This is a genomic window from Sulfurospirillum sp. HTRB-L1, assembly GCF_059415125.1.
Map to the genome: position 1 here is coordinate 173,015 of NZ_JCAHZR010000004.1, position 57,671 is coordinate 230,685.

General features: G+C 48.5%; 55 protein-coding genes (1 of these 55 cut by a window edge). 37 read left to right on the forward strand and 18 right to left on the reverse strand.

Annotation, left to right across the window (positions count from 1 at the left end; genetic code table 11):
- The 4 genes from AC5SLM_RS08605 to AC5SLM_RS08620 form a co-directional block, all read right to left on the reverse strand.
- Positions 1-233, reverse strand: partial view of a hypothetical protein gene (locus AC5SLM_RS08605; protein ID WP_495250542.1) — the beginning only. The gene continues 907 nt to the left of window position 1, outside the view; the window shows 233 of its 1,140 coding nt (coding positions 1-233); its start codon is at positions 231-233; the stop codon falls past the left edge of the window.
- The gene (locus tag AC5SLM_RS08610; RefSeq protein WP_495250543.1) at positions 230-769 is read right to left on the reverse strand and encodes an HAD hydrolase family protein; all 540 of its coding nucleotides are present in this window, start codon (positions 767-769) and stop codon (positions 230-232) included. Before AC5SLM_RS08610 ends, AC5SLM_RS08605 begins: the two co-directional genes overlap by 4 nt.
- On the reverse strand, positions 753-3,524 hold the full coding sequence (locus AC5SLM_RS08615) for a motility associated factor glycosyltransferase family protein (protein ID WP_495250544.1): 2,772 nt from the start codon (positions 3,522-3,524) through the stop codon (positions 753-755). Before AC5SLM_RS08615 ends, AC5SLM_RS08610 begins: the two co-directional genes overlap by 17 nt.
- 106 nt (positions 3,525-3,630) lie before the next feature.
- A complete protein-coding gene (locus AC5SLM_RS08620) occupies positions 3,631-5,130 on the reverse strand; it encodes a flagellin B (protein WP_495250545.1) in 1,500 nt (499 codons plus the stop codon).
- A gap of 141 nt (positions 5,131-5,271) precedes the next feature.
- Here AC5SLM_RS08620 and topA point away from each other — a divergent pair, with 141 nt between their 5' ends.
- The 4 genes from topA (at position 5,272) to AC5SLM_RS08640 (ending at position 10,414) form a co-directional block, all read left to right on the forward strand.
- On the forward strand, positions 5,272-7,338 hold the full coding sequence (gene topA / locus AC5SLM_RS08625) for a type I DNA topoisomerase (protein ID WP_495250546.1): 2,067 nt from the start codon (positions 5,272-5,274) through the stop codon (positions 7,336-7,338).
- Positions 7,335-7,847 carry a YfcE family phosphodiesterase gene (locus AC5SLM_RS08630; protein WP_495250547.1) on the forward strand — a complete coding sequence of 171 codons (513 nt, stop codon included), beginning with the start codon at positions 7,335-7,337 and terminating at the stop codon, positions 7,845-7,847. The genes topA and AC5SLM_RS08630 overlap by 4 nt, the downstream gene beginning before the upstream one ends.
- Complete coding sequence (locus AC5SLM_RS08635; protein ID WP_495250548.1) at positions 7,847-9,013, forward strand: cation:proton antiporter; 1,167 nt, start codon at positions 7,847-7,849, stop codon at positions 9,011-9,013. The genes AC5SLM_RS08630 and AC5SLM_RS08635 overlap by 1 nt, the downstream gene beginning before the upstream one ends.
- A gap of 120 nt (positions 9,014-9,133) precedes the next feature.
- Entirely contained in the window at positions 9,134-10,414 is a 1,281-nt protein-coding gene (locus AC5SLM_RS08640) for a citrate synthase (protein ID WP_495250549.1), read from the forward strand.
- A 27-nt stretch (positions 10,415-10,441) separates the two neighbouring features.
- On the opposite strand, the gene AC5SLM_RS08645 is transcribed toward AC5SLM_RS08640, so the two are convergent.
- The 4 genes from AC5SLM_RS08645 to recA are packed head-to-tail and all read right to left on the reverse strand — an operon-like array spanning position 10,442 to position 13,722.
- Positions 10,442-11,128, reverse strand: a complete 687-nt coding sequence (locus AC5SLM_RS08645; protein WP_495250550.1) for an AMIN domain-containing protein — start codon at positions 11,126-11,128, stop codon at positions 10,442-10,444.
- Between the two features lie 13 nt (positions 11,129-11,141).
- Positions 11,142-11,417, reverse strand: a complete 276-nt coding sequence (locus AC5SLM_RS08650; RefSeq protein ID WP_495250551.1) for a septum formation initiator — start codon at positions 11,415-11,417, stop codon at positions 11,142-11,144.
- 2 nt (positions 11,418-11,419) lie between these two features.
- On the reverse strand, positions 11,420-12,685 hold the full coding sequence (gene eno / locus AC5SLM_RS08655) for a phosphopyruvate hydratase (protein WP_495250552.1): 1,266 nt from the start codon (positions 12,683-12,685) through the stop codon (positions 11,420-11,422).
- Positions 12,682-13,722 carry a recombinase RecA gene (gene recA, locus AC5SLM_RS08660; protein WP_495250632.1) on the reverse strand — a complete coding sequence of 347 codons (1,041 nt, stop codon included), beginning with the start codon at positions 13,720-13,722 and terminating at the stop codon, positions 12,682-12,684. Before recA ends, eno begins: the two co-directional genes overlap by 4 nt.
- Positions 13,723-13,883: 161 nt before the next feature.
- Between recA and AC5SLM_RS08665 the strand changes: the two genes are divergently transcribed.
- Genes AC5SLM_RS08665 through AC5SLM_RS08675 form a run of 3 tightly spaced genes read left to right on the forward strand, consistent with a single transcriptional unit; the run spans position 13,884 to position 15,804 of the window.
- Positions 13,884-14,747, forward strand: coding sequence for a menaquinone biosynthesis family protein (locus tag AC5SLM_RS08665; RefSeq protein WP_495250633.1), 864 nt, complete (start codon positions 13,884-13,886; stop codon positions 14,745-14,747).
- The gene (fliQ, locus tag AC5SLM_RS08670; protein ID WP_495250553.1) at positions 14,747-15,013 is read left to right on the forward strand and encodes a flagellar biosynthesis protein FliQ; all 267 of its coding nucleotides are present in this window, start codon (positions 14,747-14,749) and stop codon (positions 15,011-15,013) included. Before AC5SLM_RS08665 ends, fliQ begins: the two co-directional genes overlap by 1 nt.
- Positions 15,013-15,804 carry a UDP-N-acetylmuramate dehydrogenase gene (locus AC5SLM_RS08675; RefSeq protein ID WP_495250554.1) on the forward strand — a complete coding sequence of 264 codons (792 nt, stop codon included), beginning with the start codon at positions 15,013-15,015 and terminating at the stop codon, positions 15,802-15,804. Before fliQ ends, AC5SLM_RS08675 begins: the two co-directional genes overlap by 1 nt.
- Here the strand turns inward: AC5SLM_RS08675 and tsaD are convergent.
- Complete coding sequence (tsaD, locus tag AC5SLM_RS08680) at positions 15,801-16,793, reverse strand: tRNA (adenosine(37)-N6)-threonylcarbamoyltransferase complex transferase subunit TsaD (protein WP_495250634.1); 993 nt, start codon at positions 16,791-16,793, stop codon at positions 15,801-15,803. The genes AC5SLM_RS08675 and tsaD overlap by 4 nt on opposite strands.
- On the reverse strand, positions 16,790-17,548 hold the full coding sequence (locus AC5SLM_RS08685; RefSeq protein ID WP_495250555.1) for a D-alanyl-D-alanine carboxypeptidase family protein: 759 nt from the start codon (positions 17,546-17,548) through the stop codon (positions 16,790-16,792). Before AC5SLM_RS08685 ends, tsaD begins: the two co-directional genes overlap by 4 nt.
- 103 nt (positions 17,549-17,651) lie before the next feature.
- On the opposite strand from AC5SLM_RS08685, the gene AC5SLM_RS08690 reads away from it, so the two are divergent.
- Both AC5SLM_RS08690 and AC5SLM_RS08695 read left to right on the forward strand, forming a co-directional pair.
- Complete coding sequence (locus AC5SLM_RS08690) at positions 17,652-18,671, forward strand: aldo/keto reductase (RefSeq protein WP_495250556.1); 1,020 nt, start codon at positions 17,652-17,654, stop codon at positions 18,669-18,671.
- 3 nt (positions 18,672-18,674) lie between these two features.
- The gene (locus AC5SLM_RS08695) at positions 18,675-19,235 is read left to right on the forward strand and encodes a class I SAM-dependent methyltransferase (RefSeq protein ID WP_495250557.1); all 561 of its coding nucleotides are present in this window, start codon (positions 18,675-18,677) and stop codon (positions 19,233-19,235) included.
- A 33-nt stretch (positions 19,236-19,268) separates the two neighbouring features.
- Here AC5SLM_RS08695 and AC5SLM_RS08700 read toward each other — a convergent pair whose 3' ends face one another.
- From AC5SLM_RS08700 to AC5SLM_RS08720, 5 genes are all read right to left on the reverse strand, one after another.
- On the reverse strand, positions 19,269-20,516 hold the full coding sequence (locus AC5SLM_RS08700; RefSeq protein ID WP_495250558.1) for a uracil-xanthine permease family protein: 1,248 nt from the start codon (positions 20,514-20,516) through the stop codon (positions 19,269-19,271).
- Between the two features lie 9 nt (positions 20,517-20,525).
- A complete protein-coding gene (gene dxr / locus AC5SLM_RS08705) occupies positions 20,526-21,599 on the reverse strand; it encodes a 1-deoxy-D-xylulose-5-phosphate reductoisomerase (RefSeq protein WP_495250559.1) in 1,074 nt (357 codons plus the stop codon).
- 3 nt (positions 21,600-21,602) lie between these two features.
- Complete coding sequence (locus AC5SLM_RS08710; RefSeq protein WP_495250560.1) at positions 21,603-22,352, reverse strand: phosphatidate cytidylyltransferase; 750 nt, start codon at positions 22,350-22,352, stop codon at positions 21,603-21,605.
- Between the two features lie 105 nt (positions 22,353-22,457).
- Positions 22,458-22,778 (reverse strand): hypothetical protein, encoded by a 321-nt coding sequence (locus tag AC5SLM_RS08715; RefSeq protein ID WP_495250561.1) that lies wholly within the window; start codon positions 22,776-22,778, stop codon positions 22,458-22,460.
- A gap of 3 nt (positions 22,779-22,781) precedes the next feature.
- The gene (locus AC5SLM_RS08720) at positions 22,782-24,107 is read right to left on the reverse strand and encodes an NFACT RNA binding domain-containing protein (RefSeq protein ID WP_495250562.1); all 1,326 of its coding nucleotides are present in this window, start codon (positions 24,105-24,107) and stop codon (positions 22,782-22,784) included.
- A 324-nt stretch (positions 24,108-24,431) separates the two neighbouring features.
- On the opposite strand from AC5SLM_RS08720, the gene AC5SLM_RS08725 reads away from it, so the two are divergent.
- The 27 genes from AC5SLM_RS08725 to lhgO all read left to right on the forward strand — a co-directional run bounded on the left by AC5SLM_RS08725 (position 24,432) and on the right by lhgO (position 54,452).
- Entirely contained in the window at positions 24,432-25,697 is a 1,266-nt protein-coding gene (locus AC5SLM_RS08725; protein WP_495250563.1) for a 3-isopropylmalate dehydratase large subunit, read from the forward strand.
- A 2-nt stretch (positions 25,698-25,699) separates the two neighbouring features.
- Entirely contained in the window at positions 25,700-26,260 is a 561-nt protein-coding gene (locus AC5SLM_RS08730) for an NTP transferase domain-containing protein (protein WP_495250564.1), read from the forward strand.
- 55 nt (positions 26,261-26,315) lie between these two features.
- Positions 26,316-26,603, forward strand: coding sequence for a Dabb family protein (locus tag AC5SLM_RS08735; protein ID WP_495250565.1), 288 nt, complete (start codon positions 26,316-26,318; stop codon positions 26,601-26,603).
- 22 nt (positions 26,604-26,625) lie between these two features.
- Positions 26,626-26,997 carry a copper resistance protein NlpE gene (locus AC5SLM_RS08740; protein ID WP_495250566.1) on the forward strand — a complete coding sequence of 124 codons (372 nt, stop codon included), beginning with the start codon at positions 26,626-26,628 and terminating at the stop codon, positions 26,995-26,997.
- A 58-nt stretch (positions 26,998-27,055) separates the two neighbouring features.
- Positions 27,056-28,114 (forward strand): phospholipase A, encoded by a 1,059-nt coding sequence (locus AC5SLM_RS08745; protein WP_495250567.1) that lies wholly within the window; start codon positions 27,056-27,058, stop codon positions 28,112-28,114.
- Positions 28,115-28,258: 144 nt separating this feature from the next.
- On the forward strand, positions 28,259-29,665 hold the full coding sequence (locus AC5SLM_RS08750; protein WP_495250568.1) for an ethanolamine ammonia-lyase subunit EutB: 1,407 nt from the start codon (positions 28,259-28,261) through the stop codon (positions 29,663-29,665).
- The gene (gene eutC, locus AC5SLM_RS08755) at positions 29,662-30,510 is read left to right on the forward strand and encodes an ethanolamine ammonia-lyase subunit EutC (protein ID WP_495250569.1); all 849 of its coding nucleotides are present in this window, start codon (positions 29,662-29,664) and stop codon (positions 30,508-30,510) included. The genes AC5SLM_RS08750 and eutC overlap by 4 nt, the downstream gene beginning before the upstream one ends.
- Positions 30,511-30,524: 14 nt before the next feature.
- The gene (gene eat, locus AC5SLM_RS08760; RefSeq protein ID WP_495250570.1) at positions 30,525-31,946 is read left to right on the forward strand and encodes an ethanolamine permease; all 1,422 of its coding nucleotides are present in this window, start codon (positions 30,525-30,527) and stop codon (positions 31,944-31,946) included.
- A gap of 165 nt (positions 31,947-32,111) precedes the next feature.
- Positions 32,112-34,106, forward strand: a complete 1,995-nt coding sequence (locus AC5SLM_RS08765) for a methyl-accepting chemotaxis protein (protein ID WP_495250571.1) — start codon at positions 32,112-32,114, stop codon at positions 34,104-34,106.
- A 180-nt stretch (positions 34,107-34,286) separates the two neighbouring features.
- Complete coding sequence (locus AC5SLM_RS08770) at positions 34,287-35,474, forward strand: PAS domain-containing sensor histidine kinase (RefSeq protein ID WP_495250572.1); 1,188 nt, start codon at positions 34,287-34,289, stop codon at positions 35,472-35,474.
- Complete coding sequence (locus AC5SLM_RS08775; protein WP_495250573.1) at positions 35,471-36,742, forward strand: response regulator; 1,272 nt, start codon at positions 35,471-35,473, stop codon at positions 36,740-36,742. The genes AC5SLM_RS08770 and AC5SLM_RS08775 overlap by 4 nt, the downstream gene beginning before the upstream one ends.
- A gap of 128 nt (positions 36,743-36,870) precedes the next feature.
- Positions 36,871-37,257, forward strand: a complete 387-nt coding sequence (locus AC5SLM_RS08780; RefSeq protein ID WP_495250574.1) for a response regulator — start codon at positions 36,871-36,873, stop codon at positions 37,255-37,257.
- A 1-nt stretch (position 37,258) separates the two neighbouring features.
- Entirely contained in the window at positions 37,259-37,756 is a 498-nt protein-coding gene (locus AC5SLM_RS08785) for a chemotaxis protein CheW (RefSeq protein ID WP_495250575.1), read from the forward strand.
- 1 nt (position 37,757) lies between these two features.
- Positions 37,758-39,698: a methyl-accepting chemotaxis protein gene (locus AC5SLM_RS08790; RefSeq protein ID WP_495250576.1), complete on the forward strand. Its 1,941-nt coding sequence runs from the start codon at positions 37,758-37,760 to the stop codon at positions 39,696-39,698.
- A gap of 62 nt (positions 39,699-39,760) precedes the next feature.
- Positions 39,761-40,021, forward strand: a complete 261-nt coding sequence (locus AC5SLM_RS08795) for a hypothetical protein (RefSeq protein ID WP_495250577.1) — start codon at positions 39,761-39,763, stop codon at positions 40,019-40,021.
- Positions 40,021-42,120: a chemotaxis protein CheA gene (locus AC5SLM_RS08800; RefSeq protein ID WP_495250578.1), complete on the forward strand. Its 2,100-nt coding sequence runs from the start codon at positions 40,021-40,023 to the stop codon at positions 42,118-42,120. Before AC5SLM_RS08795 ends, AC5SLM_RS08800 begins: the two co-directional genes overlap by 1 nt.
- Complete coding sequence (locus AC5SLM_RS08805) at positions 42,117-42,926, forward strand: CheR family methyltransferase (protein WP_495250579.1); 810 nt, start codon at positions 42,117-42,119, stop codon at positions 42,924-42,926. The genes AC5SLM_RS08800 and AC5SLM_RS08805 overlap by 4 nt, the downstream gene beginning before the upstream one ends.
- Positions 42,926-43,813 carry a sensor histidine kinase gene (locus AC5SLM_RS08810; RefSeq protein ID WP_495250580.1) on the forward strand — a complete coding sequence of 296 codons (888 nt, stop codon included), beginning with the start codon at positions 42,926-42,928 and terminating at the stop codon, positions 43,811-43,813. Before AC5SLM_RS08805 ends, AC5SLM_RS08810 begins: the two co-directional genes overlap by 1 nt.
- Positions 43,813-44,271, forward strand: a complete 459-nt coding sequence (locus AC5SLM_RS08815; RefSeq protein ID WP_495250581.1) for a chemotaxis protein CheD — start codon at positions 43,813-43,815, stop codon at positions 44,269-44,271. Before AC5SLM_RS08810 ends, AC5SLM_RS08815 begins: the two co-directional genes overlap by 1 nt.
- Entirely contained in the window at positions 44,271-45,311 is a 1,041-nt protein-coding gene (locus AC5SLM_RS08820) for a protein-glutamate methylesterase/protein-glutamine glutaminase (RefSeq protein ID WP_495250582.1), read from the forward strand. The genes AC5SLM_RS08815 and AC5SLM_RS08820 overlap by 1 nt, the downstream gene beginning before the upstream one ends.
- A gap of 53 nt (positions 45,312-45,364) precedes the next feature.
- On the forward strand, positions 45,365-46,150 hold the full coding sequence (locus AC5SLM_RS08825) for a J domain-containing protein (RefSeq protein ID WP_495250583.1): 786 nt from the start codon (positions 45,365-45,367) through the stop codon (positions 46,148-46,150).
- 57 nt (positions 46,151-46,207) lie between these two features.
- Positions 46,208-48,796: a PAS domain-containing sensor histidine kinase gene (locus AC5SLM_RS08830; protein ID WP_495250584.1), complete on the forward strand. Its 2,589-nt coding sequence runs from the start codon at positions 46,208-46,210 to the stop codon at positions 48,794-48,796.
- Positions 48,797-48,848: 52 nt separating this feature from the next.
- Positions 48,849-49,541: a response regulator transcription factor gene (locus AC5SLM_RS08835; protein ID WP_495250585.1), complete on the forward strand. Its 693-nt coding sequence runs from the start codon at positions 48,849-48,851 to the stop codon at positions 49,539-49,541.
- 116 nt (positions 49,542-49,657) lie between these two features.
- Positions 49,658-50,668, forward strand: coding sequence for a TAXI family TRAP transporter solute-binding subunit (locus AC5SLM_RS08840; RefSeq protein WP_495250586.1), 1,011 nt, complete (start codon positions 49,658-49,660; stop codon positions 50,666-50,668).
- 48 nt (positions 50,669-50,716) lie between these two features.
- Positions 50,717-52,678 (forward strand): TRAP transporter permease, encoded by a 1,962-nt coding sequence (locus AC5SLM_RS08845; protein WP_495250587.1) that lies wholly within the window; start codon positions 50,717-50,719, stop codon positions 52,676-52,678.
- Positions 52,656-53,258: a lactate utilization protein gene (locus AC5SLM_RS08850; RefSeq protein ID WP_495250588.1), complete on the forward strand. Its 603-nt coding sequence runs from the start codon at positions 52,656-52,658 to the stop codon at positions 53,256-53,258. The genes AC5SLM_RS08845 and AC5SLM_RS08850 overlap by 23 nt, the downstream gene beginning before the upstream one ends.
- A 3-nt stretch (positions 53,259-53,261) precedes the next feature.
- A complete protein-coding gene (gene lhgO, locus AC5SLM_RS08855; RefSeq protein ID WP_495250589.1) occupies positions 53,262-54,452 on the forward strand; it encodes an L-2-hydroxyglutarate oxidase in 1,191 nt (396 codons plus the stop codon).
- Positions 54,453-54,503: 51 nt separating this feature from the next.
- Here the strand turns inward: lhgO and AC5SLM_RS08860 are convergent, their stop codons facing one another.
- On the reverse strand, positions 54,504-55,811 hold the full coding sequence (locus AC5SLM_RS08860; RefSeq protein WP_495250590.1) for an ArsS family sensor histidine kinase: 1,308 nt from the start codon (positions 55,809-55,811) through the stop codon (positions 54,504-54,506).
- On the reverse strand, positions 55,780-56,391 hold the full coding sequence (locus AC5SLM_RS08865) for a response regulator transcription factor (protein WP_495250635.1): 612 nt from the start codon (positions 56,389-56,391) through the stop codon (positions 55,780-55,782). Before AC5SLM_RS08865 ends, AC5SLM_RS08860 begins: the two co-directional genes overlap by 32 nt.
- A 209-nt stretch (positions 56,392-56,600) precedes the next feature.
- Between AC5SLM_RS08865 and AC5SLM_RS08870 the strand changes: the two genes are divergently transcribed.
- Positions 56,601-56,951: a transposase gene (locus AC5SLM_RS08870; RefSeq protein WP_495250591.1), complete on the forward strand. Its 351-nt coding sequence runs from the start codon at positions 56,601-56,603 to the stop codon at positions 56,949-56,951.
- Between the two features lie 12 nt (positions 56,952-56,963).
- On the opposite strand, the gene AC5SLM_RS08875 is transcribed toward AC5SLM_RS08870, so the two are convergent.
- Positions 56,964-57,629, reverse strand: a complete 666-nt coding sequence (locus AC5SLM_RS08875) for an IS3 family transposase (RefSeq protein WP_495250592.1) — start codon at positions 57,627-57,629, stop codon at positions 56,964-56,966.
- Between the last annotated feature and the right edge of the window lie 42 nt (positions 57,630-57,671).

Sequence of the window (57,671 nt, forward strand, 5' to 3'; positions counted from 1 at the left end):
AAAATATTTTTTTGATTTTTGATTTTCACATACTGCGCAAATTGACTGGTTGTAAAATTCTCAACATATCCGCCACCAAATTCTCCTGAATCGACCTGTCTCCTGCTGGCAATTAAAATTTGTGGTACATTAAATTTTGCAGATAATTCAATGCTTGAATCAATGCAATTTTTACTCATTGGTCCAGCGCATAACAGTGTAGCTTTATTGTGCAAAATAAAATCTTTTATCATACAATCCACTTGCCACTCAGTTTAATCTGCCTGTTGGGCATCTCTTTTGGATCATATTTTTGAAAAAATTTCTCCATAATGTGTAGGCCAGCTTCTGCGACTGCCCTATCTCCACCACTTCTGCTAGTTACATAGTTTGCTACAGACTTCGTATATTTATCTCCGTTTGCAGGAGCTATTCCGTAGCCAACCTCTCTAAAAACATAATGATCGAAAATGCCATCACCCATATATATCACTTCTTTTGTATTCCATTTTTCCTTAATCCAATCTATTCGTTTGACCGTACTGACTAGCTCTAGCGGCATACCCATATCCTCCACTATTCTTGCTCTTGATATATTAAACCCGCGAGAATCACCAGTAACAAATGATATCTCCAAGAAAGTCTTTAACATTGAAAGCACGTCATGATCATCCGGACCAAATATTTTCATAGCTTTACCATCAGACGTATAATAAAAACGTCCATCAGTCATAACACCATCAACATCTAGTATAAATATCTTTGGGGCTAAGTTATTTAGTCGTTGCATTATAAAACCTAATTATGTAATCTTTGAATCTTTGATTTTCAAAAAAATATTTTACTATTGTAAAGTTATAAAATTCAAATGCATTGCTATTTATATTAATAGGTTCTAAATCTAAATCACTAAATATATCGCTATAGACCAATAAGGTGTGGCTAGCTCCATATTTAACTATTTGCTCAGCACTAAAGCCCAGTTTTTTAGGATTTGTATATGTGATATAGTTTAAGTTATTTAATTTCGCATCATAATCTGAGAGCGTCATGTTTTTTGCCTTTAAGGGATCGTTTAAATGACAAAATAATCCGAAAACTTTTAAATTTCTTCTAACAAAACAAGAGTGTACCCTTAAATCAAGCGTGCTAAACAAGGTCCAAATAAAGATCTCTACTTCTTGTGCAATGTGATATATGCTATCAGAAACAAAAAGGCTCATATTGCTGTTTTCAAAATTCTCTTTCGCCATTTTTAGCTGATGCTCTCTCAGCCCAAACCCCTTAAACTCCACATCCGGAAACCGCTCCATCAACTCTTTAATGTACCCCACAAACTCCTCGTCCGCCAGATTCTCTTCTGTGGCTAAAAACCCGATGGCGTTGGGGCAGTAGAGGTCTTTTATCTTCTCTTCGTCTATGGGCTCTTCGAGGCTTTTCATAAAGCTGAGTTCATTGTATTTCTCATCCTCCCGCGCGATGACGCTCACAAAGGCATCTGGCAGCACCTTGCCCGTTTTGGCGTCTTTAAAGACCGCGGCTTTGCCCACATGCATGTCTGGCATGTCGTACAAAATCCCGCGCATATCCACGTCAAACACCCGCCCAAGTGTGGGCTTGAGTTCTTTACATGTAAAGCTATCTATCACTTCGCCTTCCACCTCAACATCAATGCGCTCCACCTCATCGATGAGCCTTCGTGTTTTGGCGAAGGTGACAGTCTTTAAAAGCGCATCCATAATCCCTGCAAACGCAAACAACCACGGCTTGTGCGCCTCCACAAGCGCGCGGGTTTTCTCTTCTTGTTGTGCCGCTGTTTCGACCTTTTGCACCACAAGAGGCGCAAGGGCGATTTCTTGAGAAAGCATCATCGACTGGGCTATGTGCCACACCACTTTTTCAAAAATGGGCTCCTCGAAGCGCCCTTTGACTTTCCCTATGCGCGCCATCAGCTCTTCAAAAACGGTCGCACTTGTTGCCCCATCTTCACTCGCAGCCGCCACATCCAAAAAAAGCGCCTTGGTTTCCTCTAACAGCGCTTGGGTATACGCAGTCATCTCTTCCACTTTACGCTCCACCTCAGCACCAATGCGCAGCACATCTTGCTGACGCGCATACCCTAGCACAAGGGGCGTTTTTACCTTTTCTTGCTTTACATGTAACGCCGCAGCCTCAACAAAAGGGATTTCAATCGCCCCATAAATGCTCGCCCCACCCTCGGTTGCATTGACTGTTAGCAACGTTTCTTTGGTCTCTGCGATGTCTTTTTGAAAAGATTTTCTAAACATATCCCACGTGTGGTTGGTACGCACGCGCCCTGTGCCGCCCCAGCCCTCTACCCACGCATCACCCTCTTTTTCTTTGACATTGCTTTGCCCAAACACATGCCCATCTGCATGCGAAACGCCATCTTTCCCGTAGGCCAAATCTTGCCCTATCAAAATGCATGTTTTAAATTTTCCGTGGTAAATGAGCTCATACGCCATATTTGCCGCGCTCATCCCAATCCCCAGATACCCCCACTCATCTGGTCCAGTGAACATCATGTAACCAAGGGGGCGCAAGCTCACCTGCAGTGTCCCGCCCTTGATGCTCCCTAGGACCGCTTTGTGTTGTAAAGAGGTTAGCGCAAACACGACACCCTCAAAAGCCTCCGCAGGCAGTTCTGTAAAAAACTTCGCACTCTCCACGACTCGCTCAACAGACACCACCACATCAGGCTTAATGCCCGCACGGTAGAGCACAGGAAAGCTTGCATCCACCGCAACGATGCGCACATAAGGAGCGATGCGTTTTAAAAGAGGGAGTTGCTTAGTAAGCGAAGGGCCCGTAGAAACAAGCACGGCTGCTTCTGTCGTGCCAAGTTTTTTGAGGAGTTCTCCAAGAGGCGGGGTTTTGAGCACTTTTGGCAAATTGACCACATGGTGCTTCAGACCAATAAGCGCATCTTTTGGGTCATTGCCCGCCACGTTCACCCCTTGATAAAGGGCCTCGATAAGGGTTTGATTGGTAAAATGCAAATGGTCTAAGTGGCATTTTTCGTAGTAAGAAGTCGCGACATGCAAGTCATATACCTTGGCGTAATGCAAAGTTTTTTGACCCAAAAACAGCCCAAGCATCCGCGGGAAGTCCACCTCTTCTTGCCCAAAAAGCACCAACCTTCCGCTTTGAAGTTCAGCAGCAAACTCCACCATATGCAACACCACAAACAAAAGCTCATCCTCAGGCTCCACCACTACGATGCGCTCATGTTTTGGGTTTGCTAGTAATCTTTTAATGAGCACCCCATTGCCCAATCCATACATGTAAAGAAAGGGGTGTTCATCAAAAGCTATATAACGCGCAGTATCTTCCTCCACACTTTGCGCAGGAGAGCCTTCATAAAGAGGAGTAAAATGGGTTGTATGCACCGCATTGAGCGAGGCAACATTGCCCTCATCCATGAAAATCTCAAAATGCTTTAATTCCCCTATGGCACGCAGGCGACGCGCAAGAGAAGGGTTGTGTGCATCAAGCACAGAAAGATTAGTCTCAAAAAATTCCATCATCTGCCTTTAGTTTGAGGTCTTACATGTAAAGCAAAAACCATGCCCCTTAAACCAAAAAAGCCGATGAGAGTCTCCTCCCATCGGCTTAAAAAGTTCCTAAAGACTACTGAAGCAGTCTTAGGACGTTTTGTTGTACTGAGTTAGCTTGACTCATCGCATAACTTCCTGATTGTGCAAGGATGTTATATTTAGAGAAGTTCGCAGACTCAGAAGCAAAGTCAACATCACGAATCTGAGATTCAGCCGCTTTTACGTTTACTTGCGTTACGGAGATGTTATTTACCGTTGCAGTAAGTTGGTTTTGAGCAGAACCGATGTCCGCACGGATGGTATCAAGGCGCTCTTGGGCAGATTGCGCGATTTTAATCATCGCTTGTGCACCCGCATAGGTAGTAACACCCGCGCCCAAGTCTTCATCAGCACCAATGGCATTGGCACTGGTAAACGCACCCATAGCATCAGCTGTTGCATTGTCAATCTCGCCCATCATGTCGCGAAGAGAAACACTGGCTGTAAGTCTAGCTGATGTACTAAACATATCATCACCACTATCGTCTGTCACCTCGATACCTGCAGCACCTGCACGAATAAGCGTCAAGCGACCAAAATAGCCACCATCATCAATATCGGCATCGGCGTCTGTGCCGCCAGTAAGTCCAGTAACCGCCACACCTCGACCATCAGTCGAAGTTAATTGGAGTTTACCCTCAGCATCCACGCTTGCCACAACTCCCGTTGTTTCTTTGTGGGTATTGATAGCATCCACTAAAACACCGCTTCGATCATTGGCTTCCACTTCTAGCGATGTAGCGATCGTAACACCATTAATAATAATGGTACCAAACGTTCCTGATGTAATCGCACTGCCTCCTGTCGCGGTTAAGCTCCAGCTTGCACTGACACCACCCAAAAGGTCACTGTTCTTATTAATCACTTCAGCCAAAGCGCCAACACCTGTTCCAGCACCTGTACTAATAACCACTTCTTCTAACGTGATTTCCCCGCCTGTTGCCAAAGTAAAGGTCAACTGGGTTGTGCCGCCTGTTGAGGAAGTAGCAGCAGCGCCATCGCCAGCTGTTTCGAAACGGGTATGGCCGATTTTGTCTGAGCTTGTCGCACCAATAGACATACTAACAGTTTGGTTAGAGTACGCACCCACTTGAAACTGGGCATTGGTAAACGAACCTGAAAGCAAACTCTTACCGTTGAAGGTTGTTTGGCTTGAGATGTTGTCAAGTTGCTCAGTCAAACGTTTGATGTCCGCTTGAAGAGCTTTACGTGAGTTGGCATTTTGGCCATCTTGTGCTGCTTGGGTTGCTTTGACTTTGATGGTGTCGAGGATTTTTAATTGCTCGTCCATCGCCTTGTCAGCGGTTTGCGCCATTGACATCGCATCGTTTGCGTTGTTAATCGCTTGACCAAGAGCACTAGCTTGTGAACGAAGAGAGTCGGCAATAGCCATACCTGATGCATCATCAGCGGCAGTGTTGATTCTCAAACCTGAGGAAAGTTTCGCCAAAGAACCCGAAAGGTTACGGTTGTTGGCAACGCTAGACGTGTGCGAGTTCATCGCCGATACGTTAGTGTTAATACGGAAACTCATCTTAAATCCTTTTAAGTGTATTCAGCATCCTTGCTGTTAGAAACCATATCGCTTGGTTGGCAAAAAACTTTATACCCCTGCCTTACAAATTTTCCTTTTTCTGCTAGAATTGCACCATTACATGTAAAGCAGGACAGTATTTTGAAACACTTAATCATCGTCGAATCCCCAACCAAAGCCAAAACTATTAAGAACTTTTTGGGTAAAGAGTATGAAGTCATCGCCTCCAAAGGCCACGTGCGCGACCTTCCTAAAAGCAGTTTTGGTATCAAAATCGAAGAGGGCGCTTTTAAGCCCGAGTACCGCGTTGCCAGAGAGCACGCTAAAATCGTCAGCGAAATCAAAGCCAAAGCCAAGGCAAGCGACACCATCTTTATCGCGACGGACGAGGACCGCGAAGGAGAAGCCATCGGCTACCACATCGCTATGGCGATTGGCAAAGAGCCTGAAGAATTACCCCGCATCGTCTTTCACGAAATCACTAAAACCGCCATCATTCACGCCCTTGAAAACCCGCGTAAATTGGACATCCAAAGCATCAACGCCCAACAAACCAGACGTTTGCTTGACCGCATCGTCGGCTACAAACTTTCTCCCCTTTTAGCTTCCAAGGTCCAAAAAGGCTTGAGTGCTGGACGTGTGCAATCTTCCGCCCTTAAAATCGTCGTAGACCGCGAACGTGAAATCCGCGCCTTTAAACCCGAAGAATACTGGAGCCTAGACGCGCTCTTTAATGCCACCGTAGAAGCGCAACTGGTGGAGTTTGAAGGCCAAAAAATCGACAAAATGACCATCTCCTTGGGTGAGCGTGCCCATTACATCCAAGCAAGCCTAAAAGAAGAGACCTACACTATCGGCGACATCGAAACCAAAGCCCGTAAAACCTCTTCGCCACCACCGTTCATGACCTCTACCCTCCAACAAACCGCTTCGTCTATGTTGGGTTTTTCGCCTAAAAAAACCATGATGCTCGCCCAAAGCCTGTACGAAGGGGTCAAAACCCACCAAGGCACCCAAGGGGTCATCACCTACATGCGTACAGACTCCCTCAACCTTGCTAAGGAAGCGGTAGAAAAAGCCAGAGAACACATCAAAAGTAACTACGGCACCGCGTACTTGCCCGCCAAGCCCGCCTTTTACGCCACCAAATCCAAAGGCGCCCAAGAAGCCCACGAAGCCATTCGCCCCACGCTCATTGATTTTACCCCTGAAGTGGCCGCCAATTTTCTTGGCAAAGACGAACTTAGGCTCTACACCCTCATCTACACCCGCTTTCTTGCGTGCCAGATGACCGATGCGCAGTTTGAATCCCAAACGGTTTTCTTTACATGTAGCAAAGGAATCTTCAAAGCCAGCGGCCGCAAACTGGTCTTTGACGGTTTTTACAAAGTGTATGGCAACAGCGACAAAGACAAGCTTTTGCCCACCCTCACCACGGGAGACCGCGCCTTTTTAGACTCCCTTGCCGCCAACCAACACTTCACCGAACCGCCTGCGCGCTACTCCGAAGCGAGCCTCATTAAAAAACTCGAAAGCCTTGGCATCGGGCGACCTTCGACCTACGCGCCCACGGTTTCCATCCTCACGGCCAGAGACTACATCGCCATCGAAAAAAAACAGTTAGTTCCTAGCGACACCGCTTTTACGGTAACTGAACTGTTGGAGAAAAACTTTCCCAACATTGTCGACAGTAGCTTTACCTCTTCCATGGAAGAAACTTTGGATGAGATTGCCGAAAATGGCCGCGATTGGCAACAGGTTTTGAGCGAATTTTACACCCCTTTTATCGCCCAAGTCGAAGAAGGCAAAAAAAACATCGTCAGCCAAAAAGTGGCTATTCCCACGGGTGAAGACTGCCCAGAATGCGGTGCGCCGCTTTTGCAACGCAAAGGACGCTTTGGCGAATTTATCGCATGCAGTGCCTTTCCTAAATGCAAATACTCCAAAAACCTTGCCGCGTCACCCAAAGCTGCGCCCGCCAAGTTAGACGTCCCTTGCCCAGAATGCGGCGGCGACATCTTACAGCGAAGTTCACGCCGTGGGAAATTTTACGGGTGCGCCAATTACCCCAAATGTACCTTTATCTCTACCTTTGAGCCCACTGCCACACCGTGTCCTGAGTGTGGGTACCTCATGGCGGCTAAAACCCTTCGCGGCAAAGCCTTGCTTGAATGCATTAAGTGTAAACATAAGGTAACCCCAGAGTGACGCTAGGGGTTTTATCTGATTCGCATCGAAGAAGTGATTTAGCGAAGTTTTGCATCGACACGCTCATTGAAGGCGGGGCAGAGTTTTTGTTGCACGCAGGCGACATTGTGGAGGAAAAAACCTTGAAGCTTTTGGAAAAATGTGGCGTTCCTTACAAGGCAGTACTGGGCAACAATGACCTGCATTTGCATAGCCTTTTGGACACCTACGCCCTCGTGCAAGAACCCCACCATTTCACCCACAAGGGCTTACATGTAAAGCTCATGCACCACCCTTTTTACCTTACGCCCGAAGGGGCAGATTTGGTCGTGTATGGCCACACGCATTTTTTTGAAGCGTCCCTAAATGGCAACACCTTTTTTCTCAACCCCGGCGAAGTATGTGCCAGAAAAAAAGAGGCGTGCGAGTGCGTGCTCTTACATGTAAACGCCCCACGATGGGATTTGGTTCGGTTTACATGTAAGCCTGAAAAACGTGTTTGGAAAAAAGAGTACTGGACCTTTAGCTGATGGATACGAGTATTGTTGATAGCAGCACTATCATTATCTTTATCTCGCTGCTTATTATCATTACGCCATTTTTGTCCAAGATTACCTTTTTGCCCATCGTGGTGGTGGAGATTGTTTTGGGCGCGCTGGGCGGGTATTTTGGCTTTTTTGAAGAGAGTGAGATTCTCAATCTTATCGCCCATGTAGGGTTTTTGTACCTCATGTTTTTAGCGGGCATGGAAGTGGATTTGCACAGTTTTAAGATGGGCCAATCCTCTCTTTTGCGCCGCACTATTCTCTATTTTGTTATGCTTTATCTGCTTTCTTTCATCACGTATTTGTATTTTGACCTCAGCGCGGTCTACCTCGTCGCCTTTCCTATCTTTTCCCTTGGGATTTTGATGGCCCTAGTGAAAGAGTATGGCAAAGACGAGGCATGGCTCTCTTTGGCCTTAAATATTGGCATTATTGGCGAACTGGTGAGCATCCTTGCCATCACGATTCTTAGTGGCGGGTTGGAGTACGGCTACAACATGCAATTTGTCCTCACCATGGTTTGGCTGGTACTTTTTCTGGGCGTTTTTGTCCTTATCTTCAAAGGGGCGCGGGTACTTTTTTGGTGGTTTCCTGGCCTCAAACTCATCATCATGCCCTACCGAGACACCAAAGACACCGACATTCGCCTCTCCATGTCGCTCATGTTTATCATGGTCGCCATGATGCTCATCATCCGTATTGATGCGGTTTTGGGCGCTTTTTTGGCAGGGTTATTTATCACGACATTTTTCAAGCACAAAACCGAGCTCCCCAAAAAACTCTCTTCCTTTGGGTTTGGTTTTTTAGTGCCTATCTTTTTTATCCACGTCGGCTCCACTTTGCCCATCAACGCGTTCGTAGACAAAGAAGTGGTTTCTCACGCTTTATTTATCGCCTCCGCCATCGTTATAATCCGACTGATTAGCTCCCTTATCGCCTACCGAGGCTACCTTGGCTTAAAAAATACCATTTTATTTTCCCTTAGCGACTCCATGCCCCTCACCTTTCTCGTAGCCATTGCCACCTTGGGCCTTCACGCCAAAGCCATCTCACCCACTGAGTATTACGCTTTTGTTGTTGCAAGCATGCTAAGTGCGGTGGTTTTAATGGTCTGTATCAAAATCCTTCACCGCATCTTTAAGTTAGCCTAAAGCCACAGGGCTGATTGCTTTTATCAGGATTTTGACAGCGCCTAGGTGGAATAATTAACCCTAATGATTTTTTACCAATCCGCACAACACGTGGTATAATCTCCCCAAAAAAGGATGTCTATGAGTAAAGACACTGTTACGTTTACCAACAACCGCACAGGTGAGAGCTTTGAATTTCCCATTCTTGATGGCACGATGGGGCCCTCGGTGGTTGACATTTCTACCTTTTACCAAGACACTGGCATGTTTACCTTTGACCGCGGGTACACGTCTACAGCCTCCTGTCGCTCACGCATCACCTTCATCGATGGCGACAAAGGGCAACTCATGTACCGTGGGTACGACATTTCTTATTTGGCCCAAGAGCGCACCTTTTTAGATACCGCCTATTTGTTGCTCAACAAAGAACTTCCCACCATTGAACAACGTTTGGATTTTTGTTTGGAGATGAAAAAACGCTCTTTTATTCACGAAGGGATGAAAAAACTCTTTGATGCTTTCCCTGACAACGCCCATCCTATGGCTATTCTCTCCGCGGGTGTTTCGGCCCTTTCGACCTTTTATTTTGAACACCTTGACATTGACAATCCTGATGAATACATGGAAATGGCCAAACGCATTGTGGCAAAAATCCCCACCATCGCTGCTTTTTCTTATCGCAGTAGCCAAGGCTTGCCCATCATCTACCCCGATCTTGACCGAGGGTTTACGGAAAACTTTTTATACATGTTGCGTGGCTACCCCCACAAGCACATCGACTTAAAACCTATCGAAATCAAAGCCCTTGACACCATCTTTACCCTCCACGCCGACCACGAACAAAACGCGTCCACGACAACCGTGCGCAATGTGGCCTCCACCCATGCCCATCCTTATGCGGCCATCAGTGCTGGCATTGGCGCGCTCTGGGGAAGAGCCCATGGCGGAGCCAATGAATCGGTGATTCGTCAACTTGAAATGATTGGTTCGGTAGACCGCGTGGATGAGTTTATTAAGCGCGCCAAGGACAAGGACGACCCGTTTAGGCTCATGGGATTTGGCCACCGCGTGTACAAAAACTTTGACCCGCGCGCGACTATTTTGAAAAAAATCCGCACCCAGCTTATGGAAGAGATTGAGATTGACAGTAAACTTGTGGAAGTGGCCAATAGAATCGAAGAAATTGCCCTCACGGATGAGTATTTCATCAGCCGTAAACTGTACCCCAATATCGACTTTTACTCGGGGCTTATTTTACAGGCATTGAAAATTCCAAAAGAGATGTTTGCGGTAATTTTTGTCATCGGACGCACACCAGGCTGGATTTCCCAGTGGATAGAGCTCAAAGAGCAACCCACCATCAAAATCGCCCGTCCTCGCCAACTCTACCTTGGCCCACTCGACATCACCCCTAAACACTAACCTCGCTGGCTCCCATATGGGGGCCAGTTACCTCAAAAGAATCTCGTAACCGCCCTCAATCTCTTTTAGGGTGTACAAATAATGCCCGTCCAATAAAATGGCTGCGCGGTAATGGCCGTTGTGGTTTCCCATCGTAATCGTTTTAAAAGCACCCTCTTTAACATCCAACGTGTGGGTATAAAACGCCGTATCCCGCTCAAAATCTAAAACAACCTTGTAAGGATTTGCCACTAAAAAATGCCGAATAAGGCGGTCTTTGGTAAAAACACGCAACCGCATCTCTCCCGCCTCAAAGGCAATAAATTCTTTAAAAGAAAAGGGTTTAAACGAGGGGGTTTTGGGTGTCACTTCTGGGGCAGCTTCTTTGGCTAAAGGAGGCATCGGTTCAGAAGGCATCGTGGGAACAGCAAGAGAGGGCCGAAGCAAAAGGCTTTCTGTGCTCACCACCAAGGGGTCATGCCAATCAATGTCTTTGCCCACCTCCATGCGCAACTCTTCCGTACCACCATCCAAACTTTGGTACCCAAAGATGACGTATTGCAATACCCGCGCACGGCTAGGCAAGGTGGTAGCTTGCTGCTCAAAGTTTCCCCGTTCTTCTTGTATGTTGGTAGGTGTGGTCATGGTTTCGTATTGGGAGGCGGGTAAAAAGGGGTTTTCTCTTGCGAGGCAGGCACTTACAAGCCCTAGTGCGATTACGATGATAGCTCTCATGTCACTCCTTGTCTTAGCGCATGTCTGGATCAAGTTGACGCAACTCAAAATACTCTTTTTGAAGGGTTGCGTTTTCATGCTTGAGTTCACTCGTTCGTTTTTGCAACTGCTCTTTTCCAGATTGTAGCCCCAAGAGCACATCTAGGGAGCTTTTTCCAAAAAACAAATCGCCCATGTAAATCCCAAACCCAATCACGACCAAAGAGGCAAAGAGGAGTTTTAACGCGAAACGGCTACGGTAAAACTGTTGTATCTCGCTTGTTTTATACTCCTCTAAAATCTCGCTCATCGCTAAAACAATTCGCCGCCCAAGTAATCTCCACCGCCTAGCTCTTTTTCAATCTCAAGCAAGCGGTTGTATTTGGCATTGCGCTCCCCTCTAGCGGTCGCCCCTGTCTTGATTTGGCCCGTGTTTAATGCCACGGCAAAATCGGCGATAAACGCATCTTCACTCTCACCACTTCGGTGGCTCATGACGCAGGTGTAGTTGTTGCGTTGGGCAAGCCTGACTGTCTCCATCGTCTCACTCACAGAACCGATTTGGTTGGGTTTGATTAAAATCGAATTGGCAATGTTCTTCGCAATGCCTTCGCGTAAAATCGCTACGTTGGTGACAAACAGATCATCTCCCACGAGTTGGATCTTACCGCCAAGGCGCTCCGTTAGGTAGCCCCATCCTTCCCAATCGTCTTCGCTTAAGCCGTCTTCAATGGAAACAATAGGGTATTTTTCACACATGGAAGCGTAGTATTCCACCAACTCTTTACTACTTAGCGTGCGGTTTTCAGATGCTAGACGGTACCCGCCTTCGCACACAAGCTCACTGCTGGCCACATCAAGTGCAATGGCAATCTCTTTGCCTGGGGTATACCCTGCGGCGCTGATAGCTTCTAAAATCACTTGAATAGGCTCTTCGTTGTTGGCTAAGTTGGGTGCAAAACCGCCCTCATCGCCCAACGCAGTGCTGTGACCCTTTACATGTAAGGCTTTTTTGAGGTGTTGGTACACTTCTGCTGCGGCGCGCAAGGCTTCTTCAAAGGTTTCAAATCCCAAGGGCATAATCATATATTCTTGAAAATCTACGCTGTTGTCCGCGTGGCTTCCTCCGTTGATGATGTTAAACATCGGCGTGGGCAACACTCGTGCATTCGCGCCGCCAAGGTAGCGATACAGTGGCATTCCCAAGCTCGTAGCCGCCGCGCGTGCTACAGCCATAGAAACACCCAACACCGCGTTGGCTCCTAGGCTAGAGTAGTTCTCCGTGCCATCCAACGCCTTCATCGCGCCATCAATTTCCCCTTGATTGTACGGGTTCATGCCAGTGACTTCATCGGCAATGTGCACATTGACATTTTCCACCGCCTTGCGTACGCCTTTGCCCAAATAGCGCGCATCTTGGTCTCTTAGTTCGAGGGCTTCACGCTTTCCCGTACTTGCGCCACTGGGCACAATAGCACTGGCTACCGTGCCATCGCTTAGCACTACGGTTGCGCGTACCGTGGGATTGCCACGGCTATCTAAGACCTCATCTGCCCGTACTTCATCAATAAAAATCATGCCTCATCCTCCACGAGTTCATCGTCCCCAACCACCATTAAACTGGGGTTAAGTCCCATTGCTTGTTTTACTGCTTCTTCGATTTCTGCCGCTAATTCTTTGTTTTCTTTCAAAAGCGCCTTCGCGTTTTCACGCCCTTGGCCTAGTTTTTTATCTTTATAGCTAAACCATGCGCCACTTTTATCAATCACGTCAAGCTTTACACCATAATCCACCAATTCGCCCTCGCGGGAGATGCCCTCACCAAACATGATGTCAAACTCTGCGATGCGAAAAGGAGGGGCTACTTTGTTTTTAATAACCTTAGCTTTTACACGGTTACCAATCTGGTCTTCCCCTTGCTTAAGGGTCGCAATTTTGCGCACATCGATGCGAACGGAGGCGTAAAATTTCAAAGCATTGCCGCCCGTAGTGGTTTCAGGAGAACCGTACCCCATCATCCCGATCTTCATACGGATTTGGTTGATGAAAATAATCGTCACATTCATCTTATGCACGACGCCCGTGAGTTTTCGCAGGGCTTGGCTCATGAGCCTTGCTTGAAGTCCCACGTGCGAATCGCCCATGTCCCCTTCGATTTCGCTCTTAGGCGTCAATGCGGCTACGGAGTCGATAACAATCACATCCACCGCCCCACTGCGTGCTAGGGTTTCGACAATATCTAACGCTTGTTCACCAAAGTCAGGTTGCGACACTAAAAGGTTTTCCGTATCAACACCAAGGTTGTGGGCGTACTTCACATCGAGCGCATGCTCTGCGTCCACAAAGGCACAAATGCCGCCCACTTTTTGGGCTTGCGCGGTAATTTGAAGGGCCAGTGTTGTTTTTCCTGAACTCTCAGGTCCATAGATTTCGATTACCCTGCCCCGTGGCACACCGCCGATTCCAAGGGCGATATCTAACCCTATGGAGCCTGTTCCAATGAACGCGATGGGTTCAATCTCTTTGTCGCCCAAACGGACAATTGCCCCTTTGCCAAAAGCTTTGTCGATCTGTTTCAACGTCAGTTCAAGTGCCTTGCGTTTGTTCTCATCCATAGCCATAAGATTCCTTTGTGAGAGTAGTTGGGATTGTAACATCTTTGATTTAAAAAACTTCTGATTATACCCAACCCTAGGGCACGACCTCCAAAAAGATGGCAATTTGAAATGTAATTTTTAGTCCACCTGTGTTACAATCGGTTCAATTTTTTTAAAGGATACGCGTGATTACAGTGGCCCACTCTCCCGATGCTGATGATATTTTTATGTACTACGCTATTAAGCTTGGTTGGGTAGGACTTTCTGGCGTTGCCTTTGAAAACATCGCCCTTGACATCGAAACCCTTAACCAAGAAGCGCTCAAAGGGACTTACGACATCACGGCCATTAGTTTTGGGCTCTACCCTCGCATTCGCAACGACTATGCCCTATTGCGCACGGCAGTGAGTTTTGGCGAAGGCTATGGCCCCAAGCTCGTCAAGAAAAAGGGGGCGAAGCTGCGAAAAAACTTTAAAGTCGCCCTTAGCGGACAGCACACCACCAACGCGTTGTTGTTTCGCCTAGCCTACCCTGACGCGCGCGTTGTGTACAAAAACTTTTTGGACATCGAACCTGCCGTATTGTGCGGTGAAGTGGACGCGGGTGTGCTTATTCATGAGAGCATTTTGACCTTTGATGAGAGCCTTGAAGTGGCGCGAGAGTTATGGGACGTGTGGTGCGAACTAGGCGGCGAAGGGCTGCCTTTGCCCCTTGGCGGCATGGCATTGCGCCGTTCTTTGCCGCTGGTAAAAGCCATCGCCTATGAAAAACTCCTCACCGACGCGGTGCGGGTGGGAAATGCCTCCAAACCGTTGCTCTCGCGTATGCTTTTAGAGCGGGGCTTGTTTCGCGTGGACGCGGCCAAACTTGAAACCTACCTCTCCATGTATGCCAACGACGCTTCTGTTTCCATGAACGAAACCCAACTGCGTGCCATTAACCATCTTTTTAAACTGGGTTTCGACCACGGTGTGTACGATGTGCCCCTAGACGTGCATGATTTTCTCATCCCCACGCACTATGAAACGGCAAGGTTTAGTTAGTGGAATCCACCCTCATCGGCCTTGGGGTTCAAACCTTTAAAATCGCCCTTTCCTTGGCCTTGCCCATGCTTTTGGCGGGGCTTTTGGCGGGGCTTGCCATTAGTATTTTTCAAGCGACCACCCAAATCAACGAAATGACCCTAAGCTTTGTGCCTAAAATCTTGCTCGTGGTCACTGTCATCATCTTTGCCATGCCGTGGATGATGAACATGATGATTGAGTTTACCACCCGCGTGTTTAACATGATTCCTACGTTTATCTACTGATGCTAAAACCCATCGACTTTTCGACATTTTCAAGCATTAAAATCGGCCCAAAGGTGGATGTTCTTGTCCTAGAAACGCCCCAAGCTCTCCCTTTAAACCATTGGCTCATCGGCGGGGCCAATAATCTTCTCATCGGCCCAACACCCCCGCCCTTGGCCATGCTGAGTAAAGCGTTTAACTTTATCTCTTTGGAAAACGAGGCCTTACATGTAGGGGCCGCAACGCCTAGTGGCAAGCTCTTTTCCTTTGCCAAAAAACATAACCTTGGCGGGTTTGAATTCATGCAACAGCTTCCTGGTACCCTTGGCGGAATGCTTGCCATGAACGCAGGGCTTAAGGGATGGGAGATTTTTGGCCCGCTTTTGGCGGTGCGCACCCACGCGGGTTGGGTGGAAAAAACCAACATCAAACACGGCTACCGTTACGCAACACTCCCTGATGTTGTCTTTGAGGCACGCTTTACATGTAAAGAAGGATTTGATGCCGCCTTGGCAGAACAGTTTCGACAGATGCGTCAAAACCAGCCCAAAGACCCAAGCCTTGGCAGTTGCTTTAAAAACCCAGAAGGCGAGAGTGCGGGAAGATTATTAGAAGAAGCGGGGTTTCGCGGGAAACAGTACGGCGGCATGGCCTTTAGCGCACAACACGCCAACTTTTTGGTCAATCTTGGCGGAGGCACCTACGAGGAAGCGGTTGCGCTCATCCAAGAGGCCAAAGCGGCAGTATTGGCCAAAACAGGCATTTTATTAGCGCTTGAAATCAAAACACTCAACGTCCCTGCGCCTTTTTAAAAGGAAACTTTAGGATTAACCCGCACGTCATCTAGCCCCACAAAGGCTTCGCGTTTGTACGCTTCCACTCCACACCGCCCAATCATCGCGGCGTTGTCCGAACAATAGGCCAAGGGTGCGACCATTAAAGGCGGCATGCGGTATTTTTCCACCAGTTTTTCCAGTTTGGCGCGCAAGTAAAGATTAGCACTCGCTCCACCCACGACCGCAAAGCGTTCAAAAGAGTGAAGTTTAAAGGCGCGTTCGAGTTTGTTGAGCAAATGGGCCGTGGCGGTGGCTTGAAAGCTAGCACAAATATCGCAGGTGTCTTGTTCGCTTCTGTTTTCACCCAAAGATTCGATAGCCAAACGCACTTGGTTTTTTAAGCCCGAATAGCTAAAAGCAAGCGCTGATGTGCGCAACAAAGGCACGGTAAAATCAAACCGTTTAGCATCCCCTTTTTGGGCCATAGCTTCCACCACAGGCCCGCCAGGATACCCAAGGCCTAGCATCTTGGAGACCTTATCAAAACTCTCTCCAAAGCTATCATCCAAGGTGGTAGCCAAAAGGATAATCTCCTCATGGGCCTTTACATGTAAGAGTTGCGTGTGGCCTCCGGAGACTAGCAACACGCCCAAAGGAAATACGGAAGGCTGCTCTAAAAAAAGCGAGTAAATGTGGCCGTGCAGGTGGTTGATGGGAAGCAGCGGCACATCAAGGGCGATGCACAGCGCCTTTGCCATGACAAGACCCTCCACAAGCGTGACTGAAAGGCCGGGTTCCGTGGTCACCGCAACGGCTTTGACGTCGCCAAAATAAGGCTTGGCTTCTTGGAGGATTTTAGGCAAGGCTTCGGCATGGAGCCTTGCGGCCAGTTCGGGCACCACGCCACCGTACTGAGCGTGGTCGAGTTCTTGGGAGATTTTTTTGTGAAAGACTAACTGGCAATCTTCGAGGCGCGTCAGGGCAATGGAACTGTCATCGCAACTGCTTTCGATGCTTAAAATCATGATTGGCTTGTCTTTATAATCTGAATATGCCACGGTTCAAACCACACCCCATCAGGGTTTCCAGGCACGTAACGGGTGCGCACATAAGGCAGGGTTTGGAGCGCTAAAAACTCTTCGGTATGGGCAAATTCTTCCGTGAAGTTGAGATACCCAAAGCCTTGTTTTCCCACGTCAAAATCGCCAATACTGTGGTACGAATGCCCCGGAGGTGCGATGGATTTAGCAGCAAGGGAAATGTTCCCCTCACAGGCACTGATTTTGTCTAAAAAGAGGCTCATTTGCTTGGCCACACTGCGCACGCCCGAGGTTAAGATGAGCGTAGGCCCCACGTCTTTTTGCAAGCGCTCAAAGGCATGTAACGCCTCTCCTTGAAACAGGTAATGGCCAGAACGCGGGACTTTGTAGACTTCTTTTTCTGCAATGGCAGCGGTGAGTGATTCGCAGGTGCGCTGTCCAAAAAAGCCGTAAGGCTCCGTTGCGTCGTAAAAAAGTTTTTCCAAAAGGGCGAGTTCGCTGGGGGTAAATGCACCAATTTTGCTCACATTACGGGCATAATGCAGCACTAGGTCGAAGCTAATGATATTGAAATTGCCAAACCCAACATACCGGCTCACTTGATTCAAGCGCTCTTTCGCCGACTCAAAATCAGCGATTTCGTTGGCATGTAAAAAAACTGAGGAGGGGGAGGACTCTTGCGCAAAAGCCATGGAAGCCGCGCTGGTGGCTACCAAACCCAAAAAGGTGCGTCGGTGCATTTGGTTAAACTCATTTGTGATGGTATTTGAGTAAAAAGGCTTAGTATACCACGCAGATGCTGAGTTTTTTGTTACAATTATACCGCCAGAATTAAGGAGTACTATGAAATACCGTTATATTGGCAAAACTGGACTCAGGGTTAGCCCCTTATGCATGGGCACCATGACCTTTGGGTTACAATGCGACCCAAAAGAAGCCTTCAAGATTTTAGACAAAGCCTACGACACAGGCATTAACTTTTTTGACACCGCCGAACTTTACCCCGTGCCTCCAAGCGGCGAGCTTGCAGGGCGCACGGAAGAGATTGTGGGCGAATGGCTTCAAACCAAACCCCGCGACGCAATCATCCTTGCCACCAAGGTCGCAGGAGCCGCCAACGGATGGTTTGTCCCGCCCATTCGCCACGGTCTTACCGCCATCGACCGCTTTCACATCACCCGTGCTCTTGAGGGAAGCCTTAAGCGTCTCAAAACCGACTACATCGACCTTTACCAAGTCCACTGGCCCGACCAAACCGTGCCCATAGAAGAGAGCTTAAGCGTTTTAGATGGCTTTGTCAAAGCAGGGAAAATCCGTGTCATTGGCACCTCCAACGACTCCGCCTACGGACTCACCAAGGCCAACGAAACCGCCACATTCAAAGGCCTAACACGCTTTGAGTCCATTCAAAACAATTTTTCCCTGCTCAACCCGCGCTTTTTAGATGAACTGAGCACCGTATGTGAAAAAGAGTCCATCTCTTTACTGCCCTACTCGCCTTTGGCGGGCGGGGTGCTCACGGGCAAATACAATGGGGGATTTTTCCCACCAACCGCGCGCTTTGCCAAGTACGTCAACGCCACAAATCCGCGCCTCCAAGCCCAAGCGAACCGTTTTGTCAACACCAAAACCCTCGAAGCTACGGCACGCTATCAAACCATCGCCACCGAATACGGACTCAACCTCACTACGATGGCAACCGCTTGGAGTATGCAACACCCCTTTGTGGCTTCTTCCATCATCGGGGCGACCCACGCAGGGCAGTTGGATGAAACCCTCGCCGCCTTACATGTAAGCCTCAATCCAGAACTTCTCAAGGCTTTGCACGGTGTGCAACAGTCTATTTTGTATCCGATGGGCTAAGCCATGACCTTAGACAGGCGTACCGAACCCTTTAATTTTGCCATGGCAAACCTCAGTGCCTTGCCAGCGGGCAGTCGTGTCCTTTTTTTAGGCAAAAACCACACCAAAAATGCCCTCTTAGTGGCCAAGCTAGGCTTACATGTAGAAGTCTTGGATGCGGACAATACAGAGCTTGTTACCCTGCAAGAAGAAGCCAGTAAAGAGGGGTTGTTTCTCATCACCCGTCACACACGCATCGAGTACTGGCAGCTCCCCCATGCCTACGATGCCATCGTTTTGGGCGAATTAGACCTTCCTAGTTCAAAACACACGTTTTTGTTTGAAAAAATCCTCTCTTCCTTGGCCCCCAAAGGCATTTTAGTAGGAGAGGTCTTGGGTGAGGGCAAAACATCAATGACCCTAGACCCTGCCATTGAACCCTACGGGCTCATTGCCTTGTATACGCTTTTTGAAAGCCTTCCTTGCCGCTTGATTAAGCTTGGCAAAGAGTTAACCCACGTTGTGCACAAAAAGGGAGTCAAAGAAGAGCGGTATTTACTGCGGATGGTGATTCAAAAATACTAACACAAGGGGATTTCCCCTTGTGTTGTACGGGCGTTAGTAGCCGTCGAAGTGCTTTGTTTTTGGCAACACAAGGTTAAGTAAAATCCCCACAATTGCCCCAAGACCAATCCCGCTAAACCCAACACCACCAAAGTTAAAGGTCATCCCGCCAATGGCAAACACAAGGATGATAGAAACGATGATCATGTTGCGCGGATCCGCCAAATCGACCTTTTCTTTGATGAGCGTTTCCATGCCAACCGCCGTGATAATCCCAAACAACAAGAGCAAGATGCCTCCCATCACCGGCACTGGAATGGTCGCTAAAAGCCCGCCAAGTTTACCCACAAACGCAAGGACGATGGCAAAAATCGCCGCCCATGTCATGATGGCAGGATTAAAGGCTTTGGTGATGGTCACCGCACCTGTCACTTCGGAGTACGTTGTGTTGGGTGGGCCACCTAAAAGCGACGCGGCAGAAGTGGCTAGGCCATCGCCCAAAAGGGTATTTTTAAGGCCTGGCTTTTTGAGGTAATCTTCCTTGGTGACGTTGCTAATGGCAAGCATATCCCCAATGTGCTCCACCGCAGGGGCGATGGCAATAGGGAGGATGAAGATAATGGCTTCAAGGTTAAACTCAGGAAACACAAAGGCAGGCATGGCAAACAACGGCGCGTTATAAAAGGCATCAAAACTCACCACACCCGCCAACAGCGCCACCACATACCCTGTCATAATCCCAAAAAAGATAGGAAGCAGACGAAAAATCCCCGTGCCTTTTAGGGTCACCACAATGGTCACCGCCAAGGTCACAAAGGCAATAAGCATGGAAGGACCTTGCGCTACAAGTTGCACTGCCCCATCGCCTGTTTTGCCCATGGCCATGTTAACTGCCACCGGCGAGAGAATGAGTCCGATGGTCATAATCACTGGCCCCACCACCACTGCTGGCAACAAACGGTGTAAAAACTCCGACCCACGCACCCGCACAAGGAAGCTTAGCAAGATGTAAAACACACCCGCGGCCACCAAGCCTGACATGGTCCCTGCAATCCCCCACGTTTGCACCCCGTAAATGATGGGTGCGATGAACGCAAAAGAAGACGCGAGAAAAATAGGTGGTACATTTTCGCGGTTAACAAACTGAAAAATCAGCGTCCCAATCCCCGCCGTAAAGAGTGCCACATTTGGGTCAAGCCCCGTCAGAAGCGGCACCAACACCAAAGCCCCAAAGGCAACAAATAAAAACTGCAAGCCAATAATGCTCTCCTTGAGCGTAAAACGGTAGGCAATCTTGCTCATCAACACCTCTTAATAAAGATTTTTACAAAACGCACGCACTTCTTTATCTAACGCAAACACATCCTCTAAGCTCTGGGGCGCTTGGGTCTCATAGGCTTCATAGGCTTGCACAATGCCCCTAGCCATTTGCACCACCCCACACCGTCCTTCTAAAAAATGGGCCATCATGGCTTCGTTAGCAGCATTGACCACCGCGCCGAGTTTTGGGTTTTCTAAAAGCGCATTTTTAAGCTCCCACACGGGGTAGCGCGCAGGGTCAATGGAACGAAACTCCAAGCTTCCCACCTGCGTCAAATCCACACTTGGCAACACCGCTTCTTTGACTTCGCCCAAGAGGGCAAAGGCGATGGGCAGTTGCATGCTTGTCCCCGCAATGTGGGCCGTGGAACTGCCATCTTCAAAGTCGATGAGCGCGTGGATGATGGATTTGGTTTCGATAAACGCATCATACGCCTTACATGTAAAGAGCCACCGCGCTTCTAAAAGTTCAAAAAGCTTATTGACCATGGTGGCGCTGTCGATGGTGATTTTTTGGCCCATGGACCAGTTGGGGTGCTTGAGGGCATCTTGGGGGCGCATGTGGGGAAGTTGGTCTAAAGGAGTGTCTCGAAAGGCGCCCCCGCTTGCGGTGATGCACAGGCGCTTCATGGGACGATGCGAGAGCAAATACCACAGGCCAAAATGTTCGCTGTCGATGGGCACGATGGAACTTGTGTCTAAAAATGCCCCCGCGGCCACTAAGGACTCTTTATTGGCCAAGGCAACTTTTTTGCCTAGGCTTTGGGCTTTTAGGGTGGGCTTTAAGCCCAAAAACCCCACTAGGGCATTGACCACAAGGGGGCTTTTAGCCTCTTCAAGCATCCGCATGATGCCCTCTTCCCCCACCCAGACATTAGGATGGACGACCTGATGGGCTAGCGCGGCTTCGCCAATAACGACAAAGGTGGGATTAAACGCCTGAATTTGGGCATTTAAAAGGGTAACATTACTGCCCGCGCACAGCCCTTCTACATGTAAACCGTGCGCCTTGGCAATGTGCAGGGCATTGACGCCGATGGAGCCTGTGCTTCCTAGGACGACCATCGGCTAGAGAAAGCTTTTGAGCAAGACAAACAACACAACCGCGCCAAAAAGGTACCCATCGAGTCGGTCAAGCATGCCCCCATGTCCTGGGAAAATCGTCCCGCTGTCTTTCACGCCCGCCTCACGCTTAAGATAACTTTCAAACAAATCCCCCCACACCGACGCGACACTGGTTAAAAAGGCAATCAATAATGCGCTTAAAAAACCTACCGATGCCATCCCAAAAAATGCGCCCGCCACCGTGGCAATCGCAACACCCCCAGCTACCCCTTCCCAAGTTTTATTGGGAGAAGTGGGCGAAAAAGGGGTTTTACCAAAGTTTTTACCCACAATAAACGCACCCGTATCCGTCAAGGCCACGATAAGCACAAGCCAAATAAGGGCAGGCATCCCCGCACTTACGTACAAAGAGAGTAAAAACAGCATGGAAACCGTAGGGTAAAGGAAGGGTTTTAATAAGGCTTCGTCCATCTGCTTTTGGTGCGCCATCATCGCCACAAGGCCCAACACCACCAGCACGCCCAAGTACTCTGGCGAGGCACTCAATCCCGCAATAATCCACACCCCAAGGGCCAACACATAAATCATGGTATTTTCAGTTTGAAACAATTTGCACGCTTCACGAAAGGCAATCAAGTAGACCAACCCCAAGACAAACCACGTCACCAAAAAGCTGTCCACAAGCGCCAAAAGAATGGCAATGACAAGCATAATAAAGCCTGTTACGATGCGCTCAAGGGTGTTTTCATTCATAGGTGTCCTTCTAAGGGTGAGGTTTTGTCACATCTTAGCAAAGCTAAGGTGAGGGTTTGCTAAAAGCACACGAGGAGGCTGTTGAAATCAAGCGTGGAAATAGTGCTAAATAGTGATGTCCAAAAGGCGTGGGGGTGGGGGTAGGGGATCATCCTCCTCCTCTTCGTGTTTTTTGCGAAACACTTGGCTTTCATCAGCGCCTGCTTCTTGGTCTTTTTTCTTTTGTTCGTGCTCTCTTTCAGGGTCGATTTTATGGGTTTCTTCCGTGGGACGCACCGCTTGCACTTCTTTGTCTTTTTCGTTGGCGGCTACGCCAGCGGCGAGGTTTTGTGCTTCCATGCGCGTTTGAAAATCCATCTGTTTTGCTGCAGCTGCGGGGATACTTTGGTTCGCGTACACCATTCCACCAATCGGGGTCACGGCCATGGACTACTCCTTTGTGACGGTTAACGTCTGATACTCCACATAATGCACGAGGGCACCTTGCACCATTTTGACATTTCGTCTGGGTGTATAATCGACCAAATAATTTCCCCCTTGAGTCTGGCTAAATTCTACGCACAGCTTTGCTGCAAATGCAAGCACTTGGGGAGGTACATTTTGTTTATCTGTCCGAATAATAACATGCGAAGAGGGCATATCCTTTACATGTAACCACACATCGCTTTTTTTGGCCTCTTTTAGTAAGGTAATGTTACCTTTTTCGTTTTTTCCCACCATGATTTTATAACCTTCCATGTAAAAACTCTCATAAGAAAGGTTTTCTCTCTGGGCTTTTTTAGCGTGGGTTTGCTTGGGCAATAAAATAGCAAGCTCTTCCACGCTTTTCGTGCGCCCAATCACCCCCTCAAGGCGCTCCCAAAAGGCAATCTTGCCTTCCAAATTTTCCCGTTCGATGTGCAAAGAGCTGGCTTTTTGGCGCAGTTTTTTGGCCTGAGAAAAGAGCAGATTGGCCGCTTCTTGGGGCGTTCGTGCTGCCGCAGGAAGGGTGAGCGTGTAAGGCTTTTGTTCAAAATCTTCCACCTCCACCTGTGTCGCATAAGGCGGAATGCGGTGCAAATTTGCCAAGACCAAAGCGCCTTCGTGGTACAGCCCTTGGGCTTTTGCTTCCAAGGTTTCTTCGCTTTCAAGTTTTGCTAAATGGGCGCGAAACCGCTCTAGTTTTTTCGCCAATTGCGCTTTTTTAAGGGAAATGGCCTGAGCAAGCCTCGCGCTGTTGCGTTCCTCGTAGGCTTCTTTTAACGCCTCGGGCAACACAAAGGGGGCTTTGGTTTCAGAAAATTCGCGCGGGGGAAGTGCCAACAAAGGCTCCCCGACCTTGACCGAACGAAAGGAAACACTCGCGTCAATATGCCGCAACGCTTCTTGGACGATGTTTTGGGTATCTAAAATGATGACATTGGTATTGCGCCCCGTAAACTCCAACTGCAACACGTATTCGCTGGCCTTGTACTGGCTAGAAGTGCTTACATGTAAGCGTAAAATGCGGTTGTTTTTAGGCACCTCTACATGTAAAAGCATCCCCTTGGCAAAATACTTTCTTAGCAACACATCAAAAGGAGCACCATACACCTTGGCGCGTTTAAACTCTTCGCACATAAACACATGGGCGTCCCCGCGACGCAGGTCAAAAAAGAACGGTTCATGGCGGTCAAAGACTACCTTGATGACCATATCATCCACCCGCTCGATAGCGTGGATTTTACGAAATTGAGAGAGATACTGGGCAAGTTGTTCTAATTGGTACTGTTTCACTTTTTATACATCCTTCTCTTGGACAAATCCGACAATCTCGTCGCGTCTGCAAAGTTATATTGAGGGTTTTAACGCGATTATACCCGCTTTTAAACCAAACTTTGCTAGAATCGACCCCAATTTAAACCGTGTGCCTAGTGGCACGAAGCAGGGATTTGCGTTTTTAGCTAAAGGGGTGTCTGGTCCCTTGGGATGGATGGCAACTGTTTGAGGCGTAGCCGAGTTTTGCCATCCAAAGACACCGCTTTAGCGCTCCGTAGGAAAAAACGCAACGCTCCCGAATGAGAGACACTAGGCACGCGCATCGCCATTAACGAGGTTCCCATGCAACAAACCATCACCGAAAAAATCTTTTCCGACCACTGTGGCCTTGAAGCAAAAGCTGGCCAAATCGTCCAAAGCCCCATCGACATGGTCATCGGCAACGACATCACCACGCCCATCTCCATCCGCGCATTTGAAGAAAGCGGTGCGACGAAACTGGCCAATCCCGATGGCTTTTCCATCGTCATGGACCACTACATTCCCGCCAAAGACATCGCCAGTGCCAACCAAGCCAAAATCAGCCGTGAGTTTGCCTACAAGCACGACTTGAAGCACTATTTTGACGAAAAAGACATGGGCATCGAACACGCCCTCTTGCCTGAAAAGGGGCTCATTGTCCCAGGAGATGTCATCATCGGCGCCGACAGCCACACCTGTACCCACGGCGCCCTTGGCACCTTTGCCACCGGCATGGGTTCGACGGATTTGGCCTATGCGATGATTACAGGACGCAACTGGTTTAAAGTGCCCGAAGCCATCCGCGTGGTCTTTACCGGAAAACCCGGTCAGCACATTTACGGCAAAGACCTCATCCTTGAAATCATCCGCCAAATCGGCGTGGACGGTGCGCTGTACAAAAGCCTTGAATTCATGGGCGACGCCATTGGGCATTTGGGCATGGACGACCGCTTTAGTTTGTGCAACATGGCCATCGAAGCGGGAGCCAAAAACGGCATCATCGCCGCAGATGCCATCACCAAAGCCTTTTTAGCGGACAAAACCTTGCCCCGCCAGCCCAAGTATTTTTACTCCGACGCTGACGCGACCTATGTGCAAACCATCGAAGTAGACGTGAGCAAACTTGACCCTGTTATCGCCTACCCGTTCTTGCCTAGCAACGGCAAAAGTGTGCGCCAAGCGGTCAAAGACGATTTGGCCATCGACCAAGTCTTCATCGGTAGTTGCACCAACGGACGCATCAGTGACCTACGCATCGCCGCGGAGATTTTAAAGGGCAAACGCGTGGCGCGCAAAACCCGCCTCATCATCACCCCAGCGACCCAAAAAATCGCCCAACAAGCCCAAAAAGAAGGTCTCGTGGACATCTTCATCGAAGCAGGAGGCGTGTTTTCCAACCCCACCTGCGGCGCATGCCTTGGGGGCTACATGGGCATTTTGGGCAAAGGAGAGCGTTGCGTGGCCACCACCAACCGCAACTTTGTCGGCCGCATGGGAGACCGCACGAGCGAGATTTATCTGGCCAACTCCGCCGTGGCAGCAGCTTCAGCCATCGCGGGGAAAATCGCCGACCCAAGGGATTTATAATAATGTTTCCTTTCCCCTGCGTCATCATCGCTGGGGGAAAAAGTTCGCGTATGGGGCAAGACAAATCCTTGCTCCCCTTTCGCGGACACCCTACCCTCACCCACTACCAAGTTTTCCGCCTTCTGCCGCTGTTTGATTCCTTACATGTAAGCACCAAAACCGACAAATTTAACGGGGAGTTTTCGCTCATCCTAGACGCCGAACAAGAGAGTTTTTCGCCTATGGTCGCTCTGGCTTCGGTGCTAGAACACTTCACCGACACCTACGTCTTTTGCCTCAGTGTGGACGCTCCTTTTGTGGAAAAAGAGCACATTAAAACCCTCTGGGAAGCGGCGCAAAAAAGCGGCGCAAAAGCCCTCATCCCCCGCGACCCGCACACCCGCCACCCCCTGTGCGGCCTCTACCACAGCTCCCTTGCCCCCCTTGCTAACACCTTAGCCCGCCAAGGCGACCACAAGCTAGGCATCTTGCTAGAACACGCCAACGCGGTGTATGTGGATTTTGAGCACACTGCCCCCTTTACCAACCTCAACCACCCCCACGAATACGAAGCGGCGCTGTAGGTTTACGGGAAGCTTTAACTTTCTTGTGTTATGCTACACCAAAAAGGAGCAACCCATGGTCAAACACATCGTTTTTTTTAAACTTGAAGACAATTCCCCTGCCAATAAAGAGGTGGTCAAAGCGCGCATCATGAGCATGCAAGACAAGATTCCCTACCTAAGCCACATGGAAGTGGGCGTGAACTTCAGCCCTGAAGAGCGGGCTTTTGATTTGGCGTTGATTACGGATTTTTACACTAAAGAGGACTTGGCACGCTACGCCGTTGACCCTGTACATGTAGAAGTAGTACAGTTTTTAAAATCCATCAACACCCAAACCAAAGTGGTGGATTACGCGTACTAAATTTATGCGTAACGTTTGGGTATTGTTTCTTCTATTGGGTTTTGCGGGGTGCGCCAATGTGCGCCTTGGCGTCCCTGCCCACACCAGTCAAAACCCACTGGCCTGGGCAGGGGTTTACCAAGGCACCCTTCCCTCTGGCGTTCATACTCGTTTAGAGCTCCACTCGGATGGACGTTACACCTTAGAAAACCTATACAGGGGACAATCTCCCATCACCTACACCTCTGAGGGGTATTTTTCATGGGACGTAGCCGCGCCCATCATCACCCTCGAAGAAGAGCAAAATGTGCGATTTTTTGTGGGAGAAAACGTTGTCATCTTGCTTGATACGCAAGGAAATTTCATCACAGGACCCTTAGAAGATGCTTACAAACTCCCTAAAGAAATACCCTAATTCAAGTTCTTTTTACACTACTGTGGAGTATACTCCCTCTCACATTTAAGGAAAAATCATGCGCTTATTGTATGTTCTTATGCTCATCTCCCCTCTTTTTGCCCAACCTCTCTCCCACATGCTTGAAACTGCGCGTGCCTACGAAGCCAAAGGAGACATCCAAAACGCTATGGAATGGTACAAAAAGGCCGCCCTCGCGGCACAAGAGACAACGCCCAATGCCCCTCCTGAGGCACTGCCTGATGACTTGCCTGCCATCACCTCTCCCCTTGAGAGCACCTTGCAAGAAATGCCCCCTTATGTTCGTCAGTACGAACGCGCCAAGCTTTACAACACATACCTAGACCCGTACGAAGACAAAGACTCTCAAAAAACCATTTTACAAATGCTCTCAGGCACCTTTGGCCTCATGCCCTACCAAAGCAATTACCTGTTGCCCCTAAGCTACAACGGGCGTGATTATAAAGGGCGAAAACAGACCGAAACCAAATTTCAATTTAGTTTTCAAAAAGAGCTAGCACACGATTGGCTAGGACTTGATGAGAGTTATTCCTTTGGCTACACGCAAGTTTCATGGTGGCAGATTTTACAAGATTCTTCGCCTTTTCGCGAAACCAATTACCAACCTGAACTCTTTGTAACGGTTCCTTACAAAGAAAAAGCAAGCGCCATCAAAGGGTTTAAGTTTGGCTACTTACACGCATCCAATGGCAAAGATGGGCACGAGTCGCGCTCGTGGGATCGCCTCTATGCAAGCACCTTTTTACAAGCAGGCGGCATATTTATCTCGCCACGAGTATGGTACCGTATCAGGGAATCCGAGCGGAGCAATTCCAATAGCGCGCGCGGTGATGACAACCCTAACATTCACCACTACCTGGGCTATGGCGATTTGACAGTAATGTACCCGTGGGGGAAAAATTTATTTAAAGGCACCTTTACCAACAACCTCAGCAGCTCTGATAACCGAAGCGGGATGAACCTGGAGTGGAGCTTTCCTGTGTCAGATTCGGGTGTTTTTGGCTTTATCCAATACTACTACGGCTACGGCGAAAGCTTGATTGACTACGACAAACTCACCAACCGCATCAGCATCGGTTTTGCCCTTTCCCGATAATGTTCTTCATGTAAGGAAAAGAGTAATTTTCCTTACATGTAACCTCTTTTTAGCCACTAAACTGCATAAAAAACATACAACAACTCCATCAAAATAGCATCTTTTTCGTGTTAGGATTCTCTTCTTAATCAAAGGATGAGAACAATGTCTCGCGACTATACGTTCATGTACAAAAATACGACCTATTGTTTCAACGATTTAAAAGAACTCATGGCAAAAGCAACTCCCAAACGCTCAGGAGATATCCTAGCAGGGGTGGGCGCGCGCTGCGAAGAAGAGCGCGTCATCGCGCAAATGTGCCTCAGTGAAGTCCCCCTCCAAACCTTCCTTCAAACTGCCCTTGTTCCTTACGAGAGCGATGAAGTCACACGGCTCATTTTTGATGAACACGACACAAAAGCCTTTGCGCCCATCTCATCTTTGAGCGTGGGGGAATTTCGCAACTGGCTTTTAAGTGATGCTGCGACCCCTGAGGTTTTGTGTGCCCTTCAAAAAGGGCTTACACCTGAAATGGTCGCCGCAGTGAGCAAGATTATGCGCAATCAAGAACTCATCATGGTGGCTAAAAAATGCGAAGTCATCACCGCTTTTCGCAACACCATCGGGCTTCGAGGTCGCCTTTCCACTAGGTTGCAACCCAACCACCCCACCGATGCAATCATGGGCATTGCCGCGAGTATTTTAGACGGATTGCTCTATGGCAACGGAGACGCGGTTATTGGCATCAACCCCGCAACAGACAATGTCACCCAAGCCATCACCTTGCTCAACCTCCTTGATGAAGTGATTCAAAAGTACGAAATCCCCACCCAATCGTGCATCCTAACCCACGTGACCAACACCATCGAAGCCATCGAAAAAGGGGCGCCCGTGGATTTGGTCTTTCAATCTATCGGCGGCACACAAGCCACCAACGAAAGCTTTGGTTTTAACCTCGCCACCTTAAAAGAAGCCCAAGACGCTGCCCTTTCCCTAAACCGTGGCACGGTGGGCAACAATGTCATGTACTTTGAAACCGGCCAAGGAAGCGCCCTCTCGGCCAATGCAAACTTTGGAGTAGACCAACAAACCTGCGAAGCCAGAGCTTACGCGGTAGCGCGAAAATTTAACCCGTTGCTCGTCAACACCGTCGTCGGATTCATCGGGCCTGAGTACTTGTATGATGGCAAAGAAATCACCCGCGCGGGCCTTGAGGACCACTTTTGCGGCAAGCTGTTGGGCATCCCCATGGGCTGCGACATTTGCTACACCAACCATGCGCAGGCCGACCAAAACGACATGGACAACTTACTCACACTCTTGGGGGTTGCGGGGATTAATTTCATCATGGGCATTCCAGGTTCAGATGACATCATGCTCAACTACCAAACCACCTCTTTTCACGATGCTCTGTACATCAGGCGGGTGCTAGGTCTTGCCCCCTCACCCGAATTTGAAGCGTGGCTTCTTAAGATGGAAGTCTTTAAAAGCATGGACGGTTTTTTACTTAACTCCCACGTGCCACCACTTTTTGCTAAACCTCTCTCCAAACTCTTAGGACGAGCACAATGAACGACACCGTTATCCCTAACCCTTGGTCAGCACTCAGGGCCTATACCGATGCGCGCATCGGCCTTGGGCGCGCGGGCATCAGCGTGCCTACCCACGAACTCTTAGCCTTTCAACTCGCCCACGCCAAGGCCCGTGATGCCGTGCATTTACCCTTACATGTAGACGCCTTGCAAGAGGGGTTCGCACGCTTGCCCTTAGACACAAGGCTTTTGGGAAAAAGTGGTGTGCAAGGGCTGTTACAAGAGGGGGTTTCACCCTTGTTGTTGCACTCAAGGGCCCAAACCCGAAACCATTACCTTCAACGCCCCGACCTTGGGCGAAGGTTAGATGAGGCGTCTGCAAAGGCTTTGGATGCGTACCCTAAAGAGGAAGAATGGGATCTTGCCATTGTGGTGGCAGATGGGCTCTCTTCCCTTGCCATCCATGAAAACGCCCTGCCTTTTATCCGCGCGCTCACCACCTTGCTTGCCAAAGAACCCTACCCATGGCTACTCGCTCCTTTTAGCCTCGTCCAACAAGGCAGGGTGGCCATTGGGGATGACATCGGGGAGCGTTTGCGGGCAAAGAGTGTCATCGTGCTTATTGGCGAACGCCCCGGGCTTAGTTCTCCTGATAGCATGGGATTGTACTTAACCTACGGGCCAAAAGTCGGCCTCAACGATGCGCGCAGAAATTGCATCTCTAACATTCGCAAGGAAGGATTACGCCACGAGGAGGCAGCGAAAAAAACGCTTTATTTGCTAAAAGAATCCCAAAGATTGCAGCTCTCGGGGGTTGCTATCAAAGAAAGAGCGCAAGAAGAAACCCTAACCCTAACACAAGAAAAAAACTTTCTACTACACTAAAAGGATAAAAAAACATGAAAACAGCAATTGGCACAGGTGTAAGCGAAGAGTATTTGGCCAAACGCCAGCTCAAACGCGGCACAGCAGGATGGCTACTCTTAGCAGGCCTTGGCGTCTCCTACGTTATCTCTGGCGATTTCGCGGGATGGAACTTTGGGATTGCCCAAGCAGGATGGGGCGGCTTTTTAATCGCGTCACTTCTCATGGGCGTGATGTACCTTTTCTTGGTCCTCTCTTTAGCCGAAATGTCAGCGGCCATTCCCGCCGCAGGAGGCGGATACAGTTTTGCCAGACAGGTCATGGGACCAGCGGGTGGGTACTTAACAGGCCTAGCTATTCTTATCGAATACGCCCTTGCCCCCGCGGCTATTGTGATTTTTATTGGGGCGGCAACGGAGTCTCTTTTGGGAATCAACGGGCCTGTGGTGTACGCTTTGTTTTACCTTGTTTTTATCGGTATTCACGTGTTGGGAGCGGGAGAAGCGCTTAAAACTATGATGGTCATTAGCGCCTTTGCGGTGTTTGCTATCTTGGCCACCGCGGTGGCACTCATCGGGGAGTTTAACGTTGCCAATTTGTTTGACATCGCCCCTTCCGAAGCGGTGGCGGGCGCGACTACCTTCTTGCCACTGGGCTGGCATGGCGTGTGGGCGGCGTTGCCTTTTGCTATGTGGTTATTTTTAGCCGTCGAGGGTGTGCCTTTGGCCGCAGAAGAAGCCAAAGACCCTGCTAAAGATGTCCCTAAAGGCATCATCGGCGCCATGGTCTTTTTGCTTTTTACAGCCGTATTGGTGGTGTTTTTACTCGCAGGAGCGAGTGGCGCACAGATGATAGGCCAAAGTGCGGTGCCCTTAGTGGACGCGCTTAATGTGGTCGGGCAACACAAGCTTGCCACCCTTGTTAATGTCTTGGCCCTAGCCGGCCTCATCGCCTCTTTTTTCTCCATCATCTACGGCTACAGCCGGCTTGTTTTTGCCCTCTCGCGTGCGGGGTATTTGCCCCCGTTTTTGTCCCTAACAAGCAAACGCAAAACCCCCTTGTGGGCACTCATCATCCCTGGGGTGTTGGGATTTTTTGCTTCCTTGACAGGAGAAGGGGACTTGATGCTTGCCATGGCCGTAGTGGGCGCAACCATCTCCTATGCGCTCATGTCCTTAAGCCACATTCTCTTAAGAATCAAACAGCCCGACATGAAACGCCCCTATAAAACCCCTGGTGGCATTGTTACCTCAGGTATCGCGCTTGTGTTGTCCCTCATCGCCCTTACTGGAGTGTACGCCTTTGACCCAAGGGCCTTTAACTACACCTTGGTGCTTTACGTGATTGGAGCACTTTACTTTTTCCTTTACAGCAAACACCATTTGGTTGCCAAAACCGCCGAAGAAGAGTTTGCGATGATTGCCAAAGCCGAAGAAGAGCTCATTCACGAACTCTAATCCTTAGGGTGTGAGGAAAATTCCTCACACCCCCCACACACTTCTTTACAAAATGTCCCAAAAGCCTTGTTTTTCCCATCCTGCCGTCATTTTGGTCTTGTCATATGCTTATCATTTAGGGTATACTTTTTCAAAAATATCATCATTGTTCCGCAGGAGAAATATGTGAACTACTTCAAAACCATCGGGGGGAAAATCTCCTTGGTGCTCGCGCTTGTGCTAGGACTTGCCATGGGAGGCAACGTTATCTACCTAAACTCCACCCTAAAGACCCACCTTTTAGAAGATGCCAAAAATGACATCAACGAAAACATCTCCATGGCCAATAAAATGCTCGAAGTGTTTTACAACGAAAGCCTCAGCAGCACCAATATTCTCTACAGCATGCTAGAACAGTCCTTTGGAAGGTACAACCATTTTAATCAAGTCAAAACCATGAACGTTCCTGTGGCAGGAATCGACGTGCCCGCGATGATTAACGGTCCTGTCATTCTCAACAACGAATTCACTGCTGTAGATAATTTCACCGCAGGTAGCGGAGCTGTCGCTACCGTATTTGCCAAAGTGGGGGATGATTTTTTACGCATCACAACTTCACTGCGCAAAGAAAACGATGAGCGCGCCATGGGAACCTTTTTGGGGAAAAATAGCCCTGCATATGCACCCATCATGAAAGGGGAAACTTATGTGGGCATTGCCCGTCTTTTTGGCAAAGACTACATGACCCGCTACTCCCCCATCTACAGTCCCGATAAAGAACTCATCGGAATCTTGTTTATTGGGTATGACCTAACCAAAACCCTCCGCGACGTCAAGCAAACGCTCAAAGACCTGCGCATTGGAGAGGGCGGGTATTATACTGTTGTCAACACACGCTCCAATCTTTTCGAAATTCACCCAACCCTTGAGGGTAAAAAATCCGATGAGACGCCCATTCATGCCAAAATAATGGCGCACATTGGCACCAGTTTTGAAGACACATTCAATGGGGTCGATAAAATTTACAGCGTCTCTGCTTTTGAGCCACTCAATTGGGTTTTAGTCGCCAGTGCCAATGTTGATGAGCTTATGGAAATGGCCAATGAAATCGAAAGAACCCTCATTGTTGGTACCGTTATCTTGACGCTCTTGTTGGTTATTATCAACACCTTCTTGGCGGACCGCATGATTGCAAAACCGTTGAACGCGTTGCGCGACAATGTGAAAGACATCGCCTCAGGGGAAGGGGATTTAACCCGCAAAATGGCCTTCAAAGGCGAAGATGAAGTAGCGCAAGTGAGTGAGCAAATTAACCATTTCATCGAAAAAGTACGCAATACCATCAGTGAAATCAAATCTGTTTCTAGCGAAAATTCCTCCATCGCTAACGAATTTTCCTCCACCACCATGCAAACGGGCAAACGGGTTGAGGAAACCACCCACCTTGTGAGCACCACCACCGAACAATCCAAACTCATTCGCAATGAAATGCAAACCTCCATCGAGAAAGCCAAAACCAACAAAGAAGAGCTCTCCAAAGCCCTTGGTTACATCGGCGAGGCCAACACTTCCATCTTGCACCTTAACAGCGAAATCCAACACAGCGCCCACACCGAAATCGAAATGGCGCGGCGCATTGAGCACCTTAGCAGCGAAGCTAGCCAAGTGAAAGACATCCTCACTGTCATCTCTGACATTGCCGAACAAACCAACTTGCTTGCCCTTAATGCCGCCATCGAAGCGGCGCGTGCGGGAGAACATGGCCGTGGCTTTGCTGTCGTCGCCGATGAAGTACGCAAACTGGCCGAGCGTACGCAAAAATCTCTCACCGAAATTAATGCCACCATCAATGTCATCGTTCAATCCATCACCGAATCTAGCGAGGGTATGAACACCAATGCTAAAAAAGTAGAAGAGCTCGCTTCTGTTTCTCAAACCGTCGAAGGGAAAATATCCCAAATGGCCGAAGTGATGAAAAAAGCCATCACTATGAGCGAAGTGACGGTGAATGATTACGTCCAAAGTGGTGAAAAGGTCAAGGGTGTCATTGACACCATTAGTCAAATCAACACCCTCTCGGGAGAAAATGCCCGCAGTGTTGAAGAGATGAGCAGTGCGGCGAACCATTTAAGCAGTATGAGCGAAACCCTCAACGCCAAACTTTCTCAGTTTAAGACCTAATCTTGGGGAGGGATGCCCTCCCCCCACAAAATGCTAATCCTTTACATGTAAGCGCTTTTTTCTTTTACATGTATGCCGCAACTGTGTTATATTTCCGTTATTTTTCCCACAAGTTATGGTATTATCACACCACGTCAACTGCACACCATCGTCCCACAACACGCTCACGAAGGAAGGGAAATGTTTCGACCCGAAGACGATAAAAAGACCATCACAGCAAACCTTTCTCTTAAAGAGTATGTGAATTTGCACTATTTTGATGCGCTTTTAAACGATTCTGTCGTTTCAAAATCTGACCTTAACGATTCCATCACCTACATTAACGCCAATTTCACCAAGGTCACGGGCTTTACCCCCGAAGAAGCCCTTGGAAAAACCCACAATATCCTCTACCATCCCGACAATGGCAACGCGCTTTATAAAGACATGTGGAGCACGATTAAAGAGGGTAAAATCTGGCGCGAGCGCCTGTTGGTTAGAAATAAAGACGGTTCTGATTCGTGGATGGAAACCACCATCATTCCCCTCATTTCCCCCGAAACAGGCAGGGTGATTGAATACATCTCCATCCGGCGCGACATCACCGATTTTTTACTTCTTCAACGGGCCATGCACGCCCAAAAAATCAAACAAAAACAACAAGAAGAAATTTCCAAAGCCAAAGATGATTTTTTAATCCTCTTTACCCACGAGCTTAAAACCCCTCTTAATGCCATCATTAACTTCTCCCAATACCTCCTGCGGCACGAAGAAGACCTTGATGCCATCCCTAAAGAAAAAGTGCTTAATCTCCTTAAACGCATCGATACTGCCGCGGTTAAAATGCTCGATCACGTCACCCAAATCTTGGAACTCAGCCGTTTGCGTTCCAAAAAGCTCACCTACACCAAAAGTGCTTTTAATTCTCTTGCCTCCATCTGTTCTGTCTTAGAAGACCAACGCCCCCTTGCCAGAGAAAAAAGGGTGGAGATAGATGGTAACAACTTGTACCTTTCCACGCTTCCCCCTTCCCATTCCTTGCTTCGCACCGACGAATACCGCTTTAAACAAATCGTGAGCAACATCCTCTCCAATGCTATCCGCTATTCTCATGGTAAAATTTCCCTTAACCTTGGGATTGAAGAAGAACAATGGGCTTTACATGTAGAAGACAATGGCCCAGGCATTCGCGACAAAGAAGCGGTGTTTAACCTGTTTGAACAAGACGGCAACCTTGTCAACAAAGACTGCGCGGGCAGCACGGGCGTGGGGTTGACCTTTGTGAAATACCTGTGCAAAGACTTAGGCTTTACCTACGAACTTAACACCTCCAAAACACTGGGTGGATTGGATTTTTGCTTGAAAAAAACACTAAAGGACGCTGTGTGACACGCATTTTGATTGTGGATGATAATGAAAACAACCGCCTAAGTTTGGAACTGTTGCTAGAAGAGCTGCAAGAGATTCGTATCTTTGAGGCGAAAAATGGCTTAGAGGCGGTGGAATTTTGCCAAAACACGCCCGTTGATTTGATTTTCATGGACATCATGATGCCTGTGATGGACGGCATCCAAGCTACGGCACAGATTAAGCAAAGTGCGCCCAAGTGCATGATTATCGCCCTGAGCGCCCTTGAAGACCAAGAGTCCCAGCACCGTATTTTTGAGGCCGGGGCGGAAGATTACCTTACTAAACCCATCCAACCTAAGCTGTTTTTACAGCGCATTCGCAACTACCTCAATATCATTCATTTGCGTAAAAAACCCGTCCATAATCCCTTACCTCTTAACCCCTTTACCCGCGCGGTATACCACCGCAAACTGACGTTTTACGCCTTAAGCGAAGAGGTGCTAGCAGAGTTTTGGGATTTTGCCCTAAGTGACCCTTGTGTGGGACAAAGTGATGTGGTGCGGGTTTCGTACGGCCTTGGATTGTGGCTATTAAAGATTCACCGTCCCTATGAGCTTATTTTTGAAGAAAGCGACACTGCCTTTTACCTTACGTTGCGCGGCTCGGGGGCGATTAAAGAAAAAATCCTTACCTCCATCTTACAACGCCACTTGCCCCACGCCACTTACCTCTTAGGCGATGATACCGTGCATTTTGAACTCCCCCGACACACCTTGGCCTCTCAGGGGTCTCTTGTGATTGATAAAGAGGCAAAAAATATTCTTTCAAAGACCCATGAAAACGGCATGAACGCACGGGAATACGTCGACACCACCGCCGTCTCCTTTTTGCCCAAAATCGAGGCCCTAGAAAACCTTGAATACCTCCTAGACACGGCGCTTATCGCCTTTGAGGACACGCCTGATGCGCACCACCTAGAAGAAGTGTGCCGCCACTTTGCCACCTACCATGAAACGCTAGAACTTTTAAGCGATTTTGCCCATTTGGCCTTTGGCATCTCTTCCTTGCTTGCCTTTTTACGAAGCCTTTGCGGACAAATGCTTGAACCCCTCAAAGCCCAACAACTGGCCACCTTATTATTGCACTTGTTGCATGACCTTAGCGAGTGGAGAAACCAGATTTTTATCACTCAAGAGGCCATTAATATTCACTACCTTGATGCTTCATTGCTGAGTTCATGCATGCAAATCGAAGCCTTATTTGAAAACAAAACCATCGACGAAGGAGATGATTTAGAGTTTTTCTAGCCACCGTCCTTTTTGGGGCCTTTTTTGGGGGTTTTATACCCGCTTTTAAGCTCATGGAGACTAGAATTTACCCAGCGTAACAATAATGCCAAAAAGAGCCAACCCGCACGGCATATGAGGAGAACAGTATGGCCAAAACAGTGATTTTGGTGGATGATTCAAAAACCATCCTAGCAACCGCCCAAATGGCAATGGACGAACTCGAAAGCAGTGGTAAAGTACTCATGAAAACCTACCTCAACCCCGCCGAGCTTTTAGAGGCACTTGAAAGCGGGAAAGAGGATTATGACATGCTCATCAGTGACATTAACATGCCTCAACTCAACGGTCTTGACCTTGCCAATATACTCAAACAAAACCCAAGTTTTAAGCATAAACCCATCCTTATCCTCACCACCGAGAGTTCTGCTGAGATGAAAGCCAGAGGCAAAGCCATCGGGGTTACAGGATGGTTGGTGAAGCCTTTTAGCAACGAGAAGCTCGTCAAAGCCGTTTCCATGGTGTTGGGATTGTAACATGAACGCAACACTCAAAAAAAACGCCGACGCGCACGTCAACCGTTACCTGACTTTTTTTATCGGTGAAGAACAGTACGGGCTTAACATCACCAGTGTCAAAGAGATTATCGCCTCGATGAACATTACGGCTGTGCCCAAAACACCCTCTTACATCAAAGGGGTGATTAACCTGCGAGGTGCGGTGATTCCCGTCATTGACGTGCGGTTAAAGTTTGGCTTGCCAGAAAAACCCCACGATGTAAATACCGCCATCATCATCAACGCCATCGACGGGGTGCTGATTGGTTTTATCGTTGACCGCGTGGAAGATGTGCTCTCCATTAGCACCACCAACCTCACCGAAGCCCCTCGCTTTGGCACCCACGTGGACACTTCTTTTATCGAAAATGTTGCCGAAGTTCAAAACCACGTCATCATGATTTTGAACCTCAAGCGCATTTTTGAAACCGATGAACTCATTGACATTACCAGTATTGAAAAAAAACAGGAGCAATAACATGGGAAATATGACACTTGGAAAACAGATTGGCCTAGGGTTTACGATTCTAGTCCTCATTACGCTCGCCCTTGGCTCAAGTGGCGTATACAACATGAACAAAGCCGCCAACAACTCCGAAAGACTCTCGGAAGTGTATGTCCCTGAAGTCACGCTAGCAAGTCACATCTTTCAAAGCGCAAACCAAATGCGCTACGATATCCGCGGCTTTACCATGCGGGATGATGTCACGGCGTTAGAAAGCGCCAAAAAACAGTACGCTGACCTTCAAAAATACCTCCTAGAGGCGGAAGCCCTTGGTAAAAAGTATGCCCTTCCTGCTTTACTTGAAAAACAAAAGGTTGCCACTACCGCAGCATCCCAGTACATGGCTTCGGTGGAACGCAGTGAAAAAATCTTGCAGCGCAAACAACTCAGCGACCAAAACCTAGTAGCCGCAGCCCCTGCACTCATGGACAACATCAACGGCTTTGCCCAAACCCTTCGTCAAAACCAAGCGCAAGAAGGCAGTGCCATCACGGCAGAGAGAAGCTTAAGCCGCATTGATAGCATTTTACTCACCAACGAACTCTCAGGTCTTGTGGCCAACATCCGCACCCTTGGCCAACGCGCCCAAGCCCGCAACGACACCACCATGGTACAAAGCGCCATAGCTATCTTCCCTGACATCTTCCGCATCGTTCAAGAGATGCAAAGCACTACCCGCGACGCGCAAACCTTGGCTATTTTAAAAACCATCCAAACAAGCGCACTCACTTACGAACAAGGCCTTAAAGAGTTACTCGCAGTCATGGAAGCCACCGCCACAGAAAACGATTTGCGTATTCGTTTGGCCAATGAAGTCATCGCGGCGGCAGAAGGAGTGGTGGACATAGGGTTAGAAAATGTCGACTATCTCTCTAAGGAATCCACCGACTCTTTGAATTTCTCTTCCATGGCGATGGTTATTGGATTGATTGTGGCCTTGCTTGCTAGTATCCTCATTGCCTTTTTAATCATCCGAAGCATTGTTTCGGCCATCACCGCGGCCATTAGAAGCTTAGTAGAAGCCAACGACCAAGTCCTTAGCGCGTCCAATGAAATCGCCGATTCGTCCACCTCTTTGGCCGAAGGGGCAAGCCGACAAGCCAGCAGCGTGGAAGAAGTGAGTGCGACCATTGAAGAGTCCACTTCCATCAACACCCAAAATTCTGAAAACACCCGCGAAGCGGACATTCTGGCCAAAGAGACCAAAGCGGCCGCGCAAAAAGGCTACGCCAAGGGCGATGAGCTCATGAAGGCCATGCAATCCATCAACCACTCCAGTGAGCGCATCTCTAAAATCATCAAAACCATCGATGAAATCGCCTCTCAAACCAAGCTTTTGGCCCTCAATGCCGCTGTGGAAGCCGCCCGTGCAGGAGAGCACGGTCTAGGCTTTGCGGTGGTGGCTGATGAAGTTAAATCCTTGGCCCAACGCTCCGCAGACGCAGCCACCGAAACGGCCACTATCATCGAAGAGGCCATCATCCAAGCCAAAAATGGCTCCGCCATTTCCAAAGAGACCAGCGACGCCTTTGAAGACATCTTGCAAAAGATTGAAAAAACTTCTAACCTCATTAGCGAAGTTTCTATCTCCGCCAAAGAGCAAAGCGAGGGCATGAACCAAATCGCTATCGCCATGAGCGAGATTGACCAAATCACTCAACAAAACGCCGCAACGAGTGAAGAGGCGGCCGCGGCGAGTGAAGAGCTCAACGCCCAAGCCCACTCCATGAAAGAAACCGTTAGCGTCATCGCCCGTATGGTGGGATATATCCAAGAATACGCCACCAACACCCCCAAAAAAGTCAAAAAAGCCTTAGCAAAACCTGCGGCCAAAATCCCGCACAAAAGTGCGCCAAAACGCCGCAATGATGAGGATGTATTTCCTTTGGATGAAGACGATTTAAAAGAATTCTAACCCTTCTTTGCCTTACATGTAACCCTTTACATGTAAGGCGCCAACGCACCAAAGGAGAAAGCATGACCATTGATGGCGACGTCTTAGAGATTGACACCGACATGGGACTAGATGATGTGGCAGAACTTGCCAACTTTGTCAAAACGCGCCTAGAGTATATTGAAGAGATTGCCGTATTGGGCGAAAAAGAAGACGTGCAAACCTCCGCGTTATACGCGTTGCTTTTTGCCATCAAACGGGCTAAACCTTCGCTTAGCATCCCTCTCATCGATGGGCCAAGCGTTGAGCTTGGCACCTTTGGCACCTTACACTGGGTACGCTAATGGACATCAATAAACTGCGCGATATTTTTATCGAAGAAGCCAACGAAATCATTGAAAAACTGGACGTGGATATCATCAATTTTGAAGAAGACCCTTCCGACAAAGAGCTTTTAAACGAACTCTTTCGGGGCGTGCACACCCTCAAAGGCAGTGCCAACTCCTTTGGGTTTTCCCGTCTGGGAGAGTTTGTGCACCATTTTGAAGATGTGCTTGATTTCTACCGAAGCCACGATGCGTCCATCACCAGCGACGCCATCGACACCTTTTTGCAAGCGGTGGATGTGATCAAAGAAGTCATGTTCGTAGAAGTGGACGACATCTCGGATTTACCAGAAGGCTACCACACCTGCCTTGATGCCATCAAAGCCCTCTTAGTCCCCACCAAAGCGCCGCTAGAAGAGTATCTTGAGGAAGACTTAGCGCCCTGCGGCCTTGACCTAGGGGAAGAATTTGAGGACTTTACGCCCGCAGATACGCCTCTAGCCCCTGTGGTAAAGGCGGATATCACCGCCCTAGCGCGCAAGCTTCTTGAAGAGGAGTATTTGTACAACATCACACTTACTCTTGACAGTGATATTTACTTTCGCGGGTTTGACCACATCAAATTTTTAGGTCTCCTCTCCAAAGAAGGCACTATCTTGGAATCCTACTGGGACATGGCCCCTGTGCCTTCCCTTGAAGTGTTTAACCCTGAACACGCCTACATTGGAAGCATCAACCTCTACCTTGCCTCTAAACAACCCCAAGAGAGCATCCAAGAGGTTTTTGAATACCTTGAAGAGCACGAATATGCTATTGCATGCGTTGCTAAAAGCGACAAAATCCCGCCTAAACCTATCGTTCAAGAAGAGATAAACTACGGACGCCGCCAAGAGGACGAAGCAGCAACCCCCGCAGGACAACCGCTCACCCGTCGAAAAAACGACGCCCAGTCCTTTGTAAAAATCGACACGCTTAAGCTGGATGAATTGTTTGATTCCATCGGGGAATTGGTCATCGCGCAAAATTTCTTAGCCGAAAATGAAGCCATTATGGCCATGAAAAACGAAAGCATCACCAAGACCATCAATGTGCTCTCCAAAATCACCAAACTCATCCAAAACCGCGTCATGAGCCTGCGCATGGTACCCATCCAAGAAACCTTTGAAAAGATGAAACGGGTGGCCCGCGATGCGTCTAAAAAGGTCAACAAAGAGATTTCACTCATCATCGAAGGGGGCGATACGGAGATTGATAAAACCATGATCGATGCGCTCTCTGACCCTCTTATTCACCTCATGCGCAACGCCATTGACCACGGCATCGAAGACGACGCAGCTGCGCGCGCCGCCAAACGCAAAAGCGCCATCGGCACCGTCACCTTGCGGGCGTACCACCGTGGCGGAAATATCGCCATTGAAATCACCGACGATGGGCGCGGCATCAACAAAGAGCGCGTCTTAGCCAAAGCCATTGAACGGGGCATCATTACGCCCGAAGAAGAACTCAGTGACGCGCAAATCTTTGGCCTCATCATGCAAGCGGGCTTCTCCACTGCCGCGCAAATTAGCGACATTTCAGGACGCGGTGTGGGGCTAGACGTGGTACGCTCTTCTATCGAGAAGCTCAACGGCAAGGTCGAGATTGCCTCCAAGGAAGGAGAGGGTTCCACCTTTACCATTTTACTTCCCCTTACCCTTGCCATCATCGACGGGATGCTCGTGCGCAGTGAAAAAGACACCTACATTCTTCCAACCCTTAGTGTCATTGAGTCTTTCATCCCCAAAAAAGAAAATGTCCACTCCTTCAAAGGCCAAGGGGAGTTTATCGACCTGCGCGGTCAGATGATTCCCATCATACGCTTGGGTGAAATTCTTGAACGCGCTACGGCGCACCCCCTTGCGTGGGAGTCAACCTTAGTGTGTGTTGAGAGTGAAAAAGGACGCTACGCCTTGCTGATTGATGATTTAATCGGGCGCCAACAAGTGGTCATCAAACCGCTAGGACCGGCCCTTTCTAGCATTAAAGAGTTTTCAGGAAGTGCCATCATGGGCAACGGTGAAATCGCGTTGATTCTTAACACCGAAGAGTTGTTTTTGCCCCACGAAGGCAGTGCGTGAACCTTGAGCTCTCGCCCAAAACCTTTGCCAAATTTCGCGCACTCATTTACCGCGAATTTGGCATTGCCCTAAGCGATCGTAAAAAAACACTGGTGCAAACCCGCCTGCGCAAATGGGCCCAACGCCTTGGGTTTTCAGACTTTGAAAGCCTCTACACCCACGTGGAAGAAAATCCCCACGAACTCGTCCTTTTAGCCGATGCTATCACCACCAACGTGACCTCTTTTTTCCGCGAAGAGGGCCAGTGGCATTTTTTGGAAAAACACCTTCCTAAAACCTACGGAAAAACCAAGCGCTTACGCATCTGGTCTTCGGCGTGCTCTTCGGGTCAAGAGCCTTATACCATCGCTATGTTTTTGCAAGAAATCTTGCCCGATTTTGAAACATGGGACATCAAAATCCTCGCCACCGACCTTTCCTATGAAATCCTCACTAAAGCCAAAAAAGGCCAGTACCGCGCCAAAGAGCTAGAAGGGATGCCCAAGCAGTTATTGTTGCGGTATTTCACCAAGAGTGGGAGCGATATGTACACGGTTAAGGAGAGCTTAAAATCCATGGTGCTTTTTCGGGCCTTCAACCTTGTCACGGGCAATTATGGCCTTTTTTCCAAGCCCTTTGACCTCGTCTTTTGCCGCAACGTGATGATTTATTTTGACAAACCCACCCAATACGGAGTGATTGACCGCCTTTTAACGGTGCTTGCCCCCAAGGGGCTTTTTCTCATCGGCCATTCTGAGTCGATTACGCGTCAAGATGCGCGCATCACTTCCCTTGCGCCATCTATTTACCAAAAACGAGGTGCCTAATGGACATTGCAACCCTAGATGACAGTGCGCTACTGCGCGAGATAGAACGCCGCTTTAAAGAGAAACAATCCTCCATCGAAGAGATGGAATTTCTCACCAAAAAACTCTTGGAGATGAACGAAAAAAGCAAGCAAGCCCAAGAGGTCAAAAGCCAGTTTCTCTCCTTGGTCAAAAACGAATTTAACAACCCTGTCTCTTCCCTTTTAAGTGTCGCCGACATGCTTCAACGCGCCCAAAACCTCGACAAAGCGCGCGCCATGGGCGAACTTTTAAAGCGCGACTTACTCAAGATGGACTTTAGCCTGCGCAATATCTTTGCCGCCTCAGAAATCGAAGCCGGGGAGATTGCCAACGACTACAATCAGATTGACATTGAAGAGCTAGTGGAAGAAATGAAAGAGTATTTTACCTTGCTCATTGTCGACAAAGGCTTACATGTAAGCCTTGAAAACCACTGCACCAAGCCGCTTATTAGTGATTCGCACAAAATGCACCTCATCTTACTCAACCTCCTTTCTAATGCGTGTGAATTTTCTTACGAAAACAAACCCGTCACCGTCCGCTTTACATGTAACGACCAAGGCTACACGCTAGTGGTAGAAAACTTTGGCGAGGGCATCAGTGAAGACCACACCAAAGAAATCTACAATCGGTTTGTGCATTTTGAAACGGGCAACACCCGCGCTTCTGCGGGGCTTGGACTTGGACTAAGCGTAGCACGGGGCATGTGCGAGGCATTGGATGGCACCATCGACAACACCCACAGCGGGGAAGCGACCCAGTTTGTGGTGTTTATCCCTTATGTTTCCGAGGAAGACATCAGTATCTCTAAAGCCCACGGTTCCAACGAGTTCATGTTTGACGAAGACGAGATGATGGAGTTTTGATGCCCATTTCCAAATTTATTCACGTGGGAGAGATTTACATTGGCGTAAAGGCGACGCACATTAGCACCGTTCTGGGCTCTTGTGTGGCCGTGTGTTTGTACGACCCCATAGAGCAAATAGGTGGGATGAACCACTACCTTGTGCCCCTGTGGAACGAAAACGGCCTCCAAAGTCCAAAATACGGCAATATCTCCATCCCGCGTCTCATTGAAAGCATGGTCAATGTGGGCTGTTGTAAAAGCAACATCATCGCCAAAGTTTTTGGCGGGGCTAATGTGATTGATGTGAGCCAAGAGGAGATGATGATTGGACGCAAAAATATCCTCATCGCCAAAGAACTCTTGCGCGAACACAACATCAAAGTCGTCGCGCAAGACGTGGGTGGCACCCAAGGGCGCCGCATCATGATGCAAAGCGACACGGGCAAAATCCTTCTAAAATACACCGGCATACAGTAATGGGACTGCATGTTTTAGTGGTGGACGATAGCGCTACGGCCAGAGCGGTGCTTAGTGAGATTCTTCTAAGCGACCCTGACATACAAAGTGTTGACACCGCGCCTGATGCCTACATCGCCAGAGACAAAATGGTCGCCAAAAAACCTGACGTGGTCTGTTTGGATGTGGAAATGCCGCGCATGGATGGCATCACCTTTTTGCGCAAACTCATGAAACACATGCCCACGCCCGTGGTGATGGTCTCCTCACTCACCACCCAAGGGGCGCGCACCACCCTTGATGCTCTTGAAGCAGGGGCGGTGGATTTTATCCCCAAGGTGCATTCAAACTTGTACGAGGGCAAAAGCGCCATCGAAGCGGAACTGTTGATGAAAGTCAAAGCGGCCGCGCGGGCAAAAGTCGCCCCAAAACTCGCCCCGCCAAAACCCCAAGAGCGCCTTTTGTACCAAAGCTTCACCACCACCCAAAAACTCATTGCCATTGGCGCTTCCACGGGCGGTACCGAAGCCCTTAAAGAAGTGCTTATCCGCCTGCCTGCCAACGCCCCTAGTGTGCTTGTAGCCCAACACATGCCCGCCTCCTTTACTAAACAATTCGCCGCCCGCCTTAATGCCTTGTGCGCCGTGGAAGTCAAAGAAGCCCAAAGCGGAGACACCCTAGGCGTGGGCAAAGTCTTCATCGCCCCAGGAGACAAGCACATGGTCTTGCGCCGTTCGGGAGCGCGGTATTATGTGGAAGTAGGAGAAGGGAAAAAGGTTTCAGGGCACCGCCCTTCGGTGGACGTACTGTTTAATTCTGTAGCCAAAGCTGCGGGCGATAATGCCATCGGTGTGCTCTTAACAGGCATGGGCAGTGATGGGGCGCGCGGGCTTCTTGCCTTGCACGAAACGGGCGCCATCACCCTAGGGCAAGACGAGGCCAGTTGTGTGGTCTATGGCATGCCAAAGGTGGCTTACGAACTGGGGGCCCTAAGCGCCCAAGTACCCCTTTCAAAGATGGCGGCAAGGATTTTAACGGAACTCTCCACCCTCACCTCTTAGTGGAACTCCTTTTGCTTAGGTGTGCTAACACCTTATCGGCAAAAGGAGGAGGAATGCGGCTACGCTTAACCAAACATGCTACGGTTGTGGAACTTCCCGAACGCTCCGTGTGGCTTCATGAAATCACCCAAAAACTCCGCGCCACCTTTGAGAAAACCTTTTGGGTGAACACCGTTTTAATCAACCTTCCCGTCAAAGGTGATGAAACCAAACGCCGCCTTTTTTTGCTTGAACTTTACAAAACCTGTTCCAAAAATGCCCACAAACACGACAGCCGTTTTTTAAAACGCTTGCTCGAATCTGCCCACAAACCCATCAAGGTGCAAGTGGTCAAAACCTTGTGCCCCACCAAGCGGGTGAACATCGTGTTTTTGGTGGTGAAAAATGCCTTACATGTAAGGCTTCCCCATGAAGAAACCTTTTTATTTTGGCACCTTGTGCACACGCTCAAACCCCATGGGCTAGTGCATGATTTTTCCCAAAAAACCCTTGTGTTTAAAACCCCCTCTTCCGCCCTTGAATCGGCCATCGCGGCCTTGCTTGCCACCCCTTCTCTTTTTGGTATGACCCTTGTTTTTGACGTGGCTAAGCGCGCACTAGAAGCCTTTTTTGCCCACGAAACCGACGATTCTCTCACCCTCATAGACCATTACCGCACCCTTAATCTCACCCACACCGCCAAGCTTGATGAGCTTCGCCAACGGTACTTGCAACTGGCTAAAGCCCACCACCCCGACTTTGCCGCCAATAACCACGACGCCCTAGCGCGCACCTTGAAGTTTCAACAAATCCAAGAAGCGTACCACGCCATCAAGACCCAAAAAAGAGACTCCGCTTAAGCACACTTCTCAGGTTTGCTTTGCTTTAGTTGTATTACAATACCCCAAGGAGTCTACATGCGGCGCAAACGGTATAGCCTTGGGGATATTGAAAACCTGCTAACCTACCTTCCTTTGGTGTTTATTGTCTTTTTTGCCCTGCTTGCTTTTTTAATCACCCTCCTCACCCTCTCCGCCCAAGAAGAGCACGAAGTGGGGCTTTTAGCCCAACGCCAAAGCCTTCGCATTGACTTTGAGCGCCAAAAGGCGTTGGAAGATTTTATCGCCCACGTTCAGCGGGACATCACCCAGCACTTTCGTGCCAAAGAACTTGACCTTATCTCTCACATCGACACCCTACAAGGGGTCATCGCGGGGCTTGAGAGGCCCGAATCCATGCTAGGCATCACCGAATTGCTCCCTTTTTTAGCCCGCCTTGAATCCCGCCACGGCGTGCGTTTTGCCGTGCTTGACCAAGAAACCCTACTGCCCAACTACGGCCTTGAAGAGATTCGCACCCTTCAAGAGCTGATTTTCAACAACCTCACCAACCCCCGCTCCACCCAACTCACCATCCAATACATCCTCTCCCAAGGGGAAAAAAGCACCATGATTTGGAAAAACCAACCCGAACAAACCATTTGGCTAAGCCATTTCCAAGCCATCCCTTTTAACGCATGGTACGTGGGGGCATTTTCCTCGGTCAACAGCCTGGCTTCTTTGACCCAAGAAGCCCTCCAGCGCGCCATTAGTTCCTACCAAGGGGCGTACGGGTTTTGGGTGTATGATTACGAAAGAGAGCTCTTTTTTGATGCCACCCATCCTTGGGTGCCTAGCCCTGAGGCAAAGGACGTCCCTGGGCTCGCCGAAGCCAAAAAGCTCTTTAAGGGTAGCCATTGGCAAACCCAAAAACAGCATCCGTTTTTATACGACTTTAACCGTTTTCGCCTCGCCGTGGGGGTGCATGCTTCTTCCTCTTTGGCACCTGAGACCAAAGAAATCGCCCAGCGGTTCAACAACCAACGGTTTATGTGGGGCGTGCTCATCGTTGCTATCGCGGCGGTCATGATAGGGGCATCCCTCACCTTTAGTGGGTTTATCAAAGGCATTTTTGCGGCCTACAACCGCCGTTTTGAGCGACGCAACGCCCAACTCCAAGCCCTTAAAGAACGCTTTGAGCTTGCCATCATGGCGTCCAATGATGGCTTGTGGGACACCAACTTTCAAACGGGCAAAACCTTCTTTTCCCCCACATGGCTGCGGATGCTTGGGTACACCCGCGAAGACGTGCGTTCCTACGAACAATGGCAAAACCTCATCCACCCCGAAGACAAAGAACGCATCCTCAAAACCATGCAAGAGCACATGGAAGGCAAGCGGGAACACTTTGTGGGCGAGTACCGCTTGCGCACCAAACTCGGCCGCTATCGCTGGGTACTCGCACGGGGTAAACTCTTTAAAGACAAGGAAGGGCGGGCCGAACGCTTGCTCATGATGACCATGGCCATCGTGGAGCGCAAGCGCATGGAAAAAGCCATCGAAGACACCCATAAGCTCACCGAAGGGGGCCACATCGTGCTGTTGCGGTGGCTTAATGATGACGCGTTTAGCCTCACCTTCGCCTCCAAAAGCCTCAAACGCTTTGGCTACACCCAAGATGACTTACTTCAAGGGGTGCTCACCTACCGCGACATCATCGACCCTGAGGATAGGGACATGGTGCGCCACAGCGTGCACGAAGCCATCGCGACAGGCAAGCGCTCTGTTTCACTCACTTACCGCATCCTCACCAAAGCCCACGAACCCCGTTGGGTTTTTTCCCATGCCATTTTTTTGCGGGATGATTTTGGCAAAGTGACCGACTTGTACGGTTACATTTACGACATCACCGCCATCAAAGCAAGCGAACAAGAGCTCTCCCGCAGGGTTGCCGAAGAAGTCCACAAAAACCGCGAAAAAGAGAAGTTGCTCATCCAGCAAAGCAAGCTTGCCGCCATGGGTGAGATGCTCGGCGCCATCGCCCACCAGTGGCGCCAACCCCTTAATCACATCTCACTGCTCTTGCATTTCGTGCGCGACTTGTTCGTCGCGGGCAAGTTAGACGAAGCTTCCATGCGCAAATACGCTGACGAAGCCAAGGCGCAAGTGGCGTACATGTCCCAAACCATCGACGATTTTAGAAACTTTTACCAACCCTCTAAAGACAAAACCCATTTTTGCGTCAAAGAGGCGCTGCTAGGGGCCGTGGAGATTGTAAAACACCAATTTACACACTATCAAATCACCTTACATGTAAGGGGTGAAGCGTGCGAGATTGTAGGGTACGAAAACGAATTTAAACAAGTGGTGCTCAACATCCTCACCAACGCCAAAGATGCCCTTTTGCTCAAACGCGAACGCGGCCCTTTTGAAGCGCGCATCATCCTTACATGTAAAGCGCTCTCTGGGCGCGTGCGCGTCACCTTGTGCAACAACGGCGATGCTATTGAGGAGGGTATTATGGAGCGGATTTTTGAGCCGTACTTTACCACCAAATTTGAAACCCAAGGCACGGGCATTGGGTTGTACATGAGCAAGACCATCATTGAGGGCAACATGAAAGGAAAACTCGAAGCGGCCAACACCGACGAGGGCGTTTGTTTTACCCTTTCCCTGCCTTACATGTAAGCAGATTGCTTAAATTTGTTATAATGTTACAAAAATTCCCAAAGGAAGTGCCATGGACGTAAAAACACGGGTGATGCTAGTTGAGGACGAGGCCACGGCGCGCGAGATTTTGGGCTTTTATCTTGGCACTCTTTTTGATGAAGTCTTGGTGGCAAAAGATGGCAAAGAAGGCCTTGAACTCTTCCTTGCCCATCAACCCATCGACCTCATCCTTACCGACATTCGCATGCCGCACATGGATGGCCTTGAGATGATTGAAGCCATCAAACAACACCAAGAAGACCAAAAATTTATCGTTGTTTCGGCCCACAAAGAAGAAGAGTTACTCTTGCGTTCCATCAACCTGCGCGTCATTGGATACTTTGTCAAACCCCTAAATATCGACACAGTGATGGAAATCCTCCAAAAAGCTAAGGCCGAATTGGTGCGTGAAAAAGAGAAACTGCACCAAACCCCTGCACGTGTTGTGCTCAACGCCACCTACGTGTATGATGCCAAGAGCGAACTGCTTTACCACGCCAATGGCACCCTTATTCCCCTCTCCAAAAAAGAACTCCTCCTCTTGCAAACCCTCATCAACCACAAGGGGAAGATTCTCCCCGTAAGTGCATGCAAAGGCTATTTGTGGGGAGATGAGACGGTTTCGGATGCAACCTTTCGCACCCTGATGAAGCGGCTTCGGGACAAGATTAGTGCGGATGATTTCATCCTTTCGCGCAAGGGTCAGGGGTATATTATCGCATAAGCTTACATGTAGCGAATCGTTACATGTAAAGGATTTTTGAAACATTCATGAAACATTCATGACCTCATTTTGAAATCGTGCGTTATGATAGGGAAAATCACATTTAAGGAGACCCTATGATTTCAGGCACATGGTTCAAACGCCTCTTGGCAACTTCGGCTGCTGTTGCGGTACTCTCTTCAGGTGCTCTAGCAGAGCAGAAATTCATCATTGCCACGGCAAGCACAGGGGGAACGTACTATCCTGTTGGCGTTGGCATCGCGACCATTGCGAGCTTGAAGCTTGCCAAAGACCACAAGATGACCTTTTCGGCCATCAGCAGTGCCGGAAGTGGCGAAAACATCGACATGATGGACAAAGGCGAAGTCAACTTTTCCATCATCCAAGGCCTTTTTGGCTCCATGGCATGGCAAGGAAAAGCTTCTTATGAAGGGCGTGCAAAGAAAAACCTGCGCTCCGTTACCATGCTTTGGCAAAACGTAGAACACTTCACCGTCACCAGTGACATTGCTAAAACGGGCAATATCATGGACCTCAAAAACCTCTACGGGCAACCTTTTTCCATCAGTGAGCGCAACTCTGGAAGTCGAATTTCTGGGGAAGTTATCATGGATGGTCTTGGCATCGACTACACCAAGATGAACATCCAATACCTTGGCTACACACCCAGTGCTACTGCGATGCAAGACCGTAAGATTAAGGGCATGAACACCCCTGCGGGTGACCCTGTTTCTGCGGTAACCAACGTCTTTGCTGCTGTAGGCGGAGACAAAATTCGCGTCCTTGATTTCACCGCCGAAGATGTAGAAAAAGCCAACAGTGTTTACCCTGTTTGGGTCCCTTACACCATTAAAGCGGGCGTGTATCCAGGTCAAAAACAAGACATCAATACCATCGCTCAGCCCAATTTGCTAGTGGTGACCGAAGACACCCCTGAAGAAGTGGTTTACTTGCTCACCAAAACCATTTACGAAAACCTTCCGTTTTTGAACTCCGTCCACCAAGCGACCAAATCCATGGCCCTTGAAAAAGCTATCGGCGGTTTACCCGCACCTTTACATAAAGGAGCCTTACGCTACTACCAAGAGCAAGGCATCACGATTCCTGAGCGACTTATTCTGAACTAATTTTTACGCAGGGGGCTCTCCCCTGCTTCTTACTACAAAGGATTTTCCATGGGTATTTCTGCGGACAAACTCAAACCATTTATTCTTTATTACGGTGTCGGCATCTCCATCTTTCACTTTTGGATCAATATCTGGGGGGGCATGAGCGACCTGTGGTTTAACGCCGCCCACTTTTCTTTGTTGGCGTCTTTGGGGTACTTAACCTTCCGAGCCTCTAGCTATTCATCCAGCAAAACCGTTCCGTTTTATGACATCCTTCTTGCCTTGCTTACCCTAAGCGTAGCGGGCTATATGATGGGGTTTGAAGAGAGCCTTTACGCTGTCTCTAATGCACAAATGCGCCCCTCAGATATCTACATGACGGGCCTTGCCATTTTTCTTGCCCTTGAGATGGTCAGGCGCGCCACGGGGCTCATCATCCCCGCACTTATGCTGGTTTGCATTGGCTATATTTTGTGGTTTGGCAAACATGTTACTGGGGTATTTGCCTTTGGGGGCATGAGTGTGGAGCGCTTTTTTTACCGCATGTTTTACACAGGTGAAGGGCTTTTTGGCTCCATCGCCACCATCTCTTCCACGTACGTGTTTATGTTCATCCTCTTTGCGGCGTTTTTGCTTAAAAGTGGCGCGGGGGATTTCATCGTCGATGTGAGCCGTGCGTTTACATCGCGTTTTCGCGGGGGCGCGGGGCATGTGGCGGTCTTTTCCTCGGCACTCATGGGCACCATCTCAGGCTCTGCCGTGGCCAACACCGTTTCCACCGGCTCCATCACTATCCCCATGATGAAAAAAAATGGCTTCAAGCCCATTTTTGCAGCGGGCGTTGAAACTGCGGCAAGCACAGGCGGGCAAATCATGCCGCCCATCATGGGAGCGGGCGCCTTTATCATGGCGCAAATGACCAACATCCCTTTTGCGACCATCGTCGCGGTGTCGGTCTTGCCTGCTATCTTGTACTTTGCCTCCATCGCCGTGTATATTCACATCCACGCCAAAGAAAACAACCTTGAGGTGGAAACGGAAAAGATAAACATCTGGCCAGTGCTGCGCGAAGGGTTTCACTTTATCATCCCCCTTACCACCCTTGTGGGGTTACTCGTCTATGGCTTTACGCCCACCTATGCAGCGGGGATTTCCATCATCGCCATCATCGCTTCTTCGTACCTCACCAAGTACAAACGCATGGGAATTAAAGAGGTCCTAGAAGCCCTCTCCCTAGGAAGTCAAAACATGGTGATCACGGGCGTGTTGCTTGTCTCCGTGGGCATCATCGTAGGGGTGATTAACATCTCAGGCATTGGCATTATCTTTTCCCAACTCATCATGGAATGGTCGGGAGGGCAGCTCATCATCGCCATGGTTCTTGTCGCCTTGGCTTCGTTAGTGCTTGGCATGGGCCTTCCCGTAACGGCTTCGTATGTGGTACTGGCCGTTCTTTCCGCACCTGCTTTGGTGGGGCTCATGCTCTCCCCCGAACTTGCCATGTTGCTAAACGCAGGCCTTGAAGTGCCCGAAGCGACCATGTACTTTTTGAGCGCACACCTCATCATCTTTTGGCTCTCGCAAGATTCTAATCTAACCCCGCCCGTGTGCTTGGCGGCATTTGCGGCAGCTGGCATCGCAGGTACCTCACCCATGCGCACAGGCGTAGAGTCATGGAAGCTTGGTAAGGGGCTTTATATCATGCCTCTTTTGTTTGCCTTTACCCCGCTCATCACAGGCACATGGGCAGAACGGGTAGAGATTTTTGCGTTTTCTTTTGTGGGATTAGCGGCCTTTGCTATCGCAGTGGAAGGGTTTTGGGATGTTAAAACCTCTTGGTTTGAGCGTTTGATGTTTGCAACCGTTGCCGTGCTGTTATTTTCGCAAGATTCTTTGTACGGCATGCCGAGCCTTACGCCGTGGATTGAAAACGTGCACATCCTTGGGGTTGGCTTCTTTGTTGGTATAATGACACTTCATAAATTTCGCGCACGAAAGGTCATCTATGCTAGAAGCCACCAAAGCTAACTTAGAAAAAAACGGATTTGAAGTCCTTGTCGTTGAAAGCGGCTGGCAAGCCTTTGACTTGGCCAAAGCCTACCTCAAAGAGGGCATGAGCGTGGGCCTTGGCGGGTCCACGACGGTTGCCGAGATTGGCTTGTTGAACTACCTAGAAACAAAACCCCTTGGCATTACCTTGTTTAACCAGTACGAAAAGGGGATTTCCATGGAGGAAAACACCCAACGTCGACGACAGGGGATGCTGGCTGATTTGTACGTCACAGGGTGCAACGCCCTCACCCAAACAGGAGAACTCGTCAACGCCGATGGTAGCGGCAACCGCGTGGCGGCACAAATCTTTGGGCCCAAAAAAGTGCTGCTCATTGTTGGCATCAACAAACTCGTGCCCACCCTCGAAGCAGGGTTTGAGCGCATCAAAACGGTCGCGGCACAAAAAAACATCGACCGTATGAACACCAAGGCCGTCGAGATGGGCAAAGAACCTCGCTACAACTGGGACAATATCGCCAATAAATTTGCTTACATCAACGGCGATGAACCCGGACGCACAACGATCATTTTGGTCAAAGAATCTTTAGGATACTAAGCCATGCACGTTTATGATTACCTCATCATCGGAGGCGGCATCATCGGGCTTGGGCTTGCTAAGGCCCTTAAAACACGCTACCCCGAAGCTTCGGTACTCCTCATCGAAAAAGAGCGCTCCTTGGGGGCGCATAGCAGCGGGCGAAACTCTGGCGTGTTGCACGCGGGGTTTTACTACACCGCCAACTCCCTCAAAGCGCGCTTTACCCGCGAGGGCAACGCCGCCATGCACGCGTTTTGCGAAGCAAATGACCTTGTTATCAACCGATGCGGCAAGGTTGTCGTCGCGCAAAATGCGGGAGAGTTAGCAGGTCTCGAAGAGCTAAAACGGCGCGGGGATGCCAACGGCGTGGCGCTAGAATGGCTAAGTGAAGAGGAACTACGCACGCGCTTTCCCGAAGCCAAAACCTTCCAAAAAGCCCTCTTTTCGCCCACCACTTCCACGGTTAATCCCAAAGATGTGGTCAACGCCTTAGCCTTACATGTAAAGGCCTTGGGCGTAGAGATTCGCACCCAGTGTGCCTACGAAGCGCGCCTTGGCAAAGACGCCGTACTCACCTCTCAGGGCCCGCTGTTTTTCAACACCCTCATCAACGCCGCAGGGCTTTACGCGGACACCATCGCCCAAGAGTTTGGCGCGGGCAAGGCGTATGTCATCATCCCCTTCAAGGGCATCTACCTCAAGGATGCACACAACCGCATGGGGCTTTCGACGAACATTTATCCCGTGCCTAATCTGGCCAATCCTTTCCTAGGCGTACACTACACCCTCACGGCTGAAGGTGCCGCCAAGATAGGCCCCACCGCCATCCCTGCCCTGTGGCGGGAAAATTACCAAGGCATAGAAAACTTCTCTCTCCATGAGTTAGGGCAAATCGCGTGGTACGAGGCCAAACTCTTCGCCACCAACGCCTTTGGCTTTCGCGCCTTAGCGGTCGAAGAAGTGCGTAAATACCAAAAGTCCTATTTTCTAGGCCTCGCCACAGCCCTCACCCATGAGCGCGACCACAGTGGGTTTGACGCATGGAGTGAACCAGGCATCCGCGCCCAACTACTCAACACCGACACGCTAGAACTCGTCCAAGATTTCGTCGTCGAACGCCAAGGCAACACGGTACACGTTCTAAACGCCGTTTCTCCTGCGTTTACCTGCGCATTTTCGTTCACGGAATGGGTAGTTGAGGAGTACATGTAAGGGGAGCAAAGGCACTTATTGTGCCTACTATTGCATAGATTAATAATCACCTTACGTTACTTTTGGTTCACTTACAAACTCAATTGAGAAACAATTTTTTTGGTTTTCGTAGCAGTAATTCAGTTTGTATGCATGCTTTAATATGATTTGATTAACAATATACAACCCTAGCCCAAATCCCGTATTTGTACTTTCTAAATTTCGATTAAAAGTACGTTCAAAATTCAAACAATGGGTCGGTATTTCTTCGCCAGCGCTCAAAACATATAGTGCACCAGGGCAAACATTGACAATCACTTCTTCTTTTGAATATTTTAATCCATTGTCCAAAAGATTTTTAATGGCTGTTGCCAAAAGCTCGAAATCCGCCAAAAGCAGAGGTGTCTCTTTTTGTGCATTAATAACAATACGTTTTGTGTCGTGAATCAAAAGAAGATCAATTGCATGGTCTAGTATATCAACCAAGCGGTATTCTTTTGTTGCCAAAACAATTTCATTTGATGCTAACCTCTCAACCTTGACCATCTCGCCTAAAAGGACTTCTTGTCTTATAAAAATTTGACGCAACTGCCCTTTGAATTCCTGATCTTGAATAATTCCTGCAAGAATCTTTCCTTTCATCACAGGTGTTCTTAGTTCGTGAAGGATATTGCGCAAAAAAAGCGTGCGTGCCTCTTTTATGCGGTGAAGCTTCTTCATTGCAAGATTGAATTCTGCTGCAATTTCGCCTAATTCATCTTGGCTATCAATAGAAATTTCTTGAAATATTGGCGCATCCCCACATGCACGAATAGAACTTTTCAAACTGCGCAATCGCAATAATTTACGCAGGACAACACTAAAAAAAATAATGGTCACAACATTAATGGTTCCCCATAGAATCCATAAACGGTTGAGCGAAAATTCTTCTAGATTTTCTAGTGCGGGTCTATCGTCCATAGATAATGCTTCTTGCTCGGATGCTGGGGAAATCCCTGCAAGAAGCATTATTTTGACAAGAGATTTTTTAGGAGGAGGAGGGTCTCTTGGCACAAAATAAAGCTTATTATTATATTCAATCATATCGCAGTAAGAATCTTCCAATAGCTTTTTACCATGTTGTCGAATTTCAATTTTTGAAGTTTGACTTAATTTAATACCTAGATTTTTTAGAATAGAATCTCTATTTTTTAATTCTTCACCAATCGTTCGCATGCCCATCATAAAACGCTGAAACGTAAAATACTCTAAATCTTTGATTTGTCGCTGGTATTCAATAGCAAAGGAGCCATTAATTACAATAAGCGCCAGAACAAAGAAAAGTGAAATAAGTTTAATAATAGAAAAGTTACGCATTGATAAATTTATACCCAACGCCACGAACCGACACAATAAAGCGTGGATTTTTAGGGTCGTCCCCAATTTTTTGGCGAATACGTCCCATGATGACATCGATACTCTTAAGACCACTTTGAAATTTAATGGAATTAATACTGAGCAGTAAATCTTCTCTTGAAATGACAAATCCCTCTTTTTCAATCAAGAAAGCGAAAATATCAAATTCCGCTTTTGTTAATTGTACTTCACGGTTATTGCGTCGTATCATATGCTGTTTAAAGTCTATTGTAAAAACTTCCGTACCTGTTTGAAGATGAATACCTCGTCGCAAAATAGCCCTTAGGCGAAATGCTAATTCGATGGGCTCATAGGGCTTGGGAAGATAATCATCTGCCCCCAATTCAAATCCCATGATTTTATCCAGCGTTTCTGAGCGCGCGGAAGAGATAATAACAGGTAAATTTGGAAGCAATGTTCGCACCCTTTTGCATACTTCAAATCCATCAATGCCCGGCAAGGAAAGATCTAAGACCAAGGCATCAAAAACATCGTGCTCTAACTGCTTCAATCCGTCCAAAGGATGAAATGCCATAGTCGTTTCGATATTTTCGAGCAAGAGCATTCTTTGAAGAAGCTTGGCTAATTCGATATCATCTTCAATCAATAAAATTTTTATCATGTCAGAAAGTATATCAGAAATCAAAGTTGTATCAGATTTTAAATGTAAAAAATTTTTTTAGGAAATTTTTAAGTTTGTTACTAACTATTTACCATGTAATTGAAGAGGTGGTGCTATGATTGTATAAATAATTGAAGAAGAGTGAGGTTTTTATGAAAACGCACACCAACTCGCGCTATAGCGCCCAATTCAAAACCAGCATTGTTTTTGAATTGCTTTTCAACACTGCAGGCCTCCAAGAACTCTCAGATAAGCACCATATTAGTACTTCGAGCATCAACCGTTGGAAAAAACAACTCCTCGGAAGTGCTTCAAAGATTTTTGGCACTGAAAAAACCAAGGACACCCAATCCACAGAACTGCTAAAACAAAAAAACATGGCACTTAAACAAGAGGTTGCAAGAATTCAAAGCGACATCAAAGACTCTTTAAATCAATGCCATCATCAAACGTTCCAATGGGAGGGACACTCTTATCAAAAAAGAAGCGTTGTTTGCCTTTAATCCCTTAATACACTAGAGTTTAAAGGGCTTTACAAGTTCCAAATCATGCAAGATAGAAAGATACGCATGGGACTCTTTCGAGGGACGTGAAGGCATTGGAGCGGTGAGGCTTTTTTTAGTTTCCAATATTTTTAAAAGTTTATACACTTTGTTCACCCCGATTTTGTACCCTTCCTCAACCAAGTATTGATGCATTTTTCGATACCCAAGAGAGGTCTTTTGTGTTTGAAAAATTTCGCGCATGCGCTCCATAATCACCTCATCTTTTTTTTGCGTTGATCTAGGAACATAATAAAGGGAGGGGCGGTTCAGGCCAATAATTTTACATTGTTGGACGATAGATAACTCCGAAGAGGAAGCATCTACCATCTTGCGCTTAAGGGCAATGTCTGCTTTTCTAATTCTAGCAAGGGCTTCTTCGTATTCGCTTGTAAGTTTGCATAACTCTTTTTCAAGTTTTTCATTCTCTTTTTCAAGCGCTTTACGTTTCTCGTGAGAACTGTCGGATCGAAAGGCAAGATGGGCATTTTGAATAAAATGCTCTCTCCATTGATGAATAGTTTGGGTAGAAATTGCATATTTTTGAGCTAAATGGTTTAACGAAGTATTTGCTTTAAAAGATTCAATAACTACTTGCATTTTAAATTCAGGAGAAGATTGCATCCGTTCTTTACCCATGAAAAATCCCTCTGATATCTTTTTTTCTTATGAAATCATACC

Bases quoted from the DNA above. Each gene is read 5' to 3' on its own strand.
- AC5SLM_RS08610 (WP_495250543.1), bottom strand. From the start codon at position 769: ATGCAACGACTAAATAACTTAGCCCCAAAGATATTTATACTAGATGTT.
- AC5SLM_RS08615 (WP_495250544.1), bottom strand. From the start codon at position 3,524: ATGGAATTTTTTGAGACTAATCTTTCTGTGCTTGATGCACACAACCCT.
- AC5SLM_RS08620 (WP_495250545.1), bottom strand. From the start codon at position 5,130: ATGAGTTTCCGTATTAACACTAACGTATCGGCGATGAACTCGCACACG.
- AC5SLM_RS08635 (WP_495250548.1), top strand. From the start codon at position 7,847: ATGGATACGAGTATTGTTGATAGCAGCACTATCATTATCTTTATCTCG.
- AC5SLM_RS08640 (WP_495250549.1), top strand. From the start codon at position 9,134: ATGAGTAAAGACACTGTTACGTTTACCAACAACCGCACAGGTGAGAGC.
- AC5SLM_RS08645 (WP_495250550.1), bottom strand. From the start codon at position 11,128: ATGAGAGCTATCATCGTAATCGCACTAGGGCTTGTAAGTGCCTGCCTC.
- AC5SLM_RS08650 (WP_495250551.1), bottom strand. From the start codon at position 11,417: ATGAGCGAGATTTTAGAGGAGTATAAAACAAGCGAGATACAACAGTTT.
- eno (WP_495250552.1), bottom strand. From the start codon at position 12,685: ATGATTTTTATTGATGAAGTACGGGCAGATGAGGTCTTAGATAGCCGT.
- recA (WP_495250632.1), bottom strand. From the start codon at position 13,722: ATGGATGAGAACAAACGCAAGGCACTTGAACTGACGTTGAAACAGATC.
- AC5SLM_RS08675 (WP_495250554.1), top strand. From the start codon at position 15,013: ATGCTAAAACCCATCGACTTTTCGACATTTTCAAGCATTAAAATCGGC.
- tsaD (WP_495250634.1), bottom strand. From the start codon at position 16,793: ATGATTTTAAGCATCGAAAGCAGTTGCGATGACAGTTCCATTGCCCTG.
- AC5SLM_RS08685 (WP_495250555.1), bottom strand. From the start codon at position 17,548: ATGCACCGACGCACCTTTTTGGGTTTGGTAGCCACCAGCGCGGCTTCC.
- AC5SLM_RS08690 (WP_495250556.1), top strand. From the start codon at position 17,652: ATGAAATACCGTTATATTGGCAAAACTGGACTCAGGGTTAGCCCCTTA.
- AC5SLM_RS08695 (WP_495250557.1), top strand. From the start codon at position 18,675: ATGACCTTAGACAGGCGTACCGAACCCTTTAATTTTGCCATGGCAAAC.
- AC5SLM_RS08700 (WP_495250558.1), bottom strand. From the start codon at position 20,516: ATGAGCAAGATTGCCTACCGTTTTACGCTCAAGGAGAGCATTATTGGC.
- dxr (WP_495250559.1), bottom strand. From the start codon at position 21,599: ATGGTCGTCCTAGGAAGCACAGGCTCCATCGGCGTCAATGCCCTGCAC.
- AC5SLM_RS08710 (WP_495250560.1), bottom strand. From the start codon at position 22,352: ATGAATGAAAACACCCTTGAGCGCATCGTAACAGGCTTTATTATGCTT.
- AC5SLM_RS08715 (WP_495250561.1), bottom strand. From the start codon at position 22,778: ATGGCCGTGACCCCGATTGGTGGAATGGTGTACGCGAACCAAAGTATC.
- AC5SLM_RS08725 (WP_495250563.1), top strand. From the start codon at position 24,432: ATGCAACAAACCATCACCGAAAAAATCTTTTCCGACCACTGTGGCCTT.
- AC5SLM_RS08730 (WP_495250564.1), top strand. From the start codon at position 25,700: ATGTTTCCTTTCCCCTGCGTCATCATCGCTGGGGGAAAAAGTTCGCGT.
- AC5SLM_RS08735 (WP_495250565.1), top strand. From the start codon at position 26,316: ATGGTCAAACACATCGTTTTTTTTAAACTTGAAGACAATTCCCCTGCC.
- AC5SLM_RS08745 (WP_495250567.1), top strand. From the start codon at position 27,056: ATGCGCTTATTGTATGTTCTTATGCTCATCTCCCCTCTTTTTGCCCAA.
- AC5SLM_RS08750 (WP_495250568.1), top strand. From the start codon at position 28,259: ATGTCTCGCGACTATACGTTCATGTACAAAAATACGACCTATTGTTTC.
- eutC (WP_495250569.1), top strand. From the start codon at position 29,662: ATGAACGACACCGTTATCCCTAACCCTTGGTCAGCACTCAGGGCCTAT.
- eat (WP_495250570.1), top strand. From the start codon at position 30,525: ATGAAAACAGCAATTGGCACAGGTGTAAGCGAAGAGTATTTGGCCAAA.
- AC5SLM_RS08770 (WP_495250572.1), top strand. From the start codon at position 34,287: ATGTTTCGACCCGAAGACGATAAAAAGACCATCACAGCAAACCTTTCT.
- AC5SLM_RS08780 (WP_495250574.1), top strand. From the start codon at position 36,871: ATGGCCAAAACAGTGATTTTGGTGGATGATTCAAAAACCATCCTAGCA.
- AC5SLM_RS08785 (WP_495250575.1), top strand. From the start codon at position 37,259: ATGAACGCAACACTCAAAAAAAACGCCGACGCGCACGTCAACCGTTAC.
- AC5SLM_RS08790 (WP_495250576.1), top strand. From the start codon at position 37,758: ATGGGAAATATGACACTTGGAAAACAGATTGGCCTAGGGTTTACGATT.
- AC5SLM_RS08795 (WP_495250577.1), top strand. From the start codon at position 39,761: ATGACCATTGATGGCGACGTCTTAGAGATTGACACCGACATGGGACTA.
- AC5SLM_RS08800 (WP_495250578.1), top strand. From the start codon at position 40,021: ATGGACATCAATAAACTGCGCGATATTTTTATCGAAGAAGCCAACGAA.
- AC5SLM_RS08810 (WP_495250580.1), top strand. From the start codon at position 42,926: ATGGACATTGCAACCCTAGATGACAGTGCGCTACTGCGCGAGATAGAA.
- AC5SLM_RS08815 (WP_495250581.1), top strand. From the start codon at position 43,813: ATGCCCATTTCCAAATTTATTCACGTGGGAGAGATTTACATTGGCGTA.
- AC5SLM_RS08820 (WP_495250582.1), top strand. From the start codon at position 44,271: ATGGGACTGCATGTTTTAGTGGTGGACGATAGCGCTACGGCCAGAGCG.
- AC5SLM_RS08825 (WP_495250583.1), top strand. From the start codon at position 45,365: ATGCGGCTACGCTTAACCAAACATGCTACGGTTGTGGAACTTCCCGAA.
- AC5SLM_RS08830 (WP_495250584.1), top strand. From the start codon at position 46,208: ATGCGGCGCAAACGGTATAGCCTTGGGGATATTGAAAACCTGCTAACC.
- AC5SLM_RS08835 (WP_495250585.1), top strand. From the start codon at position 48,849: ATGGACGTAAAAACACGGGTGATGCTAGTTGAGGACGAGGCCACGGCG.
- AC5SLM_RS08840 (WP_495250586.1), top strand. From the start codon at position 49,658: ATGATTTCAGGCACATGGTTCAAACGCCTCTTGGCAACTTCGGCTGCT.
- AC5SLM_RS08845 (WP_495250587.1), top strand. From the start codon at position 50,717: ATGGGTATTTCTGCGGACAAACTCAAACCATTTATTCTTTATTACGGT.
- AC5SLM_RS08850 (WP_495250588.1), top strand. From the start codon at position 52,656: ATGCTAGAAGCCACCAAAGCTAACTTAGAAAAAAACGGATTTGAAGTC.
- lhgO (WP_495250589.1), top strand. From the start codon at position 53,262: ATGCACGTTTATGATTACCTCATCATCGGAGGCGGCATCATCGGGCTT.
- AC5SLM_RS08865 (WP_495250635.1), bottom strand. From the start codon at position 56,391: ATGCTCTTGCTCGAAAATATCGAAACGACTATGGCATTTCATCCTTTG.
- AC5SLM_RS08870 (WP_495250591.1), top strand. From the start codon at position 56,601: ATGAAAACGCACACCAACTCGCGCTATAGCGCCCAATTCAAAACCAGC.
- AC5SLM_RS08875 (WP_495250592.1), bottom strand. From the start codon at position 57,629: ATGGGTAAAGAACGGATGCAATCTTCTCCTGAATTTAAAATGCAAGTA.